General features: G+C 72.1%; 46 protein-coding genes and 1 pseudogene. 25 read left to right on the top strand and 22 right to left on the bottom strand.

Annotated elements, in window-relative coordinates; translation table 11 throughout:
* Nucleotides 1-10: 10 nt before the first annotated feature.
* On the bottom strand, nt 11-409 hold the full coding sequence (locus Cco03nite_RS32170; protein WP_203697158.1) for a hypothetical protein: 399 nt from the start codon (nt 407-409) through the stop codon (nt 11-13).
* 125 nt (nt 410-534) lie between these two features.
* Between Cco03nite_RS32170 and Cco03nite_RS32165 the strand changes: the two genes are divergently transcribed.
* Nucleotides 535-939: a YidB family protein gene (locus Cco03nite_RS32165; RefSeq protein ID WP_203697156.1), complete on the top strand. Its 405-nt coding sequence runs from the start codon at nt 535-537 to the stop codon at nt 937-939.
* Between the two features lie 189 nt (nt 940-1,128).
* On the opposite strand, the gene Cco03nite_RS32160 is transcribed toward Cco03nite_RS32165, so the two are convergent.
* Nucleotides 1,129-1,881, bottom strand: coding sequence for a DUF2127 domain-containing protein (locus tag Cco03nite_RS32160; protein ID WP_203697154.1), 753 nt, complete (start codon nt 1,879-1,881; stop codon nt 1,129-1,131).
* A gap of 235 nt (nt 1,882-2,116) precedes the next feature.
* On the opposite strand from Cco03nite_RS32160, the gene Cco03nite_RS32155 reads away from it, so the two are divergent.
* Entirely contained in the window at nt 2,117-3,031 is a 915-nt protein-coding gene (locus tag Cco03nite_RS32155) for a hypothetical protein (protein ID WP_203697152.1), read from the top strand.
* A 24-nt stretch (nt 3,032-3,055) separates the two neighbouring features.
* Here the strand turns inward: Cco03nite_RS32155 and Cco03nite_RS32150 are convergent, their stop codons facing one another.
* Together Cco03nite_RS32150 and lysX are read right to left on the bottom strand one after the other, a co-directional pair.
* Nucleotides 3,056-3,967, bottom strand: coding sequence for a polysaccharide deacetylase family protein (locus tag Cco03nite_RS32150; protein ID WP_203697150.1), 912 nt, complete (start codon nt 3,965-3,967; stop codon nt 3,056-3,058).
* A 62-nt stretch (nt 3,968-4,029) separates the two neighbouring features.
* A complete protein-coding gene (lysX, locus tag Cco03nite_RS32145; protein WP_203697148.1) occupies nt 4,030-7,344 on the bottom strand; it encodes a bifunctional lysylphosphatidylglycerol synthetase/lysine--tRNA ligase LysX in 3,315 nt (1,104 codons plus the stop codon).
* Nucleotides 7,345-7,460: 116 nt separating this feature from the next.
* Between lysX and Cco03nite_RS32140 the strand changes: the two genes are divergently transcribed.
* The gene (locus tag Cco03nite_RS32140; protein ID WP_203697146.1) at nt 7,461-8,243 is read left to right on the top strand and encodes a hypothetical protein; all 783 of its coding nucleotides are present in this window, start codon (nt 7,461-7,463) and stop codon (nt 8,241-8,243) included.
* Nucleotides 8,244-8,293: 50 nt separating this feature from the next.
* Nucleotides 8,294-9,133, top strand: a complete 840-nt coding sequence (locus Cco03nite_RS32135; RefSeq protein ID WP_203697144.1) for an NUDIX domain-containing protein — start codon at nt 8,294-8,296, stop codon at nt 9,131-9,133.
* Nucleotides 9,134-9,311: 178 nt separating this feature from the next.
* On the opposite strand, the gene Cco03nite_RS32130 is transcribed toward Cco03nite_RS32135, so the two are convergent.
* Nucleotides 9,312-10,691: an ApeA N-terminal domain 1-containing protein gene (locus Cco03nite_RS32130; protein WP_203697142.1), complete on the bottom strand. Its 1,380-nt coding sequence runs from the start codon at nt 10,689-10,691 to the stop codon at nt 9,312-9,314.
* A 221-nt stretch (nt 10,692-10,912) separates the two neighbouring features.
* Between Cco03nite_RS32130 and Cco03nite_RS32125 the strand changes: the two genes are divergently transcribed.
* Nucleotides 10,913-11,461, top strand: coding sequence for an NUDIX hydrolase (locus tag Cco03nite_RS32125; RefSeq protein ID WP_239167828.1), 549 nt, complete (start codon nt 10,913-10,915; stop codon nt 11,459-11,461).
* Nucleotides 11,462-11,551: 90 nt separating this feature from the next.
* Here Cco03nite_RS32125 and Cco03nite_RS32120 read toward each other — a convergent pair whose 3' ends face one another.
* Nucleotides 11,552-12,679, bottom strand: a complete 1,128-nt coding sequence (locus Cco03nite_RS32120; protein ID WP_203697140.1) for a DNA polymerase III subunit beta — start codon at nt 12,677-12,679, stop codon at nt 11,552-11,554.
* 251 nt (nt 12,680-12,930) lie between these two features.
* Here Cco03nite_RS32120 and Cco03nite_RS32115 point away from each other — a divergent pair, with 251 nt between their 5' ends.
* From Cco03nite_RS32115 to Cco03nite_RS32105, 3 genes are all read left to right on the top strand, one after another.
* Complete coding sequence (locus Cco03nite_RS32115) at nt 12,931-13,281, top strand: MazG-like family protein (protein ID WP_203697138.1); 351 nt, start codon at nt 12,931-12,933, stop codon at nt 13,279-13,281.
* A gap of 106 nt (nt 13,282-13,387) precedes the next feature.
* Nucleotides 13,388-14,845: a PhoX family protein gene (locus tag Cco03nite_RS32110; protein ID WP_203697136.1), complete on the top strand. Its 1,458-nt coding sequence runs from the start codon at nt 13,388-13,390 to the stop codon at nt 14,843-14,845.
* 78 nt (nt 14,846-14,923) lie between these two features.
* Entirely contained in the window at nt 14,924-16,006 is a 1,083-nt protein-coding gene (locus Cco03nite_RS32105) for a DUF5925 domain-containing protein (RefSeq protein ID WP_203697134.1), read from the top strand.
* A gap of 39 nt (nt 16,007-16,045) precedes the next feature.
* Here the strand turns inward: Cco03nite_RS32105 and Cco03nite_RS32100 are convergent, their stop codons facing one another.
* Nucleotides 16,046-16,333: a hypothetical protein gene (locus Cco03nite_RS32100; RefSeq protein WP_203697132.1), complete on the bottom strand. Its 288-nt coding sequence runs from the start codon at nt 16,331-16,333 to the stop codon at nt 16,046-16,048.
* A 14-nt stretch (nt 16,334-16,347) separates the two neighbouring features.
* On the opposite strand from Cco03nite_RS32100, the gene Cco03nite_RS32095 reads away from it, so the two are divergent.
* A complete protein-coding gene (locus Cco03nite_RS32095) occupies nt 16,348-16,659 on the top strand; it encodes a hypothetical protein (protein ID WP_203697130.1) in 312 nt (103 codons plus the stop codon).
* A gap of 238 nt (nt 16,660-16,897) precedes the next feature.
* Nucleotides 16,898-20,794 (top strand): PDDEXK-like endonuclease domain-containing protein, encoded by a 3,897-nt coding sequence (locus Cco03nite_RS32090; protein WP_203697128.1) that lies wholly within the window; start codon nt 16,898-16,900, stop codon nt 20,792-20,794.
* On the opposite strand, the gene Cco03nite_RS32085 is transcribed toward Cco03nite_RS32090, so the two are convergent.
* The gene (locus Cco03nite_RS32085) at nt 20,784-21,206 is read right to left on the bottom strand and encodes an NUDIX hydrolase (protein WP_239167829.1); all 423 of its coding nucleotides are present in this window, start codon (nt 21,204-21,206) and stop codon (nt 20,784-20,786) included. The genes Cco03nite_RS32090 and Cco03nite_RS32085 overlap by 11 nt on opposite strands.
* Nucleotides 21,207-21,513: 307 nt before the next feature.
* On the opposite strand from Cco03nite_RS32085, the gene Cco03nite_RS32080 reads away from it, so the two are divergent.
* Together Cco03nite_RS32080 and Cco03nite_RS32075 are read left to right on the top strand one after the other, a co-directional pair.
* A complete protein-coding gene (locus Cco03nite_RS32080; RefSeq protein WP_203697124.1) occupies nt 21,514-21,861 on the top strand; it encodes an Imm51 family immunity protein in 348 nt (115 codons plus the stop codon).
* 41 nt (nt 21,862-21,902) lie between these two features.
* Entirely contained in the window at nt 21,903-22,943 is a 1,041-nt protein-coding gene (locus tag Cco03nite_RS32075; RefSeq protein WP_203697122.1) for a S66 family peptidase, read from the top strand.
* Here Cco03nite_RS32075 and Cco03nite_RS32070 read toward each other — a convergent pair whose 3' ends face one another.
* Both Cco03nite_RS32070 and Cco03nite_RS32065 read right to left on the bottom strand, forming a co-directional pair.
* Entirely contained in the window at nt 22,944-23,993 is a 1,050-nt protein-coding gene (locus Cco03nite_RS32070) for a mechanosensitive ion channel family protein (protein WP_203697120.1), read from the bottom strand.
* 150 nt (nt 23,994-24,143) lie between these two features.
* Nucleotides 24,144-24,917: a hypothetical protein gene (locus Cco03nite_RS32065; RefSeq protein ID WP_203697118.1), complete on the bottom strand. Its 774-nt coding sequence runs from the start codon at nt 24,915-24,917 to the stop codon at nt 24,144-24,146.
* 227 nt (nt 24,918-25,144) lie between these two features.
* Here Cco03nite_RS32065 and Cco03nite_RS32060 point away from each other — a divergent pair, with 227 nt between their 5' ends.
* Nucleotides 25,145-26,056: a PfkB family carbohydrate kinase gene (locus tag Cco03nite_RS32060; RefSeq protein ID WP_203697116.1), complete on the top strand. Its 912-nt coding sequence runs from the start codon at nt 25,145-25,147 to the stop codon at nt 26,054-26,056.
* A 28-nt stretch (nt 26,057-26,084) separates the two neighbouring features.
* Nucleotides 26,085-26,273, top strand: coding sequence for a DUF4236 domain-containing protein (locus tag Cco03nite_RS32055; RefSeq protein ID WP_166388406.1), 189 nt, complete (start codon nt 26,085-26,087; stop codon nt 26,271-26,273).
* Nucleotide 26,274: 1 nt separating this feature from the next.
* Here the strand turns inward: Cco03nite_RS32055 and Cco03nite_RS32050 are convergent, their stop codons facing one another.
* Nucleotides 26,275-26,880, bottom strand: coding sequence for a CGNR zinc finger domain-containing protein (locus tag Cco03nite_RS32050; protein ID WP_203697114.1), 606 nt, complete (start codon nt 26,878-26,880; stop codon nt 26,275-26,277).
* A gap of 57 nt (nt 26,881-26,937) precedes the next feature.
* Here Cco03nite_RS32050 and Cco03nite_RS32045 point away from each other — a divergent pair, with 57 nt between their 5' ends.
* On the top strand, nt 26,938-27,387 hold the full coding sequence (locus Cco03nite_RS32045; RefSeq protein ID WP_203697112.1) for a VOC family protein: 450 nt from the start codon (nt 26,938-26,940) through the stop codon (nt 27,385-27,387).
* Here the strand turns inward: Cco03nite_RS32045 and Cco03nite_RS32040 are convergent, their stop codons facing one another.
* From Cco03nite_RS32040 to Cco03nite_RS32030, 3 genes are all read right to left on the bottom strand, one after another.
* Nucleotides 27,388-28,362, bottom strand: coding sequence for a GNAT family N-acetyltransferase (locus tag Cco03nite_RS32040; RefSeq protein WP_203697110.1), 975 nt, complete (start codon nt 28,360-28,362; stop codon nt 27,388-27,390). It lies immediately after the preceding gene.
* Nucleotides 28,363-28,459: 97 nt separating this feature from the next.
* The gene (locus Cco03nite_RS32035) at nt 28,460-28,792 is read right to left on the bottom strand and encodes a PCC domain-containing protein (RefSeq protein ID WP_203697108.1); all 333 of its coding nucleotides are present in this window, start codon (nt 28,790-28,792) and stop codon (nt 28,460-28,462) included.
* Between the two features lie 16 nt (nt 28,793-28,808).
* On the bottom strand, nt 28,809-29,846 hold the full coding sequence (locus tag Cco03nite_RS32030) for a helix-turn-helix domain-containing protein (protein ID WP_203697106.1): 1,038 nt from the start codon (nt 29,844-29,846) through the stop codon (nt 28,809-28,811).
* Between the two features lie 165 nt (nt 29,847-30,011).
* Here Cco03nite_RS32030 and Cco03nite_RS32025 point away from each other — a divergent pair, with 165 nt between their 5' ends.
* A complete protein-coding gene (locus tag Cco03nite_RS32025; RefSeq protein ID WP_203697104.1) occupies nt 30,012-30,218 on the top strand; it encodes a hypothetical protein in 207 nt (68 codons plus the stop codon).
* Nucleotides 30,215-30,430 carry a hypothetical protein gene (locus tag Cco03nite_RS32020; protein WP_203697102.1) on the top strand — a complete coding sequence of 72 codons (216 nt, stop codon included), beginning with the start codon at nt 30,215-30,217 and terminating at the stop codon, nt 30,428-30,430. Before Cco03nite_RS32025 ends, Cco03nite_RS32020 begins: the two co-directional genes overlap by 4 nt.
* Nucleotides 30,431-30,663: 233 nt before the next feature.
* Here Cco03nite_RS32020 and Cco03nite_RS32015 read toward each other — a convergent pair whose 3' ends face one another.
* Nucleotides 30,664-31,824: a thiolase family protein gene (locus Cco03nite_RS32015; protein WP_203697100.1), complete on the bottom strand. Its 1,161-nt coding sequence runs from the start codon at nt 31,822-31,824 to the stop codon at nt 30,664-30,666.
* A gap of 58 nt (nt 31,825-31,882) precedes the next feature.
* Nucleotides 31,883-32,344 (bottom strand): hypothetical protein, encoded by a 462-nt coding sequence (locus Cco03nite_RS32010; protein ID WP_203697098.1) that lies wholly within the window; start codon nt 32,342-32,344, stop codon nt 31,883-31,885.
* 57 nt (nt 32,345-32,401) lie between these two features.
* Between Cco03nite_RS32010 and Cco03nite_RS32005 the strand changes: the two genes are divergently transcribed.
* Entirely contained in the window at nt 32,402-32,887 is a 486-nt protein-coding gene (locus tag Cco03nite_RS32005; protein ID WP_203697096.1) for a glutathione peroxidase, read from the top strand.
* Nucleotides 32,888-32,890: 3 nt separating this feature from the next.
* Here Cco03nite_RS32005 and Cco03nite_RS32000 read toward each other — a convergent pair whose 3' ends face one another.
* Nucleotides 32,891-33,985 (bottom strand): YihY/virulence factor BrkB family protein, encoded by a 1,095-nt coding sequence (locus Cco03nite_RS32000; RefSeq protein WP_203697094.1) that lies wholly within the window; start codon nt 33,983-33,985, stop codon nt 32,891-32,893.
* Between the two features lie 191 nt (nt 33,986-34,176).
* On the opposite strand from Cco03nite_RS32000, the gene Cco03nite_RS42985 reads away from it, so the two are divergent.
* The 6 genes and pseudogenes from Cco03nite_RS42985 (at nt 34,177) to Cco03nite_RS31970 (ending at nt 42,663) form a co-directional block, all read left to right on the top strand.
* Nucleotides 34,177-35,958 (top strand): hypothetical protein, encoded by a 1,782-nt coding sequence (locus Cco03nite_RS42985; protein WP_203697091.1) that lies wholly within the window; start codon nt 34,177-34,179, stop codon nt 35,956-35,958.
* 18 nt (nt 35,959-35,976) lie between these two features.
* A pseudogene (locus Cco03nite_RS31990) lies at nt 35,977-37,062 on the top strand (CaiB/BaiF CoA transferase family protein).
* A 121-nt stretch (nt 37,063-37,183) separates the two neighbouring features.
* Nucleotides 37,184-37,552: a PH domain-containing protein gene (locus Cco03nite_RS31985; RefSeq protein WP_203697089.1), complete on the top strand. Its 369-nt coding sequence runs from the start codon at nt 37,184-37,186 to the stop codon at nt 37,550-37,552.
* Nucleotides 37,553-37,663: 111 nt separating this feature from the next.
* Nucleotides 37,664-39,493, top strand: coding sequence for a serine/threonine-protein kinase (locus tag Cco03nite_RS31980; protein ID WP_239167827.1), 1,830 nt, complete (start codon nt 37,664-37,666; stop codon nt 39,491-39,493).
* Nucleotides 39,494-39,568: 75 nt separating this feature from the next.
* The gene (locus Cco03nite_RS31975; protein ID WP_203697081.1) at nt 39,569-40,420 is read left to right on the top strand and encodes an SMP-30/gluconolactonase/LRE family protein; all 852 of its coding nucleotides are present in this window, start codon (nt 39,569-39,571) and stop codon (nt 40,418-40,420) included.
* An 83-nt stretch (nt 40,421-40,503) separates the two neighbouring features.
* Entirely contained in the window at nt 40,504-42,663 is a 2,160-nt protein-coding gene (locus Cco03nite_RS31970) for a transglycosylase domain-containing protein (protein WP_203697079.1), read from the top strand.
* Nucleotides 42,664-42,713: 50 nt separating this feature from the next.
* Here Cco03nite_RS31970 and Cco03nite_RS31965 read toward each other — a convergent pair whose 3' ends face one another.
* From Cco03nite_RS31965 to Cco03nite_RS31955, 3 genes are all read right to left on the bottom strand, one after another.
* Nucleotides 42,714-43,886: a hypothetical protein gene (locus Cco03nite_RS31965; RefSeq protein WP_203697077.1), complete on the bottom strand. Its 1,173-nt coding sequence runs from the start codon at nt 43,884-43,886 to the stop codon at nt 42,714-42,716.
* Nucleotides 43,887-44,155: 269 nt separating this feature from the next.
* Entirely contained in the window at nt 44,156-45,118 is a 963-nt protein-coding gene (locus Cco03nite_RS31960) for an asparaginase (protein WP_203697075.1), read from the bottom strand.
* Nucleotides 45,119-45,133: 15 nt separating this feature from the next.
* Nucleotides 45,134-45,634 carry a hypothetical protein gene (locus tag Cco03nite_RS31955; RefSeq protein WP_203697073.1) on the bottom strand — a complete coding sequence of 167 codons (501 nt, stop codon included), beginning with the start codon at nt 45,632-45,634 and terminating at the stop codon, nt 45,134-45,136.
* A gap of 81 nt (nt 45,635-45,715) precedes the next feature.
* Here Cco03nite_RS31955 and Cco03nite_RS31950 point away from each other — a divergent pair, with 81 nt between their 5' ends.
* Nucleotides 45,716-46,165 carry an NUDIX hydrolase gene (locus tag Cco03nite_RS31950; RefSeq protein ID WP_203697072.1) on the top strand — a complete coding sequence of 150 codons (450 nt, stop codon included), beginning with the start codon at nt 45,716-45,718 and terminating at the stop codon, nt 46,163-46,165.
* Here the strand turns inward: Cco03nite_RS31950 and Cco03nite_RS31945 are convergent.
* The gene (locus Cco03nite_RS31945) at nt 46,126-46,794 is read right to left on the bottom strand and encodes an ImmA/IrrE family metallo-endopeptidase (RefSeq protein WP_203697070.1); all 669 of its coding nucleotides are present in this window, start codon (nt 46,792-46,794) and stop codon (nt 46,126-46,128) included. The genes Cco03nite_RS31950 and Cco03nite_RS31945 overlap by 40 nt on opposite strands.
* 295 nt (nt 46,795-47,089) lie before the next feature.
* Nucleotides 47,090-49,267: alpha-amylase family glycosyl hydrolase (locus Cco03nite_RS31940; protein ID WP_203697068.1), on the bottom strand; the 2,178-nt coding region annotated here is incomplete at its 5' end.

Raw genomic sequence — 49,267 nt, 5'->3', positions numbered from 1 at the left:
ATGATCAGGGTCAGGCGCCGATGGCTGACTTGACCTTGGCGATGGCTGCGGTCTCGGTGTCCTTGACGCCGCCGGAGGCGTTGGCGACCTGGTCGCAGGCGCCGGAGATGACGGTACGGAACTCGGTCAGGTCCTGCGGGGCCTTGGACTGCAGGATGCCGACCGACTGCTGCAGGGCACTGAGCACACCGGACTCCATCTCGGCCGGCGAGCCCTTGGGAACCTCGGGCAGGCCACCGGACTTGAACACGCTTTGCAGTTCGGGCGACGCGCCGGCCAGCGCCTTCGCGCCCGCGATGCTCTCCTTGAAACTCGCGAAGAAGCCGGGGTCGGCATGGGATACCAGGAAGACCGCCCCGAAGGCCGCGGTACGCAGGGTCTGGCGCTCTTCATCGGTGTATTCCGTCATGCGGCACATTCTGGATGATCGCCGCCAATGGCTGGTGGCATTTCACCGCTTTTGCCTCAGCCGTTCAGCCGACCCCCTAGGGTCGAGGAAGAGTGTCCAAGCACCGAGTACGGGGGTAACGGGAAATGGCAGTCGACCTCAACCAGATCATGAAGCTGATGAGCGACCCGCAGATCCAGAGCCTGCTCAAGGGCCTGTTCAGCCAGATGTCCGGCGGCGGTGGCGGTGGCGGGAGTCAGGCGAACCTCAGCGGTCTGGTGGATCAGCTGAGCCGGTCGGGCCTGGGCCCCCAGGTGCAGTCCTGGATCGGCACCGGCAAGAACGAGAACGTCACCGGCGCGCAGCTGCAGCAGGCGCTGGGCGGCGGCACGCTCGAGCAGGTGGCCCAGCAGGCCGGCACCACGCCGCGCCAGGCCGCCGACGACCTCGCCAAGGTGCTGCCCGAGATCGTCAACCAGGCGACGCCGCAGGGCCAGCTGCCCGACCAGCAGCAACTCCAGCAGATGATGGGCAAGCTCTTCGGCCAGTGACGCGGCCGTACCCGCTCGCACCAGCGCCCGCCCGGCCCCGCCGGGCGGGCGCTCCGCGTCTCCCCCGGTGCCGCAACTCTTAAAGAGTCGCGGCATAAGAAGTCCCCGGTAGGCGCGACTCTTTAAGAGTTGCGGCAGAGGCGGGGGCGCGCCCGCCCGGCGGGGGCGGCGGGGGGCGGGGTGGGCGGGTCAGGGGGCGGTGGCGGCGTGGGTGAGTTGGAGGAGGCTGGCGTGGTGGCGTTCGGCGTCGTACGCGGCGCGGCCGCCGCGGACGCCGAACAGGCGCTTGCGGTAGACGAGGAAGACCACGGCGCCGATGTTGATCACCAGGGCGGTGATCCGGACCCAGGTGACGCGCTCGGTCAGCTCGTACACCTCCAGCGGGATGAAGATCGAGGTGGCCACCGCGGTCAGATACTCGCCCCAGCGGCGCAGCAGCCACAGCCCGGTCGCCTCGGCCAGCTGGAGCAGCCCGTAGCAGGCGAGCGCGGCGGCGATCCAGGTGAGCGTCTGCGGCCGGGCGGCCAGGGCGGTGCGCACCAGGTGCACCAGCGGCGAGTCGGCGAGGTTCCAGTGCAGCCGGTCGGCCAGCGGCTGGAGCAGGGGCAGGTCCTGGTCGAACTCGGCCCGCACGGCGGGCTGCGCGCCGCGGAAGCGCCAGACGGCGTACGCCCCCAGGAGCAGCAGCGCCCCGCGCACCACGCGCTCGACCGCCAGGGCGCGCAGCACCACGGCGTCGCGCAGCAGCTGGCCGCGCAGCGGCACGGGGGCCTCGTCGGCGGGTCCGGCGGCGCGGGGCGGCCCGGGTACGTAGTCTCCGCAGCGCAGGCAGCGCCAGGCCGGCCCTTCCACGGTCGGCACGCACAGGTGATCGCGCAGTTCCGGCTCGTCCGGGGCGTAGGTGAGGTGGTGCCGGGCGCAGGCCAGCAGGTTCCAGTCCATAGCGCTCCCGCCTGAGTCCCGCTCACAGGTTATCCGGTTTCGGCCCGTTTCAGGCTGATTGGTCGGGCACCGCAGCTGCGTGAAATGTCCGTATTGCCATCGGCCGAAAGTACTACATCAACAATCTACGAAAGCATGGACTAGGGGCGTGACCTGCGCCTTTTCAGCGCTCAGCAGTGGCCCCGACCACTGTTTTCGGGTGGGCAGCGGCCGATCGCCTTTCTAAGCTCGGCGAATGCGTGGCAACGGAGCACACGAGCAGCGCGGAGTCGGCCGTCACCGAGCGGCTACCCGCCAGAATCCCCTGTCCAGTCCCCTCAAGTCCCTCGCGGAGGCGATCAGCCGGCTCAAGTCGGCCGACTCGCGCAAGCTGATGGCAGTGACCGGCCTCGTCGGCGCCCTGGGCGCCGCCACGGTCGGCGGAGTGGCGGCCGGCGCCGGCGCACCCGACAACCAGGTGACCCTGCAGAGCGCGAGCCGGGCCGAGGCGGCCCAGGACGCGACGCGGTCGCTGGACCGCACCGCGACCACCGCGGTCAAGCCGGTCGAGGCCGCGGCCCCGAAGGCCGCGCCGCAGGCCAAGCCCAAGGCCGTCGCCCCGAAGGCGGCAGCAGCCCCGAAGGCGGCGACCAAGGCCGTACCCAAGGCGGCCCCGAAGGTCGCCGCCAAGCCCAAGGCCGCGGCGAAGCCGAAGGCCGCGCCCCAGCCCGTCCTGCGTCCCGTCGCCGGGCTGGACATGACCCAGATGCGCAACGCCCAGGCGATCGTGCAGGCCGGCAAGGAGCTGGGCCTGCCCAAGCGCGCCTACGTGGCGGCCATCGCCTGCGCGATGCAGGAGAGCCAGCTGTACAACCTGGCCAGCACCGTGTACGCGGAGTCGTACAACTACACCAACCAGGGTGAGGGCTCCGACCACGACTCGGTCGGCCTGTTCCAGCAGCGCCCGACCTCGGGCTGGGGCACCGTGCGCGACCTGATGCAGCCCAAGTACGCGGCGACCCAGTTCTACAAGGCCCTGGACAACGTGCAGGGCTGGCAGGACATGCCGCTGACCCTGGCCATCCAGGAGGTCCAGGTCTCGGCGTTCCCGTACCACTACGCCAAGCACGAGACCCGTGCCCAGCAGGTCGTCGACGCACTGACCCGATGAACCGCCCGCCACCGCGGCGGTGAGTCACTGCCCCGGTCGTCCGAACCAATCGGTTCCGGACGGCCGGGGCTCTTCTCTGCCCGCGGGCAGCGGAGCCAGGTGGAACCGCGTGATCAGGTTCGCCAGGATGGTACGCAGCGCCGACAGCGTGCGGGCGCGGTCGCCGCCGCCGTCGTGCAGCAGCACGATCGCGCCCGGGGCGGCCTGCGAGGTGACGTCCGCCGCGATGCGGTACGACGGCCCGAGCTGCCAGTCGTTGGGGTCGACCCGCCAGTGCAGCGCGGTCATGCCCAGCCGCCGCGCGGCGGCCACCACGACCGGCGTCCAGTTCCCGCCCGGCTGGCGGTAGTAGGAGATGCGGGCCGACGGCGCGGCGCTGGTGAGCGCCTCGTTGGCGCGGCGCATGTCGGCCAGCACGGTCTGCTCGTCGCGCAGGCCGAGGAAGACGTCGTGGCTCCAGCTGTGGTTGCACAGGGTGTGCCCGTCGGCCACGACATCGCGTACCAGCTGGGGGTTCTTCGCGGCCTTGGCGCCGATCATGCAGAAGGTGGCCCGCACGCCGTAATCGCGCAGCAGCGCCAGCACCTGCGGCGTCCACACCTCGTCCGGGCCGTCGTCGAAGGTCAGCGCGACCTCCGGGGTGCCGGTGGTCAGCCGGCTGCCGAACGGGCCGCCCTTCTCGGCGGGCAGCGGCGGCCGGTCGGGTCCGGTGATCGGCTCGGGCCGGGGCGGCAGCGGCGGCAGCGCGAGCCGGGCGTACGGCCCGACCCGGTCGCGCGAGGTCTTCGGGGCGTCCGACCGGTCGCCGAGCCCGGTGCGGGAGCGGCTGCCGGCCAGGTGCCCGAGCAGGAACCCGCCGACCAGGATGACGACGGCCAGCACCAGCGCGGTGACCATCGCCCGCCGCCGGTTCCCGGGTGCCGATCCGGCGCGCATGGGCCCTCCTGCGACCTATTTATCAGCATCATAGCAAAATGCCCGAATAGCCGGTATGGCCTTCAGCGCGCCCCGCGCACCAGCGGGAACGGCAGGGTCTCCCGGATGGACCGCCCCGTGAGCAGCATGACCAGCCGGTCGACACCGATGCCCAGCCCACCGGTGGGCGGCATGGCGTACTCCAGCGCCTGCAGGAAGTCCTCGTCCAGCTCCATCGCCTCCGGATCGCCGCCCGCGGCCAGCAGCGACTGCTCGGTGAGCCGGCGGCGCTGCTCGATCGGGTCGGTCAGCTCGGAGTACGCGGTGCCCAGCTCGGTGCCGAAGGCGACCAGGTCCCACCGCTCGGCCAGCCGCGCGTCCACCCGGCTCTGCCTGGTCAGCGGCGACACGTCGGTCGGGAAGTCCTTGTAGAACGTCGGCAGCACGGTCTTCTCCTCGACCAGCCGCTCGTACATCTCCAGCACCACCGCGCCGCGGCCCCACTTCGGGTCGTACGGGATCTTCGCCGCGTCGCAGAGTTTACGCAGCTTCTCCACATCGGTGTCGGCGGTGATCTCCTCGCCGAGCGCGGACGAGACCGCCTCGTCGACGGTGCGCACCGACCAGTCCCCCGACACGTCGTGCGGCTGCCCGTCGTGCATGATCACGCACTCGCCGTTGGCGGCCCGCGCCGCCGACTGCACCACCTCGCGGGTCAGCGTGAGCATCGAGTCGTAGTCGGCATAGGCCTGGTACGCCTCCAGCATGGAGAACTCGGGGTTGTGCTTGTAGTCCACGCCCTCGTTGCGGAAGGTGCGGCCCAGCTCGAACACCTTCGCCACGCCGCCGACGGCCAGCCGCTTCAGGTACAGCTCGGGCGCGATGCGCAGGTAGAGGCGCAGGTCGTAGGCGTTGATGTGGGTGGTGAACGGGCGGGCGTTCGCGCCGCCGTGGATGCGCTGCAGGATCGGCGTCTCCACCTCGATGAAACCCCGGTCGCTGAACGACTGGCGCAGGCTGTGCACCGCCGCGCTGCGCGCCTTCAGCAGCTCGCGCGCCGTGCCGCTGGTGATCAGGTCCAGGTAGCGCTGGCGGACCTTGGCCTCCGGGTCGGCCAGGCCGCTGTGCTTGTCCGGCAGCGGGCGCAGGCACTTGCCGGTGATCTCCCAGGTGTCCACGTGCACCGAGAGCTCACCGCGCTTCGTGGTGACCACCTCGCCGGTGACGCCGACGTGGTCGCCGATGTCGATCGCCTCGGTCCAGCCCGCGACGTCGCGGTCGATCATCAGCTGCAGGTCGCCGCTCCAGTCGCGGATGGTCGCGAAGGCGAGGTGGCCGTGGTCGCGTTGCAGCATCACCCGGCCGGCCACCGACACCCGGTCCCCGGTGCGCGTGTCGGCGGGCGTCTCCGGGTGCCGGTCGTGGACCTGCCCGAGCGTCGCGGTCGGGTGGAAGCCCACCGGGTACGGGTCGACGCCCTCGGCGCGCAGCCGTTCGAGCTTGGCCAGGCGTACCGCCATCTGCTCGTTGACGCTCTCCTCGTGCCCCGCACCGGCCAGCGCCGCCGCTTCCACGGGCGCGGGCAGCCCCTCCAGGACCGGGGCTGCCGTCGCGTCCAGCGCCGCGACCGGCGTGCCCGGCACGGTCAGGAAGCCCTCGGCGATCGCCGAGGCCAGGCCGACCTTGGCCAGGTCGCGCCGCTCGCCGAAGCACAGGAAGCGCGGCACCCACTCCGGCTGGTACTTGATGTTCGAGCGGTACAGCTGCTCCAGCTGCCACCACTTGGAGAAGAACATCAGCACCCGCCGCCACAGCCGCAGCACCGGCCCGGCGCCGATCCGGCCGCCCTCCTCGAACACCGCCCGGAACACCGCGAAGTTCAGCGACACCCGCTCCACGCCCAGCTTCGGCGCGGCGTTCATCAGCGCGGTGACCATGAACTCCATGACGCCGTTCTCGGCCTCGTGGTCGCGGCGCATCAGGTCCAGCGACAGGCCGCGCCGGCCCCACGGGCTGAACGACAGCATCGAGCGCACGATGCCCTCGCGGTCCCGAGCCTCGACCAGCACGCACTGCCCGTCGTTGGGGTCGCCGAGGCGGCCCAGCGCCATCGAGAAGCCGCGCTCGCTGTCGGTGTCGCGCCAGCGGGTGGCCAGCTCGGCGATCTCCTTCATCTCCTCGGGCGGGATCTCGGCGTGCCGGCGGACCGTCGCGGTGTACCCGGCGCGCTCGACCCGGTTGACGGCTTGGCGCACCTGGCGCATGTCCCGGCCGTCCAGCGAGTACCGGTCGGTCAGCAGGATCGCCTCGTCACCCAGCTCGAGAACCTTCAGACCCGCCTTGTGGTACGCGGTCGCGCCCTCCTCGCTCGCGCCCATGGCGGCCGGGGTCCAGGCGTAACTGCGGGCCTCCTCCAGCCAGGCGTGGATGGCCGCGCCCCAGGCCTCCGGGTCGCCGATGGGATCGCCGCTGGCCAGGCTCACCCCGTTTACCGGGCGGTAGGTGACCGCGGCCTTGCCGGTCGGCGAGAAGGTCACCAGCTTGTCCCGGCGGGTGGCGAAGTAGCCCAGCGAGTCGCGCTCGCCGTAGTGGTCCAGCAGGCCGCGCACCTTCACCTCGTCGGCGGGCTCCAGCACCGCGTTGACCTGCTGCGAGCGCAGCAGCGTGAACAGCGCCGCGAACACCGCGATCGCGCCGAACAGGCCGAGCACGAAGTTGACCCAGCCGGGCGCGGCGCCGTCGCGGGTCACGTCGAACTCGAACGCGCCGCCGAGCACCTTCTCCGCCGCGTACGCCAACTGCTCGCCGGCGTCGGAGCCGAGCGTGCCGGGGAACGCGGCGACCAGGCTGTAGCCCAGGCCGATGCCGACCGCGGCGACGCCCGCGAAGACGGCCAGAGCCTTCCACACCGCGCCCTTGCGGATCCGGGCGTAGAACTGGTCGCGGGCCAGGAACAGGATGATCAGCGCCGCGACGCCGACGAGCACGGCGATGCTGGTGGCCACCCGGCCCCAGCCGCTGAACAGCGGCACTCCTGCGTCGTCGACCAGCTCGCCCTCGGGCACCAGCGTGATCACCCCGAGCGCGAGAATGCTCGATCCCACGTCGATGACCAGGTAGACGATCATGGTCCACCAGGCGACCTTCTTACGCCGGGCGGTGGCGGCGGCGAGCACGGCCATGAACGCCGCGTACGCGAGGTTCGCCGGGACGGGGATCAGTACGTCGTCGAGGATGCGGCGCACCGGCTGGGTGCTCTGCCCGATCGCGCCGCCGACTGCGGCCAGCGCGCTGATCAGGGCGATGATGGCGATGAAGGTGGCGAATACGCGGGGCACCTTCTCCCGCCAGTGCCGCCCGTTCGCGCGGGTCGCCGCGCCTGCAGCAGGTGAAGCCACGTGCCACCCCGTCTCGTCGGCGAAGTCTCCGGGCCGTCAACACGAACATATGGCACTCACTAGACTTAACGCAGCAAATACGATGAAAGCTCGGGTATGGAGGCGGGGGTGGGACGGTGTCCGACTGGTTCCACCGCACGGTCGTGGAGACCGGCCGGCTGCCGCTGTTCTGCTTCTTCGCCGGGGTGATCTTCGGGTTCGTGTTCATCCGGTTCTCGGTGCGCATGATCCGCGCGCAGGTGAAGTGGTGGCCCGGCAACGTCACTCCCGGCGGCGGGCTGCACATCCACCACGTCGTCTTCGGCGTCGTGTTCATGCTGGTGGCGGGCGTGGCTGGGCTCGTCGTCCCGGACGACTACGTGCTCTGGCGCTCGGTCCTGGCCGCGCTGTTCGGCATCGGTTCGGCCTTGGTGCTCGACGAGTTCGCGCTGATCCTCCACCTGGAGGACGTGTACTGGTCGGAGAAGGGCCGCACCTCGATCGACGCGGTGTTCGTGGCCGTCGCGGTGACCGGGCTGCTGGTGCTCGGCGTACGCCCCGCGGGGATCGACCGGCTGATCCTGGCCGCCGCCGCGTCCGGCGGCTTCGGCTGGGCCATCGCCGGGGCGATCGCGTCCACCCACCTCGGCCTGGTCCTGCTCACCCTGGTCAAGGGCAAGATCTGGACCGGGCTGATCGGCCTGTTCATCCCGGTGCTGCTGATCGTCGGCGCGATTCGGCTGGCCCGCCCGCACTCCCCCTGGGCCCGCTGGCGCTACACGCGGCCGACCCCGAAGGCCGCCGCGAAGCTGTCCCGGTCCACCTGGCGCGAGACGCAGCTGCGCCGGCCCGCGATCAAGGCGAAGATCTGGTTCCAGGAGCTGCTGGCCGGACACCACGACGCTCCCCCACAACGGTGAGGCAGGCCGATATGGTGCAACCACCGTCGTCAGTGGAGGAGCAGCCGAAGGTGCGCCGTGCTCACGTCATCACCGCCTGGGCGATCTGCACCCTGCTGGGCGGCCTGCTGCTGGCCCTGCCCGACGACGGCCCGCGCCTGATCTCGTTCAGCGACGCGCACGGCCCCGGCCTGCTCGACACGGTCGGCGCGGTGCTGGCGATCGCCGGGTCGGCGCTGGCCTGGTGGTGGATCTGGCGCGACCGCCGCCGGCTGTCCGCCGCGCCGCTGTGGTGGCAGGTCACCGCGCCGATCGCGGGCGGCCTCGGGCTCGGGCTGGTCGTCGCGTCGGTGTTCGGCGACTTCGCGCTGTGGTGGGCGGTCGGCGCGGTGCTGGTCACGCTGGTGCAGGTCGGGCTGTTCGTCTCGGTCAGCGGCATCGGCGCGCACCGGCCGACCCGGCTGCGGGTCACCGGATACGTCACCCGGGGCGCGAACGACGCGCTCGAACTGCTGGTCTTCGAGTATCCGAGCACCCCCGGCACGCACCTGCCCGGCGGCGGCGTCGAACGGGGCGAGCTGCTCAACGACGCCATGGTCCGGGAGACGTACGAGGAGACCGGCGTGTCCGGCCCGCTGTCGGTGCTCAGCGTCGTGGGCGTGCAGAGCGGCCGGTTCGCCGACACCCGCCGGCCGTACCTGAACGTCTACTTCCACCTGCGCGCCGACGACGACCGCGCCCAGTGGCGGCACACCGTCATCGGCGACCCCGGCGTCTGGGACACCGGCCTGGTCGTCACCTGCCGGTTCGTACCGCTGGCCAAGGCCCGCGAGCTGCTACGCGACACCGGCAACACCCAGCACGCCTTCCTCGATCTGCTCGCCGTCCCCGCGGCGAACCCGCTGACCTGACCGGGGCGGTCGCTCGCGGGCGGATCAGGGTCATGTACGGCGGTCTTGCCTCACCGCCACAGTCGCCTCATACAAACCCCAGACTTACCGAGCGGCGCTTTCGCCGTCCGGCTGATACCGGCTGACAGCCAGCGGCGAATGCGGCTCGATCGGATACCTCCCCGGGCGACGGGTCGGATCAGGGGCGAGTGGACTTGCGCTTCAGGTGTCGATAGTGCTCGTGGGCCTCGATTTTTTCGAATACAACTTCTGGAGCGTCGGCCAGTCTGAGAAGACAAAAAACGTATAGCCAGTAGGCCGTCTCGGAGAGGTAGTACTGCTCGGCGAGTTCCTTGTCTAGGCGCACACCCTTGTGGTGCGCCATGTCATTTCGGTCGTCCTTGATCTTAGTTACCCACGCATCGACGTCCCCCACAAGTTCGGTGAACACCTTTCCTGCCAGGTCGGCGCATCGCTTGATCCTCTGACGGTAGTAAGCACTACCGCCATGTTCGCGCGTGTCCATCCCCTCCAACGCCGCCACACGGCTCAGATAGGTGTTGTGAAGATAATCGGCACCGCCATAGCGGGTCGACATGACGCGCGCGAGCGAAGAGCCATGGCGCCGAGCCACACCGAGCCAACGAGCAACCCCTTCGAGGTCTCCGAGATCTGCCAAGGTGAAGTAGAGATCGCTTGCTCTAAGTGGCTTCTTGGAGGGCTCGCGCCTTGCCGTCCATCGCGCCCAAAGGCGAATATCGCGGTATTCCTTGCCGTCAGGATAGGTCCTCAGCAGGTTAGGTCGGTCCGCCGGAATTTCGCGATAGACATCAGGGTGCCGGAAGCCCAATGTGTCGAATGCGACCGTGCGGCCCGTAGCGATTGACACTAGATCCTGCAGGTCCGATGCCACCTCCGTCAGGGTGCGCGTCGGCCGAACGCCAGGATACGAAACGGAGAACACGAACCACTGCTTGAGTTCAGCACCAGCGCCGGTGAGCAGCGGCATCGGAACTCGATGGCGAAGTGTGAGCGTCCCACCGTCGTCCAAGGGCACACTGTCCGGCGGTAGCGCCTGTGCTCGAACCTCGTACGAAAGGTTCGCGCCATCAGCAGGTTCATGATCCACCGTGACAGTTGCTTCCATGCCTGACCGGCTCACCCATTCCTCCAGCATGTCGAGAGCAATGGTGATCTTGTTCGCTTCCGGCTCTGCGCCGGCAGGAAAGTGATGACCCCGAAAGACATAAGAGGGCTTGACGATTTGGTAATGATGGTTACCGAAGCCGGATCCGACCGACTTGATCGAGTTACTCTCGTCGAGCGTGTAGAGCCTTCCCTCCGCCGCTCCGTAGATCCGCTCGTATGTTCCAGCTGCTTCGAGGTCGTCGGCCTTCACTCGTATTGTGGTAGTGCCGTTCCGGTGAGTCCTCTCAGCAATCTCCATCGGGTCGAGCAGCACCCCGCCGATGAGCTTAAGAACGCCACCGCTCTCCGCGCTCCAGGTCAGGGTGCCGGGGAGTTTGCGATCCTCACGGCCAGGAAGCCACCAGTCGCCCACTACCTCGAATTCGCTCATGCGGCCTTCATCCCCCCGATAACCCCGAGACGGTCACAGCATACCTAGCTATACGAGTATCACCCATTCTCGGACGAAACGATCGGCAGGCGAATCGCCACAAGCAGGGCGGTGGGCACATCGACACCTGCGATGCCTGAACTCCGCCGCTCAACCAGCCTCATCGACGAACGGCCCCCTCGCAAGATCACAACGGGCATTGATGCGTTAATATACAGACCGTGACGTCCCTCGATAGCCGTTTCCCCTTGCTATTCGCTCCGCAGCGCTGGGAGTGGGCGGGTGTCGACTGTCAGTTCTCCACAAGCGCGCCAGCGGACGACCTCGTCACCAACGTGCATGTTGTCGGCTTCGACGGCGACCGAATCGTGCTGTGCCGCGACGAGCGGGACGTCTGGTTCCTGCCCGGCGGCACCCGCGAGCCCGACGAGAGCGTCACCGACTGCGCGGCACGCGAGCTGCGCGAGGAGGCCGGGGCGGTGCTGCGCGGCCCGCTGCACGTGATCGGCGCGCACCACGCGGTGTCCGACCTGCCAACGCCGTATCGGCAGCACCAGCCGCATCCGGAGAAGGCATGGCTGTGGTGCTTCGCCGAGGTGAGCATCGAAGGTACGCCGGACAACCCCGATGACGGCGAGACCGTGCTGGAAGTCCGCGCCCACCCGCTCGACGAAGCCCGGCACCTCCTGCTCACCGACGGCTCCTGGTATCCCGAACTCGTCACCCTGGCCGCCGAACAACGGGCTACGGGCGCCGCGATGCCCTGGTGATCAACGCGGCTCCACCGGGGAAACTGCACGTTCAAGGACCGCCATCCCGCAGTTCCCCGAAAGCGCAGTTCAGCCACCATGGCCGCAGAGTCAGGGGCGGTCGGTGGGGTCGGCTGGGCGTAGGGGCACGACGAGGTAGCGCAGATCGACGGCGGGGTCGGGGGATGCCGCGGTGAACGCGGTGGGGCGCAGGGCGGACTGGATCTCCAGGCGGGCCTGGCGGCCCGCGAACGGGCGCAGCGCGTCGAGCAGGTAGCGGGCCTGGTACTGCCGGGTCAGCCGGTCGCCGAGCAGGTCGGCCTTGAGCGTCTCGGACGACTCCCCGGCCAGCGGATCACTGCTCCGCACGGTCAGCTCGCCGTCGCCGAGTTCCAGGGTGACCGCGCCGCGCGGCCCGGCGTAGTGCGCCGCGCGCGCCACGGCCGCGGCAAGTTCGTCGGCGTCCACCCGCACCGTCGCCTCGGCCTGCGTGGCCAGCAGCTGGTCGAGTTGCCGGTCGGGGAAGGCCACCGCCAGCGAGGCCGTGCCGACCGTCCAGCCGGGCCAGGACAGCGCGAACCGGCCGTCCTCTGCGTGCAGGCCCACCTCGGCCGCCCGGCCCGCCTGGCGGCCCAGCTCGGCCACCAGCGCCGCGGGGATCAGCACGTCCAGCTCCGCGCCGGGCTCGGCTCGCCAGGCCGGGCGCGCCGCGGCGAGCCGGAAGCGGTCCGTGGCCAGCATCGAGACCACCGCGCCCGCCGAGCGCATCCGCACGGCGGTGAACAGCGGCAGCGCGTCCTCGCGGGAGGCGGCGCCGGCGACCGCGGCCGCGGCCCGCCAGTCCGCGCCCGCGAGCACGCCCTGCGGCGCGGGTGCCTGCGGCGGGCGCGGGAAGGTGTCGAGGTCGAGCGTGGGCAGCGCGAACCGGGCCCGCTCGGTGCGCACCGCCAGCCGCGAGCCCTCGGTGCACAGGCGCAGCTGCGGGGCGTCGAGCGTGGCGACGGTGTCGGCCAGCGCGCGCCGCGACACGACAGCCTCGCCGTCCGTGTGCGCGGTGGCGGGCACCCGCACTCTGGCCCACGCCTCCCCGTCGGAGCCGGCCAGCTCCAGCCCTTCGGCGTCGGCCCGCAGCAGCACCCCCGCCAGCGCGGGCTGGTGCGCCCGCACCGGCAGCAGCCGCAACAACTGCGCCGCCACCTCGGCCAGCGCCCCCGCCCCCACACTCACATCCAACGCCATGCCCCGCACGCTAACCACCGCGTACGACATCCCGCCGCGCACGACATCGCCGAGCGCACCCGCGCCGCCCAAGATCGCTCGACTTGCCAGGCAGGTGGGCGTATCCGCGCTCAAGATACGCACGATTGCCAGGCAACTCCGTTGACCTTGCGGCGCACGGCGCACCCCGCACGTGCACGGCGTGCGAGGCACAGCGCACGTGCGTGCGGGGCACGGCGGCCGGGCAGGTCGGGGCCGGTAGGGTGCGGCGGGTGGACGAGACGACCCGGCGGGCGGTGGACGCGGCGGTGGGGTGGCTGGACGCACACCACGGCAGCGGCCCGCAGCAGCAGACCATGCGCATCCTCAAGGTGACCGAGGAGGCGGGCGAGGCCGCCAGCGCCTGGATCGGCGTGCAGGGGCAGAACCCGCGCAAGGGCGTCACGCACTCGCCGCGCGAGGTCGCCGACGAGCTGGCCGACGTGGCGCTGGCGTCGTTCGTCGCGATCCGCAGTCTCGGCTTCGACCCGGCGGAGGTCCTGTCGGCCAAGGCGGGCAAGGTGCTAGACCGGATGGCCGCCCACATCACGGCGCAGCAGGGCCGGGACCGGGCCGAACACTGACCCTCGACCCAAGGTAAGGATCGCCTTGCCGTCGATGCGTGATCATGCGGGTGGTTCGCTCGTTGCACCTGCGTAGCTCCCTCGACGCACGGAAGTGGGCCCGCAGATGGTGATCAAACGGCGTTCGCTGCTCGGCGGCGCGGCCGTGGCGGGCGGCCTGTTCGCCGCCGGTCCCTTCAGCGGCTTCCTGGCCCGCGAGAGCGCGCCGAAGCCGCCCACCCGGATCAAACTCGCGCCCACCGCCGACCTGCGCGACGGCGTACCGCGGCTGTGGGTGCCGGAGGGCTTCGCCTACCGCTCCTTTCACGACACCGAGTGGCCGGTGGTGCTCGACGACGGCAGCCGCCTGCCGGGCAGCCACGACGGCATGGGCGCGTTCCAGGCCCCGGGTGGCAACACGATCCTGGTCCGCAACCACGAGGTCAAGATCACAGGGCAGGCGTTCGGGCCGGGCCACGTCACCTACGACCCGGCGGCCTGCGGCGGCACCACCACCGTCGAGGTGACCCGGTACGGCGAGGTGGTGCGCTCGCACACCAGCCTGAGCGGCACGCACACCAACTGCTGCGGCGGGCGCATGCCGTGGGGCACGTGGATCAGCTGCGAGGAGACCGTCAACGGGCCGGACGTCGCCGGGCTGGGCAACTACCTGCTCAAGGAGCGGCACGGCTTCATCTTCGAGGTGCCCGCGCAGGGCGCGGTGGAGCCGCAGCCGATCACCGCGGCGGGCCGCTTCGCGCACGAGTCGGTGGCGTACGACCCCGCCGGCGGCGCGCTCTACCTGACCGAGGACAACTTCGCGTTCGCCAGCTGCTTCTACCGCTACCTGCCGCCGCGCGCGCCGGACCCGCTGCGCGCCGACGGGCGGGGCATCGCCGACGGCGGGCGGCTGCAGGCGCTGGCCGTGAAGGGCCGCCCCCGCCTGGACCTCGCCGCGTCGCAGGAACCGGGCGCGGTCTTCCCGGTCACCTGGGTCGACATCGACGACCCGGCGCCGCGCTTCCCGTACACGGCGGGGGTGCCCGCGCCGACCACCGAGCACCAGGCGCTGCGGCACGTGGGCGACCAGGGCCGCGACGGCGGCGCGGCGCTGTTCTCGCGCCTGGAGGGCTCCACGTACCGGCAGGGCGTCGTGTACTTCACCTCCACGCAGGGCGGCGGCCGCCCGGAGAAGGACGAGGGGCCCTTCGACAGCGGTTACGGCAACGGCCACGGGCAGGTCTGGGCGTACCACTGCGCGGAGGAGGTGCTGCGGCTGGTGTACCAGTGCCCGGCCGTGGACGGGCTGGACTTCCCGGACAACATCACCACCAGCCCCAACGGCACGCTCATCCTGTGCGAGGACGGCGCGAACAACAACTACGTACGCGGGCTCACCCGGCACGGGGAGGTGCTCGACATCGCGCTCAACCGCCTCACCAACCGCGCCGGCGTCTCGCGGGAGCGCGACGAGTTCGCCGGCTGCGCGTTCAGCCCGGACGGGCACACGCTGTTCGTGAACGTGCTGGCCATCCACGGGATGACCATCGCGATCTGGGGGCCCTGGGCGAAACTCGGGATCTGAGCGCGGGCCCAGCTCAGGGCCGTTATCCGGGGTGGAAAACCACTATCTGCGCAGGTCCAATTGCGAGATCATCGAAGTATGGGCACTCTGCCACAGCTGTCGACGAACCTCACCCTTGACGACTCCGACACTCCTCGGGACGTCGTCGACGCGATGATCCTCGCCCCGTTCAGCACGGGCGAGCAGCCGTACGCCCACACCGCCCGCCTGCCCCGCGTACGCAAGGACGCGGCCCTGCTGCCGGAGGAGGGCCGGGTGCTGCGCGTGGCCACCGACGACGGCCTGCGCAGCCACCTCGCCGCAGGCGACGGCTGGACGCTGCGCGCCGCGCGCTGGCGCGGCGGCGTCGCCGAGGTCACGGTCACCGCGACGACCGAGGAGCTGGCGCTGCGCATCCTCGACGCGGCCACGCGCAACGCGCGCGAAGATCACGTTGAGCGCGCGGACACGGTGCCGATGGGCTTCTGGCACCACTCGGCCAAGCGCGGCGCGCAGCGCAGCACCCGGCCGATCACCACGCCTTCGTGGGACGCCATCCGGGACAACTACTCCGCCGACGTCGCGGGCTCGCTGGAGCGCCTGATGACGCTCACGCCGGACTCGATCAGCGGCCGCCTGCTGCTGCTGCACGGCGTGCCCGGCACCGGCAAGACCACCGCGCTGCGCGCGCTCGCGCGGGCGTGGTCCTCGTGGTGCCAGGTCGACTGCGTGCTCGACCCGGAGAACCTGTTCCACGACTCCAGCTACCTGATGGAGGTGGCCATCGGCGACGACGAGCAGGAGGAGCGCCGCTGGCGGCTGCTGCTGGTCGAGGACTGCGACGAGCTGATCTCCTCGGCCGCCAAGCAGTCCAGCGGCCAGGCGCTGTCCCGCCTGCTCAACCTCACCGACGGCCTGCTCGCCCAGGGCCGCGACGTGCTCGTCGGCCTCACCACCAACGAACCGCTCAACAAGCTGCATCCCGCCGTGGTCCGCCCCGGCCGCTGCCTGGCCCAGATCGAGGTCGGCCCGCTGCCCTTTGCCCAGGCGAGCGCCTGGCTGGGCAGCACGGTGGGCCTCAGCTCGTCGGGCGCGACGCTCGCGGAGCTGTTCGCCATCCAGCGCGGCGACCGCGACCTCGTCCAGATCACCCCCGAACCCTCCACCGGCTGCTACCTGTGAACCGGGGCGTCACGAGCCCCGCCCATCATCGACGTTGGCCTATCTCGATGAAAAAACAGGCGCCCACAGTCGCCGAGATAGGCCAACGTCGATGAAGATCGAGGTACGTAGCCGGGCTCGGAGCAGGCGGCTGCGGCCCCGGCCGCGGTTCATGCGCCAGGCGGCATAGAGGCCGGTGGCGGGCGCGATCAGCAGCAGCACCCCGCAGCCACGCAGTACGGCCGCGGTGTCGCCGGTGGCCGCCCCGCCCAGCGCCTGCAGTGCCCAGTACCCGGGGGACGCGGGCGCGATCGTCCGCGCCCAGCCGGGCAGCAGGGACAGCGGCAATCGCGCCGCCGAGCGTGGACAGCAGCAGCGCGCCGAGGTCGTTGACCGCGCCGAGTTCGCTGTGGCGGCGTACCGTCATCGCGGCCGCGGCCCCGAAGCAGCAGCGTGACCGCCCAGGCCAGGGCCGCCAGCGCGAGCAGGTCGGGGCGGGCGACCCGCAGGCCGAGCGCGACGACGCCGTACCCGAGCACCACCGCCTGCTGCGCGAGCGGCACCCCGCCGAGCGCGACCGCACGCGGGCCGCGCGCTGGCCCACCGCCACCCCGCCGCCTACCCGCTGCTGCTCTCGCGGCCCGCGATCACGTCCGAAGCGGTGCGCCACGTGATCCACCCCCGGCACCGATCCATCCTTCCTGGTCAGCAGCAGCCCGGCGTTGGGAAGGTGCCCTTCCGCTACGAATAGCGATGTGAAGGTGCCCTTCCTTCGGCTTGTGGGGCGTTGGTTTCGGTGGGGCGCTTGGCGGGGGTGCGGGAGTCTGCCATCGTTGGGCCGTGACCGTGTCTGGCAACGCTCCGCAACCGTCCCATGTCGCGCTCGCCACGAGGCGGTGGGCTGATGCGCTGGTGGACGATTCAGGGCGGAATCAGCTGGCGTACTACCGCGATCTCAAGGCCGGCACGCTGCGGCTGGACGGCGCGCGGCCGGAGGCGGTGACCGTGCTGACGGCGGGCCGCACGGTGACGCTGCGTCAGTTGTTTCCGGACGATGTGGCGCACGCCGACGCGATGCGGCGTACGCGGACGATCCGGACCCGGATGCGCACGCTCGCCGAGGAGCGGGGCGTCGACGTCGGATACCTGGCCAGCGGGATCGCGAGCTGGTGGGAGCCGGACCGGACGCCGCGCTCGCCGGTGCTGCTGCACCGGTTGACGGTGCGCACGACCTCGGCCGCGGAGACCGACTTCGCGCTGACGCTCGACCCGGAGCCGACGGTCAACCCGGTGCTGCTGTTCAAGCTGTTCAAGGAGCACCGGCTCGACATCGACCCGGAGACGCTGCTCGACGCGCTGCCCGAGGGGCCGTACGATCCCGCGCCGCTGTTCGAGCAGCTCGCCAAGGCGGCGCAGGACGTGCGCGGCTTCACGATCAGCCCGGAGCTGCTGGTCGGCACGTTCCTGTACGAGAAGCTGCCGATGGTCGCCGACATCACCGAGCACGGCGAGTTGCTGGAGAGCAGCGAGGTCATCGCCGCGCTGGCAGGCGACCCGCGGGCGCTGAGCGAGCTGTACGCCACCGCGCCGGTCGAGCCGGACGCACCGGACCGGCTGCCCCCGGGTGACGAGTTCCTGGTGCTGGACGCGGACTCGTCGCAGAGCTACGCGGTCAACGCGGCGGTGGCCGGGCACCACCTGGTGGTCAAGGGTCCGCCGGGGACCGGCAAGAGCCAGACCATCGCCAACATGATCATGGCGTTGGCGGCCCGGGGGCGCACCGCGCTGTTCGTCGCGGAGAAACGCGCCGCCATCGACGCCGTGCTCGACCGGCTCAACCAGGTCGGGCTCGACGACCTGGTGCAGAACCTGCACGGCGACCAGGGCAGCCGCCGCGAGCTGGCCCGCGCGCTGGACTCGCGGCTGCAGCGGGCCCGCCACGAGACCCGGCCGACCACCGAGGACACCGACCGCAGCCTGGTCGACGCGCGCGGGGCGCTGGCCCGCCACCACGCGGCGCTGCACACCCGGCACGACCCGTGGGGCCTGTCCATGTTCGAGCTGCAGTCGCGCCTGCTGGGCATCAGCCCCGCGGACATGACCCCGCAGCGCTGGTCCGGCGACGACCTGGCCCGGCTGGACGCGCCGACCGCGGCCCGGCTGCGCGCCTCGCTGACGGAGCTGGCGCAGCTCGGCGCGTTCGACCCTGAGCCCGGCCCGGGTCCGTGGGTCCGCTCGACGGTGCCCGACCGGGGCACCGCGCAGCTCGCGTACACGCTGGCCGGGCAGGCCGCCACCACGCTCGCCCCGGCCCGGCAGCAGCTGACGGCGCTCGCCGCGCAGTTGCAGCTGTCCGTCCCGGCGGCGCTCGGCTCGGCGCAGAAGATGGCCGCGCTGCTGTCGGACGTGGACGTCACGCTGCGGCGGCTGCGGCCGGAGGCGTACACCGCGGACCTGGCCGCGTGGGTCACCGCCTCCGCGGCCGGTCCCGAGCGGGGCGGCATGGGCTTCTGGCAGCGCCGCAAGGTGCTCAAGCAGATGCGGGCACACTGGATCGCGCCCGGCCGGCCGAGCACCGCCGAGCTGCACGAGGCCGCCGTCGCCGCGGCCGACGAGCTGGCCCGCTGGCGCGTGGTCAGCCGCGACGGGCAGCCGCCGCGCACCAGCCCGGCGGCCGCCCCGGCGCTGGCCGCGTTCGCCGAGTTCACCGGGGCGCTGGAGCCGCTGCGCGGGTACGTGCCGATCGTCGACGACGACCTGACCCTGCTGCAGCCGGAGCTGGACCGGCTCGCCGGCGACCAGGCCGACCTGCTGCGCACCGCGCGCCGCAACGAGCTGGCCGCGAGCCTGGTCGAGTGGCGCGCCCGGCGGCTGCTGGACGAGCTCGCGGCCCGCGGCGTCGGCGGGGACACCGCCCGCGCCGGGGCGGCCTTCGACCACGCGTGGCTCAGCTCGGTGCTGGAGCACGTACGCTTCACCGACGAGCGCCTGTCGGCGTTCCACGGGGCGGCCCTGCACGCGGCGGTGACCGAGTTCCACACCGCCGACGCCGCGCACATCACCGCCGCCGCGCAGCGCGTGCGGCACCTGGCCGCGCGCAACCTGATGGCGGTGCTCGACGAGTTCCCCGACCAGCAGCAGCTGGTGCGCCGGGAGGCCGCGAAGAAGGCCCGGCACCTGCCGGTGCGGCGGCTGTTCGAGCAGGCCCCGGACGCGCTGACCGCGCTCAAACCGTGCTGGGCGATGAGCCCGCTGCTGGTCAGCCAGGTGCTGCCGCCGCGGGTGCTGTTCGACGTGGTCATCTTCGACGAGGCCAGCCAGGTCGAGCCGGTCGACGGCGTACCCGCGATCATGCGCGGCCGGCAGGTGGTGGTGGCCGGCGACGAGCACCAGCTGCCGCCGACGAACTTCTTCCAGCGCGCCGACGGCGACGCCGACCTCCCCGACGACGGCACCGCGCTCGGCGACGACGTCGAGTCGCTGCTGCAGGCGTTCGCGCACACCCTGCCGCTGCCGCAGGTGCGGCACCTGGCCTGGCACTACCGCAGCCGCGACGAGCGGCTCATCGCGTTCTCCGACCGGCACGTGTACAGCCCGAACGGCAACGCGCTGACCACGTTCCCGGGCGCGGACGCCGGGGACTGCATCAGCCACGTGCTGGTGACCGGCGAGGCCGACCCGGAGGCGTCGGCGGAGAGCGGCAGCGCCGAGGTGCGCCGCGTGGTGGAGCTGATCCTCGCGCACGCCGCGCAGCGCCCCGCCGAGTCGCTGGGCGTCATCACCATGGGCATCACCCACGCCGAACGCGTCGACGCCGCGCTGCGCCGGGCGCTGGCCGGCCGGCCGGAGCTGGAGCCGTACTTCGCCGAGCACGGGCACGAGCCGTTCTTCGTCAAGAACATCGAGCGGGTGCAGGGTGACGAGCGCGACGCGGTGATCCTGACCGTCGGCTACCCGAAGGGCCTGGACGGGCGGATGCTGTACCGGTTCGGGCCGCTGAACACCAAGGGCGGCCACCGGCGGCTCAACGTGGCGATCACCCGGGCCCGCCGCCGGATGACGGTGGTCAGCTCGTTCACCCACCTGGACATGGACCCGCAGCGGCTGCGGGCCGAGGGCGCGGTGATGCTGCGCGACTTCCTGACGTACGCCTCCTCCGGCGGCCGCCGCGAGTCGCTGGCCGCGACGACCTCCCCGGCGCTGAACCCGTTCGAGGCCGACGTGCTGGCCAAGCTCACCGCGGCGGGCATCCCGATGGTGGTGCAGCACGGCGTCGGCGGGCACCGGATCGACTTCGCGGCCGTGCACCCGGACGACCCGGAGCGGCTGGTGCTGGCGATCGAGGCCGACGGGGCGTCCTACCACGCCTCGCCGACCGTGCGCGACCGCGACCGGCTGCGCCAGCAGCACCTGGAGCGGCTGGGCTGGCGCTTCCACCGGATCTGGTCCACGGACTGGATGCGCCAGCGCGAGGTGGAGATCGCCAAGGCGCGGGCCGTGTACGACCTGGCGGTGTCGGAGTCGGCCGGGCTGCCGGTGGACACCGTGGCCGAGGGCGTCACCCTGCGGCTGCCGTCGGCGACCGGGCGCAGCGGCGCGAAGCCGGAGCTGCCCGCGGTCACGCAGATCACCGAGGTGCCGCAGCAGACGCTGGTGGACCTGATCCGCTGGATCGAGAGCGACGGCCTCAACCGCACCGAGGACGAGGTGATCGCCGAGGCCACCACGCAGCTGGGCTTCACCCGCCGGGGTCCGCGCATCACCGAGGCGCTGCGGCAGGCCCGCCGGGAGGCGGGTCCTACTTCTTGACGGCGGACCGCAGCACGTCGCGCACCGCGTCGAGCATCGGGATCTGGTCCAGTTCGGACGCGGAGTGCCAGCTCGGCTCGACCATGATGCCGTCGGGCTGCGGGCGCAGGTCGCCGCCGAGCACGGTCACGCCGTACAGCATGAACACGCCGTGGAAGTCGATGCCGCCGGTCAGCTGCCGGTGGTCGGAACCGACCTCCAGCAGGGCGTCGACGCGTACCTCGAGCCCGGTGGTCTCGGCGAACTCGCGCACCACCGTCTCGGCGGGGTGCTCGCCGTGCTCGATGGTGCCGCCGGGCGGCATCCATTTGCCGAGGTCCCCGTAAGCGCTGCGGCCGATCTGCACGAGCAGCACGGTGTCGCCCTCGCGCGCCAACCCGTACGCCGAGACCCGCTGCCACTGCCTGACCATCGTCACGATGAGAAAGCCTGCCATGTTCTCGCGCGGTCGCACAGATGGTCGAACCGCTGATTCGCCACTCAGAGGGCTTCTTCCTGCTCACACCCGCCGAATTCGGCCCGCGCGGGCGACGCGCGGACGGCGCCGCGGCGGCCGCGCGGCCCCGGTCGCCGTCCCGCACCGGCCGGCGGGACGTGCCGCCCCGGTGGACGTGCCGCGAACAGCGGGTCGACCCGGCGAGATTCACCGTGTCGGCGGAGGTGAAGTCGGCCTTTCGGCGAAACCGCAGTGACACCTGTCAAGGCCTATAGTCGCGGACATGGCACGTGACCCCGACTTCGACCCCTGCAAGCTGGTCGAGCACGGCTCCGGCGAGTTCAGCCTGACCTTCGACGACTTCGACGACTACGTGGACATCTTCGACGAGCAGGGCTGGCTCGGCAACGGCTACGCCTGGGAGGGCGTGGTGCAGGTGCTGCTGGCCGAACGTGCGCCCGAGGTGCTCGACCAGGTCGAGTTCGACTCCGAGGCCGACCTGTTCTCGGTGCGGGCCGGCGAGATCGAGCCGCTGCAGGAGGTGGCCGCCACCGTCCGCGAGGCGGTCGTCGACCTCGACGTGCTGGCCGACGCGATCACCCGCGCGGAGGAGCAGGGCCTGCTGGACTGAAATCGGGTGCCCCGATCGGGTGGATCAGCTAGTTTCCGCCCATGCCCGACATGGTGTATCCACCCAAGCCCCGCCCCGGCGAGCGCATCGCCGTCCTGTCCCCCAGCGCCGGGCTGCCCGCGGTCTTCCCGGACGTGTACGAGCTGGGCCTGTCCCGGCTGCGCGACGAGTTCGGGCTGGTCCCGGTGGAGTTCCCGACCACCCGCGCGCCGCACGCCGACCCGCGCGAGCGGGCCCGCGACATCACCGCGGCCTTCGCCGACCCGACGATCGCCGCGGTCATCGCCAGCATCGGCGGCGACGACCAGATCACCGTGCTGCGCCACCTCGACGACGACGTCATCCGCGTGAACCCCAAGCCGTTCTTCGGCTTCTCCGACAACACCAACCTGCTCAACCACCTGTTCCACCTCGGCGTGGTCGCCTTCCACGGCGGCGCGGTGATGACCTCGCTGGCCCGCGGCGGCGCCATGCACCCGCTGTCGGCGAGCAGCCTGCGCGCGGCCCTGTTCGAGTCCGGCCCCCAGGAGCTGACCGCCTCGCCCGACCACGGCGACGAGCCGAACGACTGGGCGGACGCGTCGCTGCGCGGCGTGCCCCCGCGCATGTGGCCGGTCGACGGCTGGCACTGGGAGGGGCCGCGCCGCGTCGTCGAGGGGCCGCTGTGGGGCGGCTGCCTGGAGATCCTGTCCTGGCTGCTGCAGGCGGGCTTCGTCGCGCCGCCGGAGCGCTTCGACGGGCATGTGCTGGTCGTCGAGACCTCCGAGGAGATGCCGGCCGCCGAGGAGGTCTTCCGGACGCTGCGCAACATGGGCGAGCGGGGCATGCTGGAGCGCTTCGGCGCGATCCTGGTCGGGCGGCCCATGGCCTGGAACTTCGAGCGGCGGCCCACGGCCGAGCAGAAGGCGGTGTACCGCGACGAGCAGCGCGCCGCGGTCCGGCGGGCCGCGGCGGCGTACGCGCCGGACGCGGTGCTCGTGTTCGACCTGGACATCGGCCACACCGACCCGCAGCTGATCCTGCCGATCGGCGGGGACGTGCGGGTCGACGCGGTCGAGCGGCGGATCAGCGTGCGCTACTGATCACGGCTGCCCGGCTGGCGGGATGACGGCGACGCGGGTCTGCGGCAGGCCCTCGGGGTGGTGCTCGCGCACGTACGCGATGAGCTTCTCGCGGATCTCGCAGCGCAGGTCGTAGGCCTTCGCCGCGTCGTCGGCCGAGGCCAGCACGCGTACCACCATGGTGGTCTCGGTGGTGTCGACGACCTGCAGCACCCAGTCCCGGCGGTCCCACAGCGGCGACGCCTCCACGACGCGCTGCGCCTCGGCGCGCAGCGCGTCGACCGGCATGCGGTGGTCCAGGTGCAGCACCGCCGCACCGAGCACGCGGGACTCGTTGCGGGTCCAGTGCTGGAACGGCGTGGTGGTGAAGTAGGTGGTGGGCAGGACGAGCCGCCGCTCGTCCCACAGCCGCACCACGACGTAGGTCAGCCGCAGCTCCTCGATGCGGCCCCACTCCCCCTCGACCACCACCACGTCGTCGAGGCGCAGCTCGTCGGTGAAGGCCAGCTGCAGGCCCGCGAAGATGTGCGCCAGGGTGGCGTGCGCGGCCAGCGCCGCCACCACACCGGCCAGGCCCGCCGAGGCGAGCAGCGACGCGCCGAGGGTACGCAGCGGCGCGAAGGTCATCAGGATCGACGCGACGGCCAGCACGGTGACGGTGACCGCGGTGAGCCGGCGCAGCATGCCGATCCGGGTACGCGCCCGCCGGTAGCGCCGGTTGTCGGCGATGTCGACGGGCAGCCGCCGGAACGCCGCGTCCTCCAGCACGAACAGCACCCGCACCGCGAGCCAGGCCGACGCGCCGATCAGCGCGATGACCAGCGCGTGGTGCACGATCTCCCGGGCCGGGCCGGCCAGCTGGCTGAACGGCAGCGCGATCAGCAGCGCCACCACGACCAGCACGGCCCGGAACGGCCACCGGCAGGCCTGGCTGAGCTGCTCCAGGAACCTGCGGTAGCGGCGGCGGCCGAGCAGCCGCACCACGAGCCGGGACAGCCAGCCGATGACCACGGCGGCCAGCAGCGCCGCGGTCACCACGATCGCCGCCCGCATCAGCTGCTCGGCGTCCATCAGTGTGGGGCCGGCCTGGTCGGCGTCACGGCGTCACCTCTCGCGTGGCGGGGGTACGAGATCACGTTCTCACCCGTACCCGGGTCCCCGTACGTGAAACGCCGCCCGTGCCCGGGTCCGGGCGCGGGCGGCGTCAGCGCCGTGGCGGCGTCAGAGCAGGGCCAGCACCGCGGCCGGGGCCTCGACGATCTCGCCGGTCGGCTTCTCGACGGTCACCGGGGCGCCGAAGTCGCTGTAGGCGATCTTCATGTCGCCCACGCCAGCGGTCGGGGACAGCTCGGCCGTGGCGACCGTCATCGAGGTCAGCCGGCCCTGGTCGTCGATGGTCGCGGTGAACGGCACGGCCTTGACCTTGTCGCCGAGCTTGGCGACCATCGCCGCGTTCGCCGACGGCCCCTGGCTCAGGTCGAGCACACCCTTGACCTTGCCGGTGCCGTCCCACTGCACCTGGGTGGCCGTGGCCAGCATCTTCGAGCTGTAGGACGGGTCCTCCAGCGACTTGCGCAGCGAGCTCTGCGGACCGAGCTTCGCGGTGTCGATGTGCATCCAGCCCTTCGGCATGCCGGGCACGGCGGCGGCCTTCAGCCACACCTCGTCGGCGATCGAGACGAACTCCATCTTCATCCCCATCACGTCCATCACCGACGCGGACTTGCGGCCCGGGCCGTCGAGCTGGCCCGTGACGGTCATCCCGGCGACGCCCGCGGACATGGTCACGCTCATCTTGGCGGTGGTCTCCTTCAGCTTGCCCGCCGCCGCGGCCAGCGCGTCGGCGGCCGCCGCCTGCTGGGCGGGCGCGGACGCCGCCGCCGACGTGCTCGCGGACGCGCCCGCGCCCGGCTGCGCCGTCGACTTGCACCCGGTCGCCAGGGCGGCGAGTGCGATCAGGCCTACTGCGGCCACACCGAAACGTCGTGTCTTCACGTGCTTCCCTCCCCATCGGTGCCCGGACGCGTTCCCGGAGCACAGTTTCCAGAGCCTAGCCGGGCTCCGCCATGGCCGCCCCGCGGTCGCGCACGCCTTGACGCGGCCGCCCGGTCTCCGTGATGATCGTCGACGACCTGTCGCGACCTCGGCGGACACCGCATGACCTGACTGCGGACCGTACGGGCTGAAACGTCGACTACCCATCGGCGAAAGGCGACACACCCATGCGTGTTACTCATCACCTCGACGTGCTCGTGCTCGGCGGCGCGGGCGTCGACACCATCGTCGAGGTCCCGCAGCTGCCGCTGCCCTATGCGGACAGTTACCTGGTCCCGGCGATCACGACACGGGCCGGGCAGACCGGGGACTTCCTCGCGCTCGGGCTGGCCGCGCTGGGCCTGCGCACGCACCACCTGGACGTGCTCGGCGACGACCCCGAGGGCGCGCTGGTGCGGGCCCTGCACGACAAGGCGGGCATCGGGCTCACCGAGCTGCCGAGCAGCACCGGCACCAAGCGCGCGGTCAACCTGGTCGGCCCGGACGGGCGGCGGCTGTCGCTGTACGACATCAGCCGCGGCGGCGAGCACGACCGCTTCCCCGAGCCGCTGCTCGCGGAGCTGGCCGCGGGCTGCCGGCACGTGCACGTGTGCATCACCCATCCGGGCGCGTTCGCGCTGGCGCAGCTCGCGGCGCTGGACGTGACGGTCTCCACGGACCTGCACAACTGGGACGGCGAGAACCCGTACCACGAGCAGTTCGCGGCCGCCGCCGACGTGGTGTTCGTCTCGGCCGCCGCGCTGGCCGACCCCGAGGCCGCGCTGCGCCGGGTGCTGGCGCTGGGCCGGGCCGGGATCGCGGTGGCCACCGACGGCGACCGCGGCGGCTACCTGCTGACCAGGGACGACGACGCGGTACGCAGGTTCGCCGCGGTGCCGCCGCCGCGGCCGGTGGTGGACTCCAACGGTGCGGGCGACGCGTTCGCCGCCGGTTTCCTGTACGGTCTTTCACAGGGCCTGCCGCCGGACGTCTGCGCACGTTACGGCGCGATCACCGGGGCTCATGCCTGCACGGTCGCGGCGACCGAAGTGGACCCGCTGGACCGCGCCGGGCTTCTGGCACGCGCCGGCGGGTTTTGAGTGGTGCGCGTGCGGTTACATGGGGTGCATGAGCCTGCTGTTCCGCAAGACCTGGAAACTCGGCCCCCTGCGCCTGAACTTCACGCAGGGCGGCCTGTCCTCCTGGAGTCTCCGCATCGGCCGCTGGTCGTGGAACTCCCGCACCCGGGCGCACCGGGTGGACCTGCCCGGCCCCTGGTCCTGGAAGCAGAACAAGGGCGGCGGCAACAAGAGCTGACCTAACCCGCGTCAGGTGCGCGCCGCTCCCGCAGGGCGCGCACCTTGCTGCGGTTGCCGCAGCGTTCCATCGAGCACCAGCGGCGGCTGCCCGGCCGCGAGGTGTCCAGGAAGACCAGCCCGCACCTGACGCCGCCGCACTCGCGCAGCCGGTCGGCGTACGGGCCGGTCAGCACGTCGATCACGTCGCGGGCGACGGCCGACAGCAGCTGCGTGCCGGTGACCGGCAGCGTCCACTCGCGACGGAAGCCGTGGCCGGTGACGCGCAGTCGCGGGGCCGGCGGCGGGCCCGCCGCGGCCTCGTCCACCACGGCGGCGAGCTCGGGCCCGACCGGGCCGCCGCGGATCAGCGCCCAGGCCAGCTCCCACAGCCGGTCGCGCAGCCGCACGGCGGCCGCCAGCTCCGCCGCGGTGACGTGCACCCGCGCCGGGTCCAGGCGCAGCCGGCTCAGCTTCGTCCAGGCGGCGAGGTCGGCGGGCGTGTGCAGCGTCTCGAACCCCGCCAGCTCACCCGGGCCGCCGGAGACCAGCAGGTCGAGCCAGAGCGCGCCGGGGTCGAACCGGAACTCGCCACCCGAGGGTGGGCGCAGCACCATGCCCGTTTCCATGTAACCACTATATGTGGTTACATGGCGGTGGCACAGACCGGACGAGAGGAGACCACCATGGCACTGGACTGGAAGGTCGTCATCGACTGCGCCGACCCGCACGCGCAGACCGCGTTCTGGGCGCAGGCCCTGGGCTACCAGGTCGAGGACAACACGGCCCTGATCGAGCAGCTGGCCGCGCAGGGCGCGATCGGCCCGGACGTCTACCTGGAGACCGGCGGCCGCAAGGCGTTCCGCGACCTGGTCGCCGTGCGCCACCCCGACGACCCGGTGCAGCCGTTCACCGGCGTCGGCCTCGGCCGCCGCCTGCTGTTCCAGCGCGTGCCCGAACCCAAGCAGGGCAAGAACCGGCTGCACCTCGACCTGCACGCCGGCCCGGAGCACCGCGACGGCGAGGTCAAGCGGCTGGAGGGCCTCGGCGCGACGATCCTGCGCGAGGTGCGGGAGCCGGGCAGCCACCACGTGGTCATGGCCGACCCCGAGGGCAACGAGTTCTGCGTGCAGTGATCAGACGGGCAGCGTCCACTGCTCCCGCACGCCGACACGGCGGAACCCCAGCCGCTCGTTGATCGCCAGCATGTGGCTGTTCGACGGGTCGGTGGTGGTGTGCACGCGGCGCACCACCCCGCCGTCGGCGGCCAGCCGGCGCACCATCTCCGCCTTCACCCACAGCCCGAGCCCGTGCCCCCGGTGCGCGGGCACCACCACGGTGTCGTCCTGGTGGGCCAGCTCCGGGGCCAGCAGCGGGATCTCCAGCACGGTCAGCCCGGCCACCGTGCCGCTGGCCTCGTGCACCGCCGCGACCACCCGCCGCTGCAGCCCGGCCGCCCGCGCGCAGCGCTCCCGGGCCCGCACCAGCTCCGGCGTGTTCGGCGCGGACTGGTAACCGAGCCCGCCGTCGGGCGAGTCGGCCATCGCGTCCACGGCTGCCGCGTACGAGGCCAGCAGCTCCTCGGGCGCCTCGTCGGACCAGCACACCAGCCGGTAGCCGGGGACGGGGCGGTCGCCGAGCGCCGCCGGGTCGAGCCCGCCCAGGTCGGCCTCGGACTCCCACAGCTCCTGCGCCTTGCGCGCGCCCACCGCCGCCGCCCAGGCCGGACCCGGGCCGCCCTGCGCCGCGCTCAGCACCAGCGTGTCCCGGCCCTGCTCGGCCGCTACCGCGCGCACCGCGGCCAGCAGCGCCGACCCGTGGCCCGACCGGCGGTGCCGCGGGTGCACGGTGACCTCGGCGAAACCCCAGCCGAGATTCTCCCGATCGGACAGGAACAGCTCGGCCAGCCCCACCACCTCGCCGCCGGCGCAGCCCAGCCAGCGGTGCACCCGGCCGTCCGGGCGCGGTGCGCGCAGGGCCGCGGCACGCGCCGCCGGGGGCAGGGGACGGTGCCCCGGATCGTCGTGGGCACCCGCGGCCGCCACTACCTCGTGCCAGCACCCCAGCTGCTCACGCAGGCCCAGCCGGGCATCGAACGGCGTCGCACGCATACCCGTGTTGTAGCGCGCCGGACCCCCCTCGCGCCAGCGGCTTTGCGGCACGGCGCAGGGCCCGTCGGCAGACCGACAGGCCGCATCGCCACCGGAGCTACAGCGGCAGGATGTAGGCGTTGACGAAGAAGGTCCGCACGTGCGCCTCGTGAAGGTGACCGGCGAGCGCCCCATCACCTTCCTTGCCGAGCACAACGTGAAGGTGCGGCTTGCCGTCCTTGATCTCGCCGGTGCCCGTCAGCTCGAAGGGCTGCTCGTACGCAGTCAGGATGTCCTTGGTGACGTCATCTGCCGGCATGTTGGAGATCACGCAGGCGTCGATCCCTCCGATGAGGGATACGACTGCACCGTTCGCCACGCCCTGGCGGGCGAGCTCGGCGGTGATGGTCTGCATCACCTCTTGGCCAGGCTGAACAGAGACGAGGATCATTGCTGCCCTTTCGTGGTTAGGCGGTTACGGGATCGGCCCCGGCGAGGAGCGCGGCCATCGTGCGCAGGTTCTCGCGAGAGTCCTCGGTGCGCAGGTTCTCGGCAACAGCCGCTTTGACCGGGTCACGGTCGGCGACGTTCAGGTGGCCGAGCAGTACCGCGGAACACCATCGGGCTGCCGGGTCGCGCGGATTGCGCAGCTCGTTTACCAGCCTGGCGGCATAGTCCTCGGTGTACGAGGGAGTCGTGGCGTAGCGGAGAGCGTCATCCCAGGCCAGGCCAAGGACCCGATGGGCGACCGCCGCCAGGTAGAGGTGCCGGGCTCCCTCGTCGGTGCGTAGCGCGCCTGCGACGGCATCGGCCGCCTCCGGGGTGCGCAGCTTGGCTAGGATGCCAGCGGCATTGACCCGCAGCACCGGCGTGGCACCTGTCCGCATCCAGCGGCCGAGCGTGTCGGCGGCCATCGTGTCGCGCTCGACGAAGCTGCGGATGATCTGGTCCGTCTCGTGGCTGGTCTGCGCTGTTTCCAGGTCGCCGCGCCGACCCGTGGCAATGCCACCGAACACCCGCGACGCGATATGGAAGTCGATCAGGCCGGGCGTGGAGAACCGGAGCAGTCCGTCCTGGTCACGTAGAACCTGGCGAACGGCGACGAGTTGACGCATGGCAGGGATGCGCTCAATCGGCACGACTGCCTCGCTGATCGCCGGGCCGCTACCCCGGTGCCAGATCTCCCAGGCAAGCCACTGGGCGGTGTCCTCGACGTCGGCCACCACGGGCTCGACCGCCGCGCCGCCGAACACGGTGGCCCCGGCCAACTTGAGTGCGCTCCTGCGATCCACATCCCCCACCGTAGGGATCGACGGATCATCCGGGCCACCGATCCTGAAACCTAGGACGCGCTCGTACAGGGCCACGATGTTCGGTGTCACCTCGCGCCGGCCGCCCTCGATACGGGACAGATGGCTGGGCGATTTGCCTCCCTGGCTGGCCAAATGCTCCAACGTGACATCGACATACCGGCGTGCTCGGCGCAGGTCCGCCCCGTCAATCATCTATGCACCTCCCTTGCGGCAAATAACGTGCGGTGGCCGGTCCTAGTGACTCGTCCCGACGGCTCGGGTGACGCTAAGTGCAGGCGCGGGGCGGAGGTGATCCGAGCATCCATCCGCTTCGCTGCCCCAACCAGACCATAAGGACCGCAGGGGAGGACATCAACCATGGTCACGAGTTCAACCGACGAGAGTGACCGTCCGAACTGGGCCAACTGGCCCACCCGGCAGGTGCAGCCGATTGCCGAGCGGATGACCGCAGCTGTTGCCGTGAAGAACGAGGAGTTGGGCTTCGCGGGCGACGAAGTGCCGTGGTACGCACAGCCCACCGGGTTCTACCGAGGCATCATCACGGGGCTCAGGGGGCTCCGGTGACCTCGCCGACGAATTGGGTGATCGTCAGCGGGGCGAGCGTCAGCATCGGTGACCGGGTGCGGCTCGACATCTCCCCGGACTCGGCTGGAGAGATCGTCGGGGTGAACCCCCATACCGGGCTACCCATGGTCGTGATCACCGACGGTCCGGGCGTCGGCGGAACCGTCTACCCGTTCCCAGGCCAGATGCTCGGCCGAGTCCACAATCCGTGACCATCGGCATTTCGAACCAGCAGGACAGACATGACCAGCTGGCGGGCTCGCAGCAGGACTCCACGGTCACTGCGGATCGCGGCCCGTGCGTCGGGTGCTGGACTACGTGACCAGTGCCCGGCCGTACAGCTCAGGCGGTTCCACCGGGAGTGAACTCGTTGCCGCTCGGCAGCATCCGGGGGTTCCCTCGTACTGGCCCCGGACGTCCGAGCCGCCCGTTCGCACCGCGACCGTTAGAGCAGCTCGATGACGGTGGCGTTGGCCATGCCGCCGCCCTCGCACATCGTCTGCAGCCCGTAGCGGATGCCGTTGTCGCGCATGTGGTGGATCAGCGTGGTCAGCAGGCGAGCGCCGCTGGCGCCCAGCGGGTGGCCGAGGGCGATCGCGCCGCCGCGCGGGTTGAGCCGGGCCGGGTCGGCGCCCGTCTCGGCCAGCCACGCCAGCGGCACCGGCGCGAAGGCCTCGTTGACCTCGTACGCGCCGATGTCGGCGATGGACAGCCCGGCCCGCTTGAGCGCTTTGGCGGTGGCGGGGATGGGCGCGGTGAGCATGATCACCGGGTCGTCGGCGGCAACGACGGCGGTGTGGATGCGGGCGATGGGGGCGTACCCGTGCTCGGCGGCCCACTGCGAGGTGGTGACCGCGATCGCGGCCGCGCCGTCGGAGATCTGCGACGCGGTGCCCGCGGTGACCACGCCGTCGGCCTTGAACGGGGTCGCCAGCTGGCCCAGCTTCTCCAGCGACGTCTCGCGCCGGATGCCCTCGTCGGCGTACACGTCGCCGACCGGGGCGATCTCCGCGGCGAACAGCCCGCCGTCCGAGGCGGCCGCCGCCTTCTGGTGGCTGGCCAGCGCGTACTCGTCGAGCTGCGCCCGGCCGAAGCCCCACCGCGCGGCGATCATCTCCGCGCCGACGCCCTGGTTGAACGGCACCGGGGCGTCCCCGGCGAAGCCCGGCACCCCGGCGTAGCGGCTGCGCACCTCAGGCCCGTACGGGAAGCCCAGCTCGCCGACCGACGAGCCCATCGGCACCCGGCTCATCGACTCCACGCCCGCGGCGACGACCAGGTCGGCCTGCCCGGACAGCACGGTCGCGGCGGCGAAGTGCACGGCCTGCTGGCTGGAGCCGCACTGGCGGTCCAGGGTGGTGCCGGGCACGGTCTCCGGCCAGCCCGCGGCGAGCACCGCGTTGCGGCCGATGTTCCAGGACTGCTCGCCGGTCTGCGAGACGCAGCCGAGGATCACGTCGTCGACGTCGGCCGGGTCGAACCCGGTGCGGTCGCCGAGGTCCTGCAGGATCTGCCCGGCCAGGTCGACGGGGTGCACGCCGGCCAGGCCGCCGTTGCGCCGGCCGACGGGGGTACGGACCGCTCCGATGATCACCGCATCACGCATGACAGCAGCCTACTGCGAAGTAACCTGAACGGTCACTCAGGTCTGCGGCGGCCTGCGGTCAGAACCGGAACAGCCCCGCCACGAGCAGCACGACCAGCGCGCCGACCGTGATCCAGCGCACCCGCGCCGGCACCCGCCGGTCGGCGAGCACCGCACCGATCGCGTACGCGGCCATGATGGCGACCACCCACAGCTGCGGCACGTTCAGGAAGAACCTGCCCGCCAGACCGAACGCCAGCAGCAGGAACACCAGCGGCCCGGCGAGCGCGACCAGCCACGCCGGGCGCACCCGGGCCAGCCGCAGCAGCCCCCACATCGACACCGCCGCGCCGAGCAGGCACAGGAACATGATCCCGATCGCGTCGCCCAGGCACTGCATACCCTCGCCGGTGCAGCCGCGCAGCTGGATCACCGCGAAGGCCACGCCCATCCACACGGCCAGGGACACGAAGGCGCATCCCGCGGCGCGGGCGGCGCGGGCCACGGGGCTCACGCCGGGATCGGGCTCGATGCTCGTCATGACCGACATCGTGGCAGACGGGAACCGGTCCGGACACCGGCGCTATGGTTGGCCCCCATGAGCCTTTACGACGTACCGATCAAGAACCTGCAGGGCGGCGACGCCGACCTCGCCCAGTACCGCGGCAAGGCCGTGCTCGTCGTCAACGTCGCCTCCCGCTGCGGGCTGACCCCGCAGTACACCGGGCTGCAGAAGCTCGCCGAGGCGTACGCCGAGCAGGGGCTGGTCGTGCTCGGCGTGCCGTGCAACCAGTTCGCCGGGCAGGAGCCGGGCAGCGCCGAGGAGATCGCCGAGTTCTGTGACGTCAACTACGGCGTCACCTTCCCGCTGACCGAGAAGATCGACGTCAACGGCGCCGGCCGGCACCCGCTGTACGACCTGCTCACGCAGCACGCCGACGCCGACGGCGAGGCCGGCGACGTCAAGTGGAACTTCGAGAAGTTCGTCGTCGACCGGTCCGGGGCCGTCACCGCCCGGCTGCGCCCGCAGGTCACCCCCGAGTCGCCGGAGCTGGTCGGCGCCGTCGAGCGCGCCCTGGCCTGAGCACTACCGGCCCTCGTCGGGCCGTACCTCCTCCTGCGCCGGCTCGGCCACGGGCCGCGCGGGCGCCGCGGGCAGCTCCTCGGGTCCCGCCTCCAGGGCGGGCAGCCCGTTGCGGGGCTCCTGCTTGGGCACGTCGCGCAGCGGGAGGTACGGCTCGGCGTCGGGCGGCATGCCCGCCGCGATGGCCCGCGCCCGGCCCAGCTCCGCGTCGAACTTCGCCCCCAGCAGCACCGCGACGTTGGTCAGCCAGAGCCAGACCAGGAACACGATGACCCCGCCGAGCGCGCCGTAGGTCCGGTTGTACGAGTCGAACGTGGCGATGTAGTACGCGAACCCGCCCGACACCGTGATCCAGGTGACCATCGCCACCACGGTGCCCGGCGTGATCCAGCGGAACCCGCCCAGCCGCGCGTTCGGCGCGGCCCAGTAGAGCAGCGCCAGCAGCAGGTTGATCACCACCACCAGGATCGGCCACTTCGCCACGTCGAGCACCTTCACGGTGGTGTCCTCGACCCCGAAGGCGCGCCCCACGCTGGTGGCCACCCGGCCGCTGAGCACCACCGCCAGCGCGCTCACCGCCAGCGACACCCCGGTCACCGCGGTGACGAACAGCTGCACCGGGACCGTCTTCCACAGCGGCCGGCCCTCCGGCACGTCGTAGATCACGTTCGCGGCGCGCATGAACCCGCCGATGTAGCTGGTCGCCGACCAGAACGCGATGGCCAGACCGACCGCCAGGGCGACGCCCGCCGCCCGCTGGTCGTAGCGCAGGTTGTCGATGATCTCCAGCACCGCGTGCCGGGCCGGCGGCGGCGTCAGCTCGCTCAGGTTCTCGGCGACCGCGTCGCTGGTCGGGCGGCCGAACAGGCCCACCCCCGCGACCAGCACCAGCATGCCGGGCAGGATCGACGTCACGCTGTAGTAGGTCAGCGCCGCCGCCCGGTCGGCCAGCTCGTCGTTGAGCAGCTCCACCACGGTGCGGCGGGCCACCCCCAGCCAGGCTCGGAAGCCCAGCTCCGACGGCCGCTCCGGCCCGCGGGCCAGGATGTGCAGCAGCCGCTCCCGGTGGGCCCGGCCCGGTTCCCTCGTACGCGCCACCGCTGCCTCCGCCACCGAGCGATCGATACCCCCGTATGACACCAGAGGTGGGCGGCGCGCGACAAGGTCACGGCCGCGCGGCGTCGTCAGTGGATCACGCCCGCGAACCGCACCCGGCACGTATTATCAGGTCACCCCCGGTTACGCGGCGCACCGCAGTGCGCCGCGGCAAGCACGACGGGGGTAGGCGCATGGGCTGGAAGTACCACTCACCACCGGGATGGCCCACGCCGCCGGAGGACTGGACCCCGCCGGAGGGCTGGCGTCCCGACCCGGCCTGGCCGCCCGCGCCCGAGGGCTGGCAGTTCTGGGTCGGCGACGGGGCCGATGACGACACGCTGCTGTTCGAGCTGCCCGACGACGAGCCGTTCACCAGCCTCGACGAGCTCATCGGCGACCCCGCACCGGCCGACGGACAGCCGGTGGCCGGTGTCCCGCTCGCCGACCCGGTGCCGGTGTGGTCCGTGCCCGACGAGGTCGCCGCGCCCGCCGCCACCGACCTGGAGCCGTCCGTGCAGCCGGAACCTGCCCTGGTGGCGGCGATGGAGGCAACCGAGCCCGCCGCGGACGCGGCGCAACCGACGGCCGGTGAGGAGCCGGAGCCGGTGCCGATCGCGCAGCCGGTGGTGGCCGCCGAGCCGGTGCCGGCCGCACAGCCGGTGGTGGCCGCCGAGCCGGTGCTGGCCGCGCAGACCGCCATGGCGATGGACGCAGCCGCGCAGGCGGCGTGGTCCGACGAGCGGCCGCAGCCGGTATGGCCGGTCGATCCGGCGCTGTCGGCGCTGTCGGCGGAACCGGGCTGGATCCCCGAGCCCGCACCGGCGTCCGAGCCGGACATCGTCCCTGCCGAGCCCGAACTCGTGGTGGTGGCCGCGGTGGCCGGGCCCGAACCGTTCGACCCCGCGGACACGCCCGGATTCGAGCCCATCGTGCCGGTGACCGGGCCGGTCGCGCCGGTGTACGGCCCGGCCGCCGCCGCGCCGCTGACCTCGGGCATCGCCTGGCCGTCGCCGGTGGACCCGTCGCCGGAGCCGGCTCCGGACGCGCCGGTCGCCACCGGGCCCGCCATGGACGTGCCGGTGGCCGGGGTGCCCGCGGTGGCCGTGCCGGCCATGGCGTTCGCGGCCGAGCCGCCGGACGCGGTGGCCGGTGTAGCGCCGCCGCCCGACGCCGCGCACGTGCCCGCGCACGCGGCGACGCATGTGCCCGCGCACGCGGCCCCGGCCAGGCGCAAGCCCTGGTGGGTATGGGGACTGGCCGGCGCGGCCGGCCTGCTGCTCTGCACCGTGGTCGGCGTGGGCGGCTTCGTCGCCACCCGGATCGGCGGCACGTCCGGGGCGGTCGCCGACCCGAGCGCCACCGAGGTCGGCGAGCAGCCCGACGCCGAGGCCACCCGGCAGGCCCAGGGCCGGCCGATCCCGACGCCGAGCCGGCAGGCCGCCGAGGCGCTGCCGCAGGACCAGATCTTCGAGGGCGTCGGCCCGCGGGTGGTCCCGGTCGAGCTGGGCAGCACCTTCCACACCGTCGCGCTCACCTACACCGGCACGGGCCCGTTCGTCGTGCGCACCGTCAAGGCCGACGGTCAGGAGATCCAGACGCTGGTCAGCGCCGCGGAGAGCTACGAGGGCGTACGCCCGCTGGACCTGGGCGAGATGCGGCCCGACGCGGTGAGCATCCAGGCCGAGGGCGGCTGGCGCATGGTGGTGCGCCCGCTGGCGTCCGCGCAGACGTTCAGCGGCAACGCGTCCGGGGTCGGCGCGGACGTGCTGCTGATCCCGCGTACCGCGGCGGAGTCGGTCAAGGTCGCATTCGACCACCGCGGCACCGGCAAGTTCACCGTGCAGGCGATCGGCTCGGACAGCGCCACGCTGATCAATCAGGAGGGCGACTTCACCGGTGAGGCGATGCTGCCCCGCGGCACGGTCGTGGTGGTGATCGACACCAACGGGGTGTGGACCTTCAGCCGCGAGTAGCTGCGTACGATCACCGCCATGGGTCCGCTGGACGGCTTGAAGGTGCTGGAGGTCGGGGGGATCGGCCCCGGTCCGTTCTGCGGCATGTACCTGGCCGACCTGGGGGCGGACGTGGTGCGGGTGGACCGTCCCGGCGGCGGCGTCACCGCCGTGGACCCGCGGTTCGACCTGCTGCACCGCGGCAAGCGCGCGATCGCGGTGGACCTGAAGGACCCGGCCGGGGTGGCCCTGCTGCTGCGCCTGGCCGACCGGGCCGACGTGCTGATCGAGGGCTTCCGGCCGGGCGTCGCCGAGCGCCTGGGCTTCGGACCGGACGTGTGCCTGCACCGCCGCCCGCAGCTGGTGTACGGCCGGATCACCGGCTGGGGCCAGGACGGGCCGCGGGCGCACACGGCCGGGCACGACCTGACCTATCTCGCGGTGACCGGGGCGCTGCACGCGATCGGCCGGGCCGGCGGGCCGCCGCAGATCCCGCTGAACCTGCTCGGCGACTTCGCGGGCGGCGCGATGTACCTGGTGGCGGGCATCCTGGCCGCGCTGTGACAGGTGCGCGGCGGCGGCCCGGGGCAGGTCGTCGACGCGGCCATCGTGGACGGTGTGGCCCACCTGACGGCGATGCAGTGGGGTATGCACGCGGGCGGCACCTGGCTCGACGAGCGCGGCGTGAACCTGTTCGACGGCGGCGCGCCGTTCTACGACGTGTACGCCACCGCCGACGGCCGCCACGTCGCGGTCGCCGCGCTGGAGCCGCAGTTCTTCGCGGAGCTGCTGGCCCGGCTGGACCTGCCCGCCGACACCCCGCAGTACGACCGGGCGGCCTGGCCGCAGTTGCGCGAACTGCTGGCACGGCGCTTCGCGGAGCAGCCGCAGGCGCACTGGGCGCAGCTGTTCGCCGACACCGACGGCTGCGTGGCCCCGGTGCTGCCGATGGGCCGCGCACCGGCCGACCCGCAGCTCGCGGCGCGGGGCACCTACCTGGTCCACGACGGTGTGACGCAGCCCGCGCCCGCGCCCCGCTTCTCGGCCACCCCGGCGGCGCTGGACCGGCCCCCGGCCCTGCCCGGCGAGCACACCGCCGAGGTCCTGGCCGACTGGTGCGGGTGATCAGGAGCCCGTCGTAGCGGCCGCTCGGTGTTCAGCCGGCGGAGGATGGACATCGAGCAAGGCCGCGGAGCGGGGTCTGCAGGACACAGCTGGGGTTGCAGGACGCGATTAGCGTCGGGGCATGACAGCGAGCATCGTGTACGACCGCAAGGAGCAGCTCCAGCAGATCCAGAGCGGGCTGCTGCCCGGCGAGCAGGTCATCGCCGTGTACGACGCCATCGGGACGGGCACCGGTTTCATCGGGCTCACCGACCGCCGCGTGATCATCCAGGACAAGTCCTTCGTGGGCAAGAAGACCGCCATCACCAGCATTCCCTATTCGAAGATCACCAGCGTGAGCGTGGTCAGCAACAAGTCCTGGGCGGGGCAGTTCTTCTCGACGGGCGCGATCGCCATCAACGTCGGCACACATGTGTACGAAATGGAGTTCCGTGGGGACGAGAAGTCGCACCACGTCCACGATCTGATCCTGCACCGCATCACCAGCTGAGCAACCTCTCGGGCCCCGTCGCGCGTCTGGTGACGCGGCAGGGTTACGGCGACGGCCCGCGGATGGCAGGATGTCGCGTGACTCAGCGGGGACAGTCCGTAAGGTCGCGGCGTGCTGAGCCGCGGCCTTGCCGGGCATCGAGAACGGGAGAACGAGTCCATCATGGTCGGCGCCGACACTTCGCGGCCGCTGCGGCCGAACGACCCACGCGAGCTGGGCGGTTACACGCTCCTGGGTCGCCTCGGCGAGGGCGGCATGGGCAGTGTCTACCTGGCCCGCGACCCGCAGGACAGCCTCGTCGCAGTGAAGGTGATCCGCGCCGATCTGGCCGGCGAGCCCGAGTTCCGGCAGCGGTTCCGCAGCGAGGTGGAGCGGGCGAAGCAGGTGCCGCCGTTCTGCACGGCCGAGGTGCTCGACGCCGACCCGGACCACGAGTCTCCGTACCTGGTGGTCGAGTACGTGGACGGACCCAGCCTGTCCAGCGTCGTGCAGCAGCGCGGCCCGCTGACCCCGGCGAACCTGCACGGGCTGGCCATCGGCGTGGCCACCGCGCTGACCGCGATCCACGGCGCGGGCGTCATCCACCGTGACCTCAAGCCCAGCAACGTGCTGCTGGCCCCGGGCACCCCGAAGGTGATCGACTTCGGCATCGCCCGCGCGGTCGAGGGGCAGCCCGGCAACACCCGCACCGACCAGCTCATCGGCACGGTCGCGTACATGGCCCCGGAGCGCCTGGACACCAAGTCGCGCAAGGCGCTGACCCCGGCCGCGGACGTGTTCGCCTGGGGCGCGGTGGTCGCGTTCGCGGGCACCGGCCGGGTCACCTTCGCCGCCGACTCGATGCCCGCGGTCGCGGTGCGCATCATGACCTCCGAACCCGACCTGGAAGGCCTGACCGGCCCGCTGCGCGAGCTGGTCGAGGCGGCCCTGTCCAAGGACCCCGCCGACCGCCCGACCGCGCGCGACCTGCTCGACCGGCTGCTCACCCGGGGGCCGGACCGGGCGCTGAGCTCCGGGGAGCTGCCCCGGCAGGCGGCCGCCGCGGCCGAGGCGGGCAGCAAGTTCGCCGTCGTCGACGCCGACCTGACCAACCTGCAGCCGGAGGCCGGGCGGCGGGGTGGCTCCCGGTGGGCCAAGCCCGTCGCCGCCGGGCTCGGCGCGACGACGCTGCTGCTCGGCGGTCTCACGGTGGCCCTGCTGACCGGGGCCCTGCCGCTGCCGGCCGGGTTCGCGGCGGCCCCGTCGCCGAGCGCCTCCCCCAGCAGCTCGCCCACTCCGTCGGCGAGCCCGAGCCCCAGCGCGTCGCCGACGCCGTCCCCGTCGGCCTCGCCCTCGCCGTCGGCCTCGCCGAAGCCGTCCAAGCCCGCGCCGTACCGGGTCGAGAAGCTGAACCGGGCGCAGAGCTGGCCGGTGCGCGACGACGACCCCGACGGGGCCACGTGCCGTTACGAGAACCAGGCGTTCCTGGTCACCACGCTGAAGGACTGGAGCTACCAGTGCAGCGGCCCGGACGACACCCTCGCCGACTTCCGGACCGAGGTGGACGTGGCGCTGGTCGACGAGGGGGCCTGCGCCGGGATCTGGTTCCGGTATCGCGCCCTGCGGGGTTACGAGCTGCGGGTGTGTGACGACAAGGTCCGGCTGATGCGCCACGCCGACGACGACCCGAGCAACGGCCGGACCCTGGTCGACTTCCCGCTGGACAGGAAGCTGGCGCTGGGCCGGTTCCACCGGGTCGGCATCTCGGCCACCGGATCGCAGTTCCGCCTGTTCCTCGGCGGCAAGGAGCTCACCATGGCCGCGGGCACCGTCGTGCCGGTGGTGAACGAGCAGTTCGCGGAGGGCCGGGTGATCCTCGGCGTGTCCACCGAGGGCAAGATCGGCGTCTCGCCGTGGCGGGTGCGGTTCCGGAACATCTCGATGTGGCAGAGCGCCTTCTAGGCGGCGCGGCCCGGTTTATGGTGGAGCGGGCGGCCGTCGGCGGCGCGCCCGTACGGCAGGCCGAGGGGTGACCCGATGTCGGACGTGGAGGTCTTCGACTCCCGGCGCTGTGAGCTGGGTGAAGGGCCGCTGTACGGCCGGGACGGCCGGGTCTGGTGGGTCGACATCCTGCGCAGCCGGGTGCTGTGGCGCTCCGTGGAGGGCGACGCCTCCGGCGAGGTGAGCACCTCGGCGCACGTCGGCGCGGCGGTGCCGGTCTGCGGCGGCGGCTTCGTGGCCTGCCTGCCCGAAGGGCCGGTGCGGCTGGTGCCCGGCGGCGGCGAGCAGCGGCTGCCCGGCTACCCCGGCGACACCGGCGGGCTGCGGTCCAACGACGCCAAGGCCGACCCGGCGGGGCGGCTGTGGCTGGGCACCATGGCCTACGACGAGCGCCCCGGCGCGGGCGCCCTGTACCGCCTCGACCCGGGCGCGGACGCGCTCACCACCGTGTTCACCGGGCTGACCATCAGCAACGGGCTGGGCTGGTCGCCCGACGGCGCGACGATGTACCACATCGACACCCCGACCGGCCGGGTCGACGCCTACGACTACGACCTCGGCACCGGCGAGCCGTCGGCGCGGCGCACGCTGGCGCAGATCGACGAGGGGCACCCCGACGGCATGTGCGTGGACGCCGAGGGCGGGGTGTGGGTGGCGCTGTGGGCCGGGGGCGCGGTGCGCCGCTACACCCCCGACGGGCGGCTGGACCGGATCGTCGCGCTGCCGACCCCGCTGGTGACCAGCTGTGCGTTCGCCGGGCCCCGGCTGGACACGCTGGTGATCACGACGGCGTCGGTGGGCCGGCCCGACGATCCGCACGCCGGTCTGGTGTACGCCCACCAGCCGGTGGACGTGGTGGGACGCCCCGCGGACTGCTTCGGCGGCTGAGCTGCCTCCACACGGGACCGATCCGCATAAGCATTAGTGAATCTTCCTCACTTCGGTATGCTGAGCTGCCTATATTCGTGGCTATGGTGCAGCGGTTAATCAGCGCTTTCGGCCGGTACAGCGGCATGCTCCGCACCGGCGTCCTGGGTGGGGTCGTGCTTGCCCTCGCCTCGCTACCGCTGGCCGTACCGGCGGGCATCGGAGCCATGAAGGGCGCGGCCATCTATCAGAGCCTGCCGACCCAGCTCAAGGAGCATCAGGTCGGCCAGACCACGTACGTCTACGCCAACGACGGCAAGTCGCTGATCACGATGTTCTACGACGAGCACCGCAAGTTCGTGCCGCTCGGCTCGATGAACCAGAACGTGGTCAACGCTGTGCTCGCCGCCGAGGACGCGCGCTTCTACTCCCACATGGGCGTCGACTTCCAGTCCATCGCCCGCGCCTTCGTGGCCAACCGCCAGCAGGGCGAAGTCTCCCAGGGCGCCTCGACGCTGACCATGCAGTACGTGCGCATGGCACTGCGCGACAGCGCCCAGACGGCCCAGGAGGCCGTCGCGGCCACCGAGCAGACCCCGCAGCGCAAGCTCAACGAGATCCGGCTCGCGATCAAGCTGGAAGGTCAGTGGACCAAGCAGCAGATCATGGAGGGCTACCTGAACATGGCCTACTTCGGCCACCGGGCGTACGGCATCTACGCCGCCTCCCAGATCTTCTTCTCCAAGGAGCCCAAGGACCTGACCCTGGTCGAGGCCGCCACGCTGGCCGGACTGGTCAAGGCGCCGTCGGCGTTCGACCCGGCGAACCAGACCGGCCCGGCCCTCGACCGGCGCAACTACGTGATCCGGCGGATGGCCGAGCTCAAGTTCATCACCGCCGAGCAGGCCAACAAGGCGACCGCCGAGCCGATCAAGCTGAAGCTCAGCAGCCCGCCGCGCGACTGCGGCTCGGTGCCGGCGAGCACCCGCGACTGGGGCTTCTTCTGCGACTTCTTCAAGAACTGGTGGATGCAGCAGCCCGCGTTCGGGCCCAACCCGGTCGCCCGCCTGGACAAGCTGCGCACCGGCGGCTACAAGGTGGTCACCAGCCTCGACCCGCAGCTGCAGGCGTTCGGGATGAAGGACCTGCTGAGCCGGTCCAAGACCGACATGCGGCTGGCGTACGGCAACGTGGTCGTCCAGCCCGGCACCGGCCGCGTGCTCAGCATGACCGTCAACCGGGTCTACTCGATGGACCAGAGCAAGAACGGCCCGAACTCCGACCCGATCAAGCAGTCCTTCAACGTCAAGGGCAGCTACCCGAACACGGTCGCGCCACTGCTCGGCGGCGGTGACATCCCGGGCTACCAGGCCGGATCGACGTTCAAGATGTTCACCATGCTCGCCGCGCTGGACTCGGGCATGAAGATGTCCAAGTCGTTCTACGCCCCGCACCGCTACACCTCGATCTACGTGGTGGAGCCCGGCGGGCCGGCCGCCTGCGGCAACCGCTGGTGCCCGTCCAACGCCAGCGGCAGCATGACCGGCAAGCACAACATGTACTCCGGCTTCGGCAAGTCGGTGAACACCTACTTCGTCCAGCTGGAGCAGGCGGTGGGCTCGGACAAGGCGGTGCGCATGGCCGAGCGGATCGGCCTGGTCTGGCACACCGACGTGGACCGGCTGCACGCCTCGCCCAAGCACGCCGACAAGTGGGGCGCGTTCACGCTCGGCGTGGCCGACACGACCCCGCTGGAGATGGCCAACGCGTACGCGACCGTCGCCGCCGAGGGCATGTACTGCAAGCCCAGCCCGGTGCTGTCGATCAAGACGCCGGACGGCCAGGAGTTCGCGGCGACCGTCGACGGCAAGCAGGTCGAGGCCGCCGCACCGCAGTGCAACCGGGCGTTCAGCCAGGACGTCGCCCGCGCCGCCACCGACGCCGCGCGCTGCGTCACCGGGTACAAGGCCGCCCGCGGCAGCTGCGGCGACTGGTCCACCGGTTCGCGGGTGTACGCCATGATGGAGCGCCCGATCGCCGGCAAGACCGGTACCACCGACGACACCCGGGCCGCCTGGTTCGTCGGGTTCACGCCCGAGCTGGCCGCGGCGAGCTTCATCGCCGACCCGGACTACGTCAAGAACGTGGCCGGCGACGGCAACTACAACATGCCGCTGGACGCGGTGACGAACTCGCTGAAGTACGCCCTGAAGGACAAGCCGGTGCGCGACTTCAACCCGCCCTCCAGCGAGATCCTGAACTGAGTGGGCAGGACGCCGCCCCACCCGGCGCACGGGTGGGGCGGCTCCGCGGGTCAGGACAGCACGGAGCGCTGCTCGGGGACCCGCCAGTCGGTCATCCAGGACTGCTCCAGCGCCAGCGCGTGGCACAGCGACTCGGCGTTCCACAGCTCGTACGGCGCGGGCACGGCGACGGTGTCGGCCCGCAACCGGCGGCAGGCGGCGTCGAGCAGGCGCTGGTCGTGCCGCCCGGACCCGCCCTCCAGCAGCCGCCGCGCCTGCACCAGCTCCTCCACCAGCGCCCGCTCGACCTGCCCGGCCAGCAGCGGCGGCTTGGCGTCGACCTCGACCCGGCGGCCCAGCAGGGCGACCGCGGTCGCCGCCAGGACCAGCAGCACCGCGACCCGGTACGTCACGGCCAGGCCGTCCTGCAGCCCGCCCGCGGCCAGCGCCGCCGGGCGCGACCAGCCGAGCACGTCGGCCAGCCCGAGCATCGGCACCATGTCCACCAGGTGCCAGGCGTAGTCGGCCACCGCGGCGACCGCGACGTCCAGCGCGGGCAGCACGTCCGGGTTGGGCACCCGGCCGCCGAGTTCCACGTCCGCGGGCACCGCCGCCGGGGCGTGCGCGCCCAGCCAGCCGGCCCGCCACGCGCCGACGGTCAGCACCGCGGCCAGCGCGGTCACGCCGGTCAGCCGGGGCACGAGCGCGCGCAGTTCGCGGCTGCGCGCCCAGCGGTGGGCCCAGCGCACCCGGTCGGCGTGCGGGGCGGTCCGGCGCGGGCGTACCACCCGCAGCAGCCTGCGGTGCACCGGGTCACCGAGCCACGACGGCAGGTCCAGGGCGGCGGGCTCGTACTCGAACCGCGACGGCGGCCGCCGCCAGGACCAGTACTCCCGGGCCACGGCCGCCCGCCGGCTCGCCTCGCTGCGCCGCCGCAGCCCGCGGGCGACCCGGACCAGCAGCGCGACCAGCGCAGCGGCCGCCCCGGCGAACAGCACCGGGCCGGGCACGCCCGGCAGCACCGCCGCCGCCGCGACGACACCCACGCCGAGCACCGCTCCGGCTGCCCATACGGCCAGGCGCAGCAGCGTCGCCAGCCCGACCCACAGCCACATCGCGCCGGGGAACGGCAGCACGCCGTCACGTTCCCGGCGCGGCAGCCGTTCTGTCCGCACGGCCAGCTCGTTGACCCTGGTGAAGTCCGGCTGCAGACGCGTCGTCCCGCCGACGGTCCTGACGTCCATGGCGCTCCCCAGCTCCCCCGCGCACGGCGCGGCAACGGTATTCAAGCCGCAGACTAGGGCAAATCATCGCCATTGACAGTCAACTGTCTTACACCTGGACGGACAGGATGTGCGACACGGTAACCCGGACCCGTGAAACCGCCGCCCCCGAGTGAAAACCTCACCCACCGGAGCGACCCCCGCCCGAGTGCACGAAAGGAAGGGCACCTTCACATCGCTATGCGATGCAGAAGGTGCCCTTCCCATCATCGCGATGGTGCGGGTGCTGGTCAGAGGCCGGAGAACCAGGCACGTACGGCGTCGACGCCGTAGCCGTCGCCGAGGGCCGCCATGAGGGCGACCCGGGCCTTCTCCGCGCGCATGCCGTAGGCCGGGATCGCGCCCAGGCGCACCGCCATGCCCATGTCGCGGGGCGGCTCGCCCGGACCCGGCCGGTACCGGCTGCGGGAGGTGACGACCACCGGGATGTCGTCGTCGAGGACATCGCTGATCGCGGTGAGCAGGCTCGCCGGGACGTTGCCCTGGCCGGTGCCCTCCAGCACGACACCCCGCACGCCGCGGTCGGCCAGGCCGCCGAGCACGTCGGGATCCATGCCGGGATAGGTCTTGAACAGGGCGACGTCCCACTCGGGTTCGCCGCCGCCGTACGGCGGGCGCGGCGGCGGCGCGGTGAGCCGCTCGACCTTGCCGTCGACCACCCGGGCCAGCGGCCCGTACGGCGCCGACGTGAACCCGCCCGGCTCGGACGCGTCAGCCAGCGTGACCCAGCGGGCGGCGTGCAGCTCGCCGGCCGCGCAGACCACCGCGCCCAGGCCCCGGGCCGCCGGGTCGGCCGCGGCGGCCAGCGCCGCGGCGAGGTTGCCGGGGCCGTCGCTGTCCTGGTCGTCGAGCGCCCGGACCGCGCCGGTCAGCACGATCGCGGCCCGCTCGGCGGCCGGGCCCGCCATGAGGTCCACCAGGTACGCGGTCTCCTCGACGGTGTCGACGCCGTGGGTGAGCACCACCCCGTCGTACTCCCCCGCCGCCTGCCGCACCCGGCGGCCCAGGGCCAGCATGGTCGTCGGCGAGATGTCCCAGCCCGGTTCGGAGGTCACGTCCACGACGGTGATCTCCGCGGCGACCGGGCCCGCCGCGGCCAGCAGTTCCGCGCCGGACGCGACGGACTCGCGCCCGGCGCGCCGCCGGTACGCGATGGTGTCCTTGGTGGCCAGCAGCAGGACCCGGTCGCCCATGCGGACTCCCCCGGCTCAGGCGGGCGGGTGGAGGGCCGACGGCAGCGTGACCCGGCCGCCCAGGGCCAGGAACACCCGCAGCACGGCGTATCCGGCCAGCGTCACCAGGCCGAGGCGGGCGATGGCGAGCACCACGTGCCCGAGCGCGTCGATCGTCTCCGGGAAGGTGTCGACCCAGCCCAGGCCGCCCAGCCCGATCAGGAACGTGACGCCGCCGAGCACGACCGCCACGGCGTACTCGATCAGCGCGACCAGCGCGAAGATCTTCGAGCCCGGCAGCTGCGGGCTCAGGTGGGTGGCGATCAGGACGGCCAGCAGCGGGAACGCCATGAGGAACAGGTCCAGGAAACCTGCCGACTGCGACCGGGAGATCAGGGTCGTGTTCTGCGCGGGCAGGATCCAGTGCGGGAACTGGAATCCGAGGTGGAGCGCGACGTAACCGAGCAGCGCCAGGGTGAACAGCAGCCGCAGCGGCTTGACGCTGGTGTCGGCGGCGGTGGTGACGGGGGTGTTCATGGCGGCATCCTAACGGCGGGTCGGCCGCGGGGCGCGGCGCGCCGCTTGACGGCGATCGTACAGGCGTTCGAGAATGCGCAGGTGAAGCACAGGGCACAGGCGATCGTCGCGGTACACCTGATCCTGCGGCGCGGCGACGACGTGCTGCTGGGTCTGCGCATCGGCACAGGCTGGTCCGACGGGTGCTGGCACCTGCCGGCCGGGCACCTGGAGGCGGGCGAGTCCCCGCTGGACGCGCTGGTGCGCGAGTCCGCCGAGGAGCTCGGCCTCACCCTCGACCCGGCGCACGCCGAACTGGTGCACCTGCTGCACTACCACGAGTCCCCGCCGCGGCTGAACCTGTTCTTCCAGGTCCGGCAGTGGTCGGGCAGCCCGGTCAACGCCGAGCCGGACAAGTGCGCCGACCTGCACTGGTTCTCGCTGCGCAAGCTGCCCACGCCGCTGGTCGGCTACGCGGGCGCGGCGCTGGCCCGGCTGCGCGACGGGACGCCCTACAGCGAGTGGGCCGAGGCCGGGTCCGCCGCGCGGTAGGCCAGGTGCCGCAGCCCGCGCCGCACCCGCACGCGCGAGCCGAAGCGCAGCTCGCCGAGCCAGTCCGGGGCGTGCTCGCCGCGCTGCCAGGCGTAGTTGGCCAGCGCGTAGGCGTACAGCGGCAGGGTCAGGCCGGGCGCGCGGCGCGGGCACCGCACCGCGACCCGGGAGCCGAACACGCCCAGTCCGAAGTAGACGGTGACCAGGTCGGCGAGCCGCTCGGCGTCGGGCCGGTCGGGTTTGATCCGCCCGTCGCCGACGAGCAGCACGTGCCCCAGCTCGTGCGCGATCGTCGCGACCAGCGGCACCGGGTCGGCGGCGTGGCCGAACGCCACCCCGATCACCGGGTGGCCCGCGCGCAGCCGCAGGTGCCCGTCGGGCACCTCGCGGGAGTGCAGCTCCAGCTCCACCCGCACCGGGTCGACGCCCATCCGCAGGCAGATCGCGTCGAGCAGGGTGCGTGCCTCCTGGACGCCACCGGCGTAGCCGGCGGGCACCAGGTCCGCCGGGCGCACCGGCGGCAGTTCCAGCGGCCCGCGGCCGAACTCGCCCATGAGCCACGTCAGGGACGACGCCACCCAGGCGTCCTCCTCGGGGCTGACGGGGCACCGGGGACCGAACCAACGCATGATCAGCATTGTGCGACGCCCGCGCCACTATGAGCTAGTGCCTCGGCGGCAGTCGTCCGGGCCTGGTCCGCGTCCGGCACTGTTCGTGCTGGTCAGATGGGTTGTGCCAGGGTCGGCAATCCGACCGTACAGTTTGGGTGGACGGTTGCCGCGTTGACCGCGCGGCGGTTCCCCGTCCTGCCCCGCGACCCGCCCGGCCGTCACCCGCGGCGGCGCAGGCGCAGCCCACCGGCCGCAAGCCGTGAGGAAGGGCACCTTCCACAACGCATAGCGATGTGAAGGTGCCCTTCCTTTCTTACGGGTGGAGGTAGGTGGTGTCGGAGCCGATCTTGCCGGGGGCGGGGTTGCCGGGGAGGGCGAGTACGTAGACGCGCAGGTTGCCCTTGCCGGAGGCGGTGGCGGTGAGGGTGCCGTTGGTGACGGTGATCGACGCGCCGGTGACGGCGTCGGTGTAGACGCCGTTGGGCACGCCGGTGAAGGTGGCGTTGCCGGAGACGGTGACCAGGGCGAAGCTGTCCACCGAGCCGCTGGTGTAGCGGCGCTTGTAGGCCATCTGGCCGGAGACGCCCTCGGTGGAGTACTGGCCCATCTGCAGCGCGGGGACGGCGCGGCGGATCTGGTTGAGCCGCTGCAGGTGCTTGGCCAGCGGCTTGTTCAGCGTCGTCGCGACCGCGCCGGACGCGGCCGAGACCACGCCGAAGTCGGGGGCGGTGACGCTGCCCTCGACGTTGGCGCCGTAGTAGGCCCGGCCGGTGTTCGCCAGCGGGCAGCTGGGACCGCAGTCGATCTGCTTGCCGGCCTGGAATTCGATCTCCGAGCCGTAGTACAGCGTGGGCACGCCGCGGAACGTCCACATCAGCGACATGTTCTCGGCCCAGGTGTCGGTGCCCCCGGCGTAGCGGGTGCTGGACTTGTTCGGGCCGTAGTCGTGCGAGTCGACGTACACCACGTTGTAGGTGGCGTCGTTGACGCTGTCGTCGCTGTCCTTGCCGTTGTAGAAGGCGTTGGGCGCGTCCCCGAAGTTCATGTGCATGCGCATGTCGATGATGTTCATGCCGGAGAACTGCGTGCGGTCGGGCGCGTGATAGACGTTGCCCTGCAGGAACGCGTTCGTGCTGGTCGGCTGGTTGCCCGTGCCGAGGTTGTTCTCGTAGTTGAACTGCTCGATCGCCGCCGTGGCGTCGTCGGCGCTGTAGGAGGCTCGCTCCTTCCAGGTGAAGAACTGGGCGGAGTGGTTGACCGAGCCGCGGTTCCACTTGTCGTTGACGAACGCGGCGACCTCGCCGAAGACGTAGAAGTCCTTGGCCTTCGCCGCGCCGTACTTGCTGATCAGCTTGTTCTCCAGGGCGGGCAGGAAGCGGCGGTTCCAGGTGACGCGCGGGATGTGCACCGCGGTGTCGATGCGGAACCCGTCGACGCCCATGTCGATGAACCGGTTGTACGCGTCGATCAGGTACTGCTGCACCGCCGGGTTCTCGGTGTTGAAGTCGGCCAGGTCCTCGTGCAGCCAGCAGCTGCGCGCGTCCTCGCCCTCCCAGTTGCCGATCCAGCACTGGTGGTACAGGTTGCTCGGGAACATGCCGGAGGTCGGGCTGGGCCACTGGCAGTGGTAGACCTTGTAGCCCTCGGCGCTGTAGAAGCCGCTGAACACGCCCCAGTTGCGGCAGGTGTTGCCGGCCGGTTCGGGCGTCGACCACAGGTCCCCGGTGTAGTAGCTCTTGGCCGAGTTCGGTTCCACGGACAGGCCGTCGTAGGTGAACGACGGGTTGGGCACGTCGTAGTACCAGCTCCACTGGCTGTCGCGCACGCCGTACACCTTGGGCGTGAACAGGCCCTTGGCGCCCCAGCGGGAGCTGTGGTTGTACACCACGTCCTGGTAGATCTTCAGGCCCTTGGCGTGCGCGGTGTCGATGAGGTTCTGGTAGCTCGCGCCGGGCGACTCCAGCCGGGCGTCGATCCGGAAGAAGTCGTAGCCGTGGTAGCCGTGGTAGTCGTAGTCGGAGCGGTTGAGCACCACCGGCGTGATCCAGATGGCGGAGAAGCCCAGGCCTTTGATGTAGTCGAGCTTCTGGATGAGGCCGGAGAAGTCGCCGCGGAACATCGGGTCGTCGTTGGCGGCGTTGCCGGACTTGGTGTGCTGGCTGCCGCCGCGGTTGTTGGCCGCGTCGCCGTCGTAGAAGCGGGCGGTCATCACGAAGTAGATGGCGTCCTTGCGCGGGTCGCCGCCGAGCATGGTGCCGGTGGTGGCGGGCGGCGGGGTGCTCGGCGAGGTCGACGGCGTCGGTGACGGCGAGGCCGGCGGCGAGCTGGACGCAGACGGCGACGTGGTCGCGCAGGGGTCGCCGACACCGGCGACGCCACCGGACACGATCACGTTGCCGGTGCCGAGGCTGTAGTTGGCCCCGTTGTTGTTGTCCCAGGTGCCGGAGCCGTTGTTGAACACCACCTGCAGACCCGTCGCCGTACCGAGGCT

This window comes from Catellatospora coxensis, assembly GCF_016862635.1.
Lineage (GTDB): Bacteria > Actinomycetota > Actinomycetes > Mycobacteriales > Micromonosporaceae > Catellatospora > Catellatospora coxensis.
Note: the sequence above shows the minus strand (reverse complement) of the source record. Positions and strands in the feature narration are given on the sequence as shown.

Coding starts and splice junctions, on each gene's coding strand:
- Cco03nite_RS32170 (WP_203697158.1), bottom strand. CDS start 409: ATGACGGAATACACCGATGAAGAGCGCCAGACCCTGCGTACCGCGGCC.
- Cco03nite_RS32165 (WP_203697156.1), top strand. CDS start 535: ATGGCAGTCGACCTCAACCAGATCATGAAGCTGATGAGCGACCCGCAG.
- Cco03nite_RS32160 (WP_203697154.1), bottom strand. CDS start 1,881: ATGGACTGGAACCTGCTGGCCTGCGCCCGGCACCACCTCACCTACGCC.
- Cco03nite_RS32155 (WP_203697152.1), top strand. CDS start 2,117: ATGCGTGGCAACGGAGCACACGAGCAGCGCGGAGTCGGCCGTCACCGA.
- Cco03nite_RS32150 (WP_203697150.1), bottom strand. CDS start 3,967: ATGCGCGCCGGATCGGCACCCGGGAACCGGCGGCGGGCGATGGTCACC.
- Cco03nite_RS32130 (WP_203697142.1), bottom strand. CDS start 10,691: ATGAGCGAATTCGAGGTAGTGGGCGACTGGTGGCTTCCTGGCCGTGAG.
- Cco03nite_RS32120 (WP_203697140.1), bottom strand. CDS start 12,679: ATGGCGTTGGATGTGAGTGTGGGGGCGGGGGCGCTGGCCGAGGTGGCG.
- Cco03nite_RS32110 (WP_203697136.1), top strand. CDS start 13,388: ATGGTGATCAAACGGCGTTCGCTGCTCGGCGGCGCGGCCGTGGCGGGC.
- Cco03nite_RS32105 (WP_203697134.1), top strand. CDS start 14,924: ATGGGCACTCTGCCACAGCTGTCGACGAACCTCACCCTTGACGACTCC.
- Cco03nite_RS32085 (WP_239167829.1), bottom strand. CDS start 21,206: ATGGTCAGGCAGTGGCAGCGGGTCTCGGCGTACGGGTTGGCGCGCGAG.
- Cco03nite_RS32080 (WP_203697124.1), top strand. CDS start 21,514: ATGGCACGTGACCCCGACTTCGACCCCTGCAAGCTGGTCGAGCACGGC.
- Cco03nite_RS32075 (WP_203697122.1), top strand. CDS start 21,903: ATGCCCGACATGGTGTATCCACCCAAGCCCCGCCCCGGCGAGCGCATC.
- Cco03nite_RS32070 (WP_203697120.1), bottom strand. CDS start 23,993: ATGGACGCCGAGCAGCTGATGCGGGCGGCGATCGTGGTGACCGCGGCG.
- Cco03nite_RS32060 (WP_203697116.1), top strand. CDS start 25,145: ATGCGTGTTACTCATCACCTCGACGTGCTCGTGCTCGGCGGCGCGGGC.
- Cco03nite_RS32055 (WP_166388406.1), top strand. CDS start 26,085: ATGAGCCTGCTGTTCCGCAAGACCTGGAAACTCGGCCCCCTGCGCCTG.
- Cco03nite_RS32050 (WP_203697114.1), bottom strand. CDS start 26,880: ATGGAAACGGGCATGGTGCTGCGCCCACCCTCGGGTGGCGAGTTCCGG.
- Cco03nite_RS32045 (WP_203697112.1), top strand. CDS start 26,938: ATGGCACTGGACTGGAAGGTCGTCATCGACTGCGCCGACCCGCACGCG.
- Cco03nite_RS32040 (WP_203697110.1), bottom strand. CDS start 28,362: ATGCGTGCGACGCCGTTCGATGCCCGGCTGGGCCTGCGTGAGCAGCTG.
- Cco03nite_RS32035 (WP_203697108.1), bottom strand. CDS start 28,792: ATGATCCTCGTCTCTGTTCAGCCTGGCCAAGAGGTGATGCAGACCATC.
- Cco03nite_RS32030 (WP_203697106.1), bottom strand. CDS start 29,846: ATGATTGACGGGGCGGACCTGCGCCGAGCACGCCGGTATGTCGATGTC.
- Cco03nite_RS32025 (WP_203697104.1), top strand. CDS start 30,012: ATGGTCACGAGTTCAACCGACGAGAGTGACCGTCCGAACTGGGCCAAC.
- Cco03nite_RS32015 (WP_203697100.1), bottom strand. CDS start 31,824: ATGCGTGATGCGGTGATCATCGGAGCGGTCCGTACCCCCGTCGGCCGG.
- Cco03nite_RS32010 (WP_203697098.1), bottom strand. CDS start 32,344: ATGACGAGCATCGAGCCCGATCCCGGCGTGAGCCCCGTGGCCCGCGCC.
- Cco03nite_RS32005 (WP_203697096.1), top strand. CDS start 32,402: ATGAGCCTTTACGACGTACCGATCAAGAACCTGCAGGGCGGCGACGCC.
- Cco03nite_RS42985 (WP_203697091.1), top strand. CDS start 34,177: ATGGGCTGGAAGTACCACTCACCACCGGGATGGCCCACGCCGCCGGAG.
- Cco03nite_RS31985 (WP_203697089.1), top strand. CDS start 37,184: ATGACAGCGAGCATCGTGTACGACCGCAAGGAGCAGCTCCAGCAGATC.
- Cco03nite_RS31975 (WP_203697081.1), top strand. CDS start 39,569: ATGTCGGACGTGGAGGTCTTCGACTCCCGGCGCTGTGAGCTGGGTGAA.
- Cco03nite_RS31970 (WP_203697079.1), top strand. CDS start 40,504: ATGGTGCAGCGGTTAATCAGCGCTTTCGGCCGGTACAGCGGCATGCTC.
- Cco03nite_RS31965 (WP_203697077.1), bottom strand. CDS start 43,886: ATGGACGTCAGGACCGTCGGCGGGACGACGCGTCTGCAGCCGGACTTC.
- Cco03nite_RS31960 (WP_203697075.1), bottom strand. CDS start 45,118: ATGGGCGACCGGGTCCTGCTGCTGGCCACCAAGGACACCATCGCGTAC.
- Cco03nite_RS31955 (WP_203697073.1), bottom strand. CDS start 45,634: ATGAACACCCCCGTCACCACCGCCGCCGACACCAGCGTCAAGCCGCTG.
- Cco03nite_RS31945 (WP_203697070.1), bottom strand. CDS start 46,794: ATGCGTTGGTTCGGTCCCCGGTGCCCCGTCAGCCCCGAGGAGGACGCC.